At 64.2% G+C, this 56,159-nt stretch carries 55 protein-coding genes and 1 tRNA gene (2 of these 56 only partly in view); 29 read left to right on the forward strand and 27 right to left on the reverse strand.

Going from position 1 to position 56,159, the window contains the following annotated elements; translation table 11 throughout:
- On the forward strand, positions 1-1,051 hold the 3' portion of the coding sequence (cysN, locus tag ACUJ47_RS09220; protein WP_445538106.1) for a sulfate adenylyltransferase subunit CysN. 863 nt of this gene lie to the left of the window's left edge; only the last 1,051 of its 1,914 coding nucleotides appear in the window; its start codon lies beyond the left edge, outside the window; its stop codon occupies positions 1,049-1,051.
- Positions 1,048-1,785 carry a 3'(2'),5'-bisphosphate nucleotidase CysQ gene (locus ACUJ47_RS09225; RefSeq protein ID WP_445538107.1) on the forward strand — a complete coding sequence of 246 codons (738 nt, stop codon included), beginning with the start codon at positions 1,048-1,050 and terminating at the stop codon, positions 1,783-1,785. The genes cysN and ACUJ47_RS09225 overlap by 4 nt, the downstream gene beginning before the upstream one ends.
- 16 nt (positions 1,786-1,801) lie before the next feature.
- On the opposite strand, the gene ACUJ47_RS09230 is transcribed toward ACUJ47_RS09225, so the two are convergent.
- From ACUJ47_RS09230 to pepN, 6 genes are all read right to left on the reverse strand, one after another.
- On the reverse strand, positions 1,802-2,338 hold the full coding sequence (locus ACUJ47_RS09230; RefSeq protein WP_445538108.1) for an adenine phosphoribosyltransferase: 537 nt from the start codon (positions 2,336-2,338) through the stop codon (positions 1,802-1,804).
- Between the two features lie 76 nt (positions 2,339-2,414).
- Positions 2,415-3,248 (reverse strand): cytochrome c1, encoded by an 834-nt coding sequence (locus tag ACUJ47_RS09235; protein WP_445538109.1) that lies wholly within the window; start codon positions 3,246-3,248, stop codon positions 2,415-2,417.
- A gap of 34 nt (positions 3,249-3,282) precedes the next feature.
- Entirely contained in the window at positions 3,283-4,593 is a 1,311-nt protein-coding gene (locus ACUJ47_RS09240; RefSeq protein WP_445538110.1) for a cytochrome b, read from the reverse strand.
- Between the two features lie 17 nt (positions 4,594-4,610).
- On the reverse strand, positions 4,611-5,186 hold the full coding sequence (gene petA, locus ACUJ47_RS09245) for a ubiquinol-cytochrome c reductase iron-sulfur subunit (protein ID WP_445538111.1): 576 nt from the start codon (positions 5,184-5,186) through the stop codon (positions 4,611-4,613).
- 212 nt (positions 5,187-5,398) lie between these two features.
- Entirely contained in the window at positions 5,399-6,160 is a 762-nt protein-coding gene (gene pgeF / locus ACUJ47_RS09250; protein ID WP_445538112.1) for a peptidoglycan editing factor PgeF, read from the reverse strand.
- The gene (pepN, locus tag ACUJ47_RS09255; RefSeq protein WP_445538113.1) at positions 6,153-8,786 is read right to left on the reverse strand and encodes an aminopeptidase N; all 2,634 of its coding nucleotides are present in this window, start codon (positions 8,784-8,786) and stop codon (positions 6,153-6,155) included. The genes pgeF and pepN overlap by 8 nt, the downstream gene beginning before the upstream one ends.
- Before the next feature lie 149 nt (positions 8,787-8,935).
- Between pepN and ACUJ47_RS09260 the strand changes: the two genes are divergently transcribed.
- The gene (locus tag ACUJ47_RS09260; RefSeq protein ID WP_445538114.1) at positions 8,936-10,186 is read left to right on the forward strand and encodes a M48 family metallopeptidase; all 1,251 of its coding nucleotides are present in this window, start codon (positions 8,936-8,938) and stop codon (positions 10,184-10,186) included.
- Entirely contained in the window at positions 10,183-10,959 is a 777-nt protein-coding gene (locus ACUJ47_RS09265; RefSeq protein WP_445538115.1) for an SDR family NAD(P)-dependent oxidoreductase, read from the forward strand. The genes ACUJ47_RS09260 and ACUJ47_RS09265 overlap by 4 nt, the downstream gene beginning before the upstream one ends.
- Here ACUJ47_RS09265 and ACUJ47_RS09270 read toward each other — a convergent pair.
- Together ACUJ47_RS09270 and ACUJ47_RS09275 are read right to left on the reverse strand one after the other, a co-directional pair.
- Entirely contained in the window at positions 10,956-11,864 is a 909-nt protein-coding gene (locus ACUJ47_RS09270) for a DMT family transporter (RefSeq protein WP_445538116.1), read from the reverse strand. The two genes, ACUJ47_RS09265 and ACUJ47_RS09270, sit on opposite strands and share 4 nt — an antisense overlap.
- A 10-nt stretch (positions 11,865-11,874) precedes the next feature.
- Positions 11,875-12,882: a threonine aldolase family protein gene (locus ACUJ47_RS09275; protein WP_445538117.1), complete on the reverse strand. Its 1,008-nt coding sequence runs from the start codon at positions 12,880-12,882 to the stop codon at positions 11,875-11,877.
- Positions 12,883-12,932: 50 nt separating this feature from the next.
- Here ACUJ47_RS09275 and ACUJ47_RS09280 point away from each other — a divergent pair, with 50 nt between their 5' ends.
- A complete protein-coding gene (locus ACUJ47_RS09280; RefSeq protein WP_445538118.1) occupies positions 12,933-13,235 on the forward strand; it encodes a GNAT family N-acetyltransferase in 303 nt (100 codons plus the stop codon).
- Positions 13,236-13,239: 4 nt separating this feature from the next.
- On the opposite strand, the gene ACUJ47_RS09285 is transcribed toward ACUJ47_RS09280, so the two are convergent.
- The 4 genes from ACUJ47_RS09285 to ACUJ47_RS09300 all read right to left on the reverse strand — a co-directional run bounded on the left by ACUJ47_RS09285 (position 13,240) and on the right by ACUJ47_RS09300 (position 17,432).
- The gene (locus tag ACUJ47_RS09285) at positions 13,240-14,790 is read right to left on the reverse strand and encodes a PH domain-containing protein (protein WP_445538119.1); all 1,551 of its coding nucleotides are present in this window, start codon (positions 14,788-14,790) and stop codon (positions 13,240-13,242) included.
- Entirely contained in the window at positions 14,787-15,329 is a 543-nt protein-coding gene (locus ACUJ47_RS09290) for a PH domain-containing protein (protein ID WP_445538120.1), read from the reverse strand. Before ACUJ47_RS09290 ends, ACUJ47_RS09285 begins: the two co-directional genes overlap by 4 nt.
- 40 nt (positions 15,330-15,369) lie before the next feature.
- Positions 15,370-16,539, reverse strand: coding sequence for an acyl-CoA dehydrogenase family protein (locus ACUJ47_RS09295; RefSeq protein WP_445538121.1), 1,170 nt, complete (start codon positions 16,537-16,539; stop codon positions 15,370-15,372).
- Positions 16,540-16,631: 92 nt separating this feature from the next.
- Positions 16,632-17,432 (reverse strand): enoyl-CoA hydratase/isomerase family protein, encoded by an 801-nt coding sequence (locus tag ACUJ47_RS09300; protein WP_445538122.1) that lies wholly within the window; start codon positions 17,430-17,432, stop codon positions 16,632-16,634.
- Between the two features lie 140 nt (positions 17,433-17,572).
- On the opposite strand from ACUJ47_RS09300, the gene ACUJ47_RS09305 reads away from it, so the two are divergent.
- Positions 17,573-19,159, forward strand: a complete 1,587-nt coding sequence (locus ACUJ47_RS09305) for a fatty acid--CoA ligase (protein ID WP_445538123.1) — start codon at positions 17,573-17,575, stop codon at positions 19,157-19,159.
- Between the two features lie 40 nt (positions 19,160-19,199).
- Positions 19,200-20,102, forward strand: a complete 903-nt coding sequence (locus ACUJ47_RS09310) for an SDR family oxidoreductase (RefSeq protein WP_445538124.1) — start codon at positions 19,200-19,202, stop codon at positions 20,100-20,102.
- A 722-nt stretch (positions 20,103-20,824) separates the two neighbouring features.
- On the opposite strand, the gene ACUJ47_RS09315 is transcribed toward ACUJ47_RS09310, so the two are convergent.
- The gene (locus ACUJ47_RS09315; RefSeq protein WP_445538125.1) at positions 20,825-21,373 is read right to left on the reverse strand and encodes a hypothetical protein; all 549 of its coding nucleotides are present in this window, start codon (positions 21,371-21,373) and stop codon (positions 20,825-20,827) included.
- Positions 21,374-21,531: 158 nt separating this feature from the next.
- The gene (locus tag ACUJ47_RS09320; protein WP_445538126.1) at positions 21,532-23,163 is read right to left on the reverse strand and encodes an AMP-binding protein; all 1,632 of its coding nucleotides are present in this window, start codon (positions 23,161-23,163) and stop codon (positions 21,532-21,534) included.
- Positions 23,164-23,299: 136 nt separating this feature from the next.
- Between ACUJ47_RS09320 and ACUJ47_RS09325 the strand changes: the two genes are divergently transcribed.
- Both ACUJ47_RS09325 and ACUJ47_RS09330 read left to right on the forward strand, forming a co-directional pair.
- Entirely contained in the window at positions 23,300-24,109 is an 810-nt protein-coding gene (locus ACUJ47_RS09325; RefSeq protein ID WP_445538127.1) for a helix-turn-helix transcriptional regulator, read from the forward strand.
- Between the two features lie 16 nt (positions 24,110-24,125).
- On the forward strand, positions 24,126-24,884 hold the full coding sequence (locus tag ACUJ47_RS09330; protein ID WP_445538128.1) for an SDR family NAD(P)-dependent oxidoreductase: 759 nt from the start codon (positions 24,126-24,128) through the stop codon (positions 24,882-24,884).
- A 74-nt stretch (positions 24,885-24,958) separates the two neighbouring features.
- Here ACUJ47_RS09330 and ACUJ47_RS09335 read toward each other — a convergent pair.
- Positions 24,959-25,033 (reverse strand) — tRNA-Thr (locus ACUJ47_RS09335).
- A gap of 124 nt (positions 25,034-25,157) precedes the next feature.
- On the opposite strand from ACUJ47_RS09335, the gene ACUJ47_RS09340 reads away from it, so the two are divergent.
- The 10 genes from ACUJ47_RS09340 to ACUJ47_RS09385 all read left to right on the forward strand — a co-directional run bounded on the left by ACUJ47_RS09340 (position 25,158) and on the right by ACUJ47_RS09385 (position 34,203).
- On the forward strand, positions 25,158-25,304 hold the full coding sequence (locus ACUJ47_RS09340; RefSeq protein ID WP_445538129.1) for a hypothetical protein: 147 nt from the start codon (positions 25,158-25,160) through the stop codon (positions 25,302-25,304).
- 139 nt (positions 25,305-25,443) lie between these two features.
- On the forward strand, positions 25,444-26,130 hold the full coding sequence (gene gpmA / locus ACUJ47_RS09345; RefSeq protein ID WP_445538130.1) for a 2,3-diphosphoglycerate-dependent phosphoglycerate mutase: 687 nt from the start codon (positions 25,444-25,446) through the stop codon (positions 26,128-26,130).
- Between the two features lie 22 nt (positions 26,131-26,152).
- Complete coding sequence (gene purE, locus ACUJ47_RS09350) at positions 26,153-26,635, forward strand: 5-(carboxyamino)imidazole ribonucleotide mutase (RefSeq protein ID WP_445538131.1); 483 nt, start codon at positions 26,153-26,155, stop codon at positions 26,633-26,635.
- Complete coding sequence (locus ACUJ47_RS09355; RefSeq protein ID WP_445538132.1) at positions 26,635-27,702, forward strand: 5-(carboxyamino)imidazole ribonucleotide synthase; 1,068 nt, start codon at positions 26,635-26,637, stop codon at positions 27,700-27,702. The genes purE and ACUJ47_RS09355 overlap by 1 nt, the downstream gene beginning before the upstream one ends.
- Positions 27,699-28,208 (forward strand): dihydrofolate reductase, encoded by a 510-nt coding sequence (locus ACUJ47_RS09360; protein WP_445538133.1) that lies wholly within the window; start codon positions 27,699-27,701, stop codon positions 28,206-28,208. The genes ACUJ47_RS09355 and ACUJ47_RS09360 overlap by 4 nt, the downstream gene beginning before the upstream one ends.
- Entirely contained in the window at positions 28,205-29,419 is a 1,215-nt protein-coding gene (locus ACUJ47_RS09365; RefSeq protein ID WP_445538134.1) for a dipeptidase, read from the forward strand. The genes ACUJ47_RS09360 and ACUJ47_RS09365 overlap by 4 nt, the downstream gene beginning before the upstream one ends.
- Positions 29,416-30,351 (forward strand): bifunctional riboflavin kinase/FAD synthetase, encoded by a 936-nt coding sequence (locus ACUJ47_RS09370; RefSeq protein WP_445538135.1) that lies wholly within the window; start codon positions 29,416-29,418, stop codon positions 30,349-30,351. The genes ACUJ47_RS09365 and ACUJ47_RS09370 overlap by 4 nt, the downstream gene beginning before the upstream one ends.
- Positions 30,351-33,263: an isoleucine--tRNA ligase gene (ileS, locus tag ACUJ47_RS09375; protein WP_445538136.1), complete on the forward strand. Its 2,913-nt coding sequence runs from the start codon at positions 30,351-30,353 to the stop codon at positions 33,261-33,263. The genes ACUJ47_RS09370 and ileS overlap by 1 nt, the downstream gene beginning before the upstream one ends.
- Positions 33,256-33,759: a signal peptidase II gene (gene lspA, locus ACUJ47_RS09380; RefSeq protein WP_445538137.1), complete on the forward strand. Its 504-nt coding sequence runs from the start codon at positions 33,256-33,258 to the stop codon at positions 33,757-33,759. The genes ileS and lspA overlap by 8 nt, the downstream gene beginning before the upstream one ends.
- 33 nt (positions 33,760-33,792) lie before the next feature.
- A complete protein-coding gene (locus ACUJ47_RS09385; RefSeq protein WP_445538138.1) occupies positions 33,793-34,203 on the forward strand; it encodes a DUF3035 domain-containing protein in 411 nt (136 codons plus the stop codon).
- Between the two features lie 66 nt (positions 34,204-34,269).
- On the opposite strand, the gene ACUJ47_RS09390 is transcribed toward ACUJ47_RS09385, so the two are convergent.
- Positions 34,270-35,568 carry a hemolysin family protein gene (locus tag ACUJ47_RS09390; protein ID WP_445538139.1) on the reverse strand — a complete coding sequence of 433 codons (1,299 nt, stop codon included), beginning with the start codon at positions 35,566-35,568 and terminating at the stop codon, positions 34,270-34,272.
- Between the two features lie 162 nt (positions 35,569-35,730).
- Here ACUJ47_RS09390 and ACUJ47_RS09395 point away from each other — a divergent pair, with 162 nt between their 5' ends.
- Positions 35,731-36,426 (forward strand): OmpA family protein, encoded by a 696-nt coding sequence (locus ACUJ47_RS09395; protein WP_445538140.1) that lies wholly within the window; start codon positions 35,731-35,733, stop codon positions 36,424-36,426.
- A 43-nt stretch (positions 36,427-36,469) separates the two neighbouring features.
- Here the strand turns inward: ACUJ47_RS09395 and ACUJ47_RS09400 are convergent, their stop codons facing one another.
- Positions 36,470-37,273: a 3'(2'),5'-bisphosphate nucleotidase CysQ gene (locus ACUJ47_RS09400; protein ID WP_445538141.1), complete on the reverse strand. Its 804-nt coding sequence runs from the start codon at positions 37,271-37,273 to the stop codon at positions 36,470-36,472.
- A 135-nt stretch (positions 37,274-37,408) separates the two neighbouring features.
- On the opposite strand from ACUJ47_RS09400, the gene sucC reads away from it, so the two are divergent.
- The 4 genes from sucC (at position 37,409) to ACUJ47_RS09420 (ending at position 41,451) form a co-directional block, all read left to right on the forward strand.
- Positions 37,409-38,608: an ADP-forming succinate--CoA ligase subunit beta gene (sucC, locus tag ACUJ47_RS09405; RefSeq protein WP_445538142.1), complete on the forward strand. Its 1,200-nt coding sequence runs from the start codon at positions 37,409-37,411 to the stop codon at positions 38,606-38,608.
- Positions 38,609-38,697: 89 nt separating this feature from the next.
- Entirely contained in the window at positions 38,698-39,444 is a 747-nt protein-coding gene (locus ACUJ47_RS09410; protein ID WP_445538143.1) for an electron transfer flavoprotein subunit beta/FixA family protein, read from the forward strand.
- Positions 39,445-39,550: 106 nt separating this feature from the next.
- A complete protein-coding gene (locus ACUJ47_RS09415; RefSeq protein WP_445538144.1) occupies positions 39,551-40,480 on the forward strand; it encodes an electron transfer flavoprotein subunit alpha/FixB family protein in 930 nt (309 codons plus the stop codon).
- A 68-nt stretch (positions 40,481-40,548) separates the two neighbouring features.
- Positions 40,549-41,451: a TonB family protein gene (locus ACUJ47_RS09420; protein WP_445538145.1), complete on the forward strand. Its 903-nt coding sequence runs from the start codon at positions 40,549-40,551 to the stop codon at positions 41,449-41,451.
- A gap of 16 nt (positions 41,452-41,467) precedes the next feature.
- Here the strand turns inward: ACUJ47_RS09420 and ACUJ47_RS09425 are convergent, their stop codons facing one another.
- The 6 genes from ACUJ47_RS09425 to ACUJ47_RS09450 all read right to left on the reverse strand — a co-directional run bounded on the left by ACUJ47_RS09425 (position 41,468) and on the right by ACUJ47_RS09450 (position 48,715).
- Positions 41,468-42,691: a DUF445 domain-containing protein gene (locus ACUJ47_RS09425; RefSeq protein WP_445538882.1), complete on the reverse strand. Its 1,224-nt coding sequence runs from the start codon at positions 42,689-42,691 to the stop codon at positions 41,468-41,470.
- Positions 42,692-42,793: 102 nt separating this feature from the next.
- Positions 42,794-46,261, reverse strand: a complete 3,468-nt coding sequence (locus ACUJ47_RS09430) for an efflux RND transporter permease subunit (protein ID WP_445538146.1) — start codon at positions 46,259-46,261, stop codon at positions 42,794-42,796.
- A gap of 15 nt (positions 46,262-46,276) precedes the next feature.
- Positions 46,277-47,470 (reverse strand): efflux RND transporter periplasmic adaptor subunit, encoded by a 1,194-nt coding sequence (locus ACUJ47_RS09435; protein ID WP_445538147.1) that lies wholly within the window; start codon positions 47,468-47,470, stop codon positions 46,277-46,279.
- Between the two features lie 228 nt (positions 47,471-47,698).
- Entirely contained in the window at positions 47,699-47,965 is a 267-nt protein-coding gene (locus ACUJ47_RS09440) for a GlsB/YeaQ/YmgE family stress response membrane protein (RefSeq protein WP_445538148.1), read from the reverse strand.
- Positions 47,966-48,109: 144 nt separating this feature from the next.
- Positions 48,110-48,409 carry a CtrA inhibitor SciP gene (gene sciP, locus ACUJ47_RS09445; protein ID WP_445538149.1) on the reverse strand — a complete coding sequence of 100 codons (300 nt, stop codon included), beginning with the start codon at positions 48,407-48,409 and terminating at the stop codon, positions 48,110-48,112.
- On the reverse strand, positions 48,410-48,715 hold the full coding sequence (locus tag ACUJ47_RS09450) for a hypothetical protein (protein WP_445538150.1): 306 nt from the start codon (positions 48,713-48,715) through the stop codon (positions 48,410-48,412).
- A 149-nt stretch (positions 48,716-48,864) separates the two neighbouring features.
- Between ACUJ47_RS09450 and mnmA the strand changes: the two genes are divergently transcribed.
- Positions 48,865-50,019: a tRNA 2-thiouridine(34) synthase MnmA gene (gene mnmA, locus ACUJ47_RS09455; RefSeq protein ID WP_445538151.1), complete on the forward strand. Its 1,155-nt coding sequence runs from the start codon at positions 48,865-48,867 to the stop codon at positions 50,017-50,019.
- 22 nt (positions 50,020-50,041) lie between these two features.
- Here the strand turns inward: mnmA and ACUJ47_RS09460 are convergent, their stop codons facing one another.
- Complete coding sequence (locus ACUJ47_RS09460; RefSeq protein ID WP_445538152.1) at positions 50,042-50,392, reverse strand: hypothetical protein; 351 nt, start codon at positions 50,390-50,392, stop codon at positions 50,042-50,044.
- 35 nt (positions 50,393-50,427) lie between these two features.
- Between ACUJ47_RS09460 and ACUJ47_RS09465 the strand changes: the two genes are divergently transcribed.
- Complete coding sequence (locus ACUJ47_RS09465; protein ID WP_445538153.1) at positions 50,428-51,564, forward strand: serine hydrolase domain-containing protein; 1,137 nt, start codon at positions 50,428-50,430, stop codon at positions 51,562-51,564.
- On the opposite strand, the gene ACUJ47_RS09470 is transcribed toward ACUJ47_RS09465, so the two are convergent.
- The 3 genes from ACUJ47_RS09470 to pdxH are packed head-to-tail and all read right to left on the reverse strand — an operon-like array spanning position 51,557 to position 53,957.
- Entirely contained in the window at positions 51,557-52,339 is a 783-nt protein-coding gene (locus tag ACUJ47_RS09470; RefSeq protein WP_445538154.1) for a PhzF family phenazine biosynthesis protein, read from the reverse strand. The two genes, ACUJ47_RS09465 and ACUJ47_RS09470, sit on opposite strands and share 8 nt — an antisense overlap.
- A 3-nt stretch (positions 52,340-52,342) precedes the next feature.
- Complete coding sequence (locus ACUJ47_RS09475; RefSeq protein WP_445538155.1) at positions 52,343-53,260, reverse strand: cation diffusion facilitator family transporter; 918 nt, start codon at positions 53,258-53,260, stop codon at positions 52,343-52,345.
- A gap of 7 nt (positions 53,261-53,267) precedes the next feature.
- Positions 53,268-53,957: a pyridoxamine 5'-phosphate oxidase gene (gene pdxH, locus ACUJ47_RS09480; RefSeq protein ID WP_445538156.1), complete on the reverse strand. Its 690-nt coding sequence runs from the start codon at positions 53,955-53,957 to the stop codon at positions 53,268-53,270.
- Positions 53,958-54,062: 105 nt separating this feature from the next.
- Here pdxH and ACUJ47_RS09485 point away from each other — a divergent pair, with 105 nt between their 5' ends.
- The 3 genes in view from ACUJ47_RS09485 to fabI are tightly spaced (at most 2 nt apart) and all read left to right on the forward strand, a layout consistent with a single transcriptional unit that may run on beyond the window.
- A complete protein-coding gene (locus tag ACUJ47_RS09485) occupies positions 54,063-55,016 on the forward strand; it encodes a DnaJ C-terminal domain-containing protein (protein WP_445538157.1) in 954 nt (317 codons plus the stop codon).
- A 2-nt stretch (positions 55,017-55,018) separates the two neighbouring features.
- Positions 55,019-56,008: a YihY/virulence factor BrkB family protein gene (locus ACUJ47_RS09490; protein WP_445538158.1), complete on the forward strand. Its 990-nt coding sequence runs from the start codon at positions 55,019-55,021 to the stop codon at positions 56,006-56,008.
- A protein-coding gene (fabI, locus tag ACUJ47_RS09495; protein ID WP_445538159.1) for an enoyl-ACP reductase FabI crosses the window boundary here: on the forward strand, positions 56,005-56,159 show its 5' portion. The gene runs 670 nt beyond the window's last position; only the first 155 of its 825 coding nucleotides appear in the window; its start codon is at positions 56,005-56,007; the stop codon falls past the right edge of the window. Before ACUJ47_RS09490 ends, fabI begins: the two co-directional genes overlap by 4 nt.

Consider the following 56,159-nt stretch of genomic DNA (forward strand, 5'->3'; position numbering starts at 1 on the left):
GACCAGCACAGTCAAGTCGGTCGTGACCTTCGACGGCGAACTCACCGAGGCAGTGGCCGGGCAGTCGATCACGCTGACGCTCGAGGATGAAGTCGATTGCAGCCGGGGCGACGTGATTGCGGCGGCAGGCGATCCGCCCGAGGCATCCGACCAGTTCGAAGCGACCATCGTGTGGATGAGCGAAGAGGCGATGAAGCCCGGGCGCGGCTATTGGCTCAAGCTCGGCTCGCAAATGGTCACCGCCAATGTCCAGCCGCCCAAATACGAGATCTGCGTCAACAGTTTCGAGCATCTCGCGGCCAAGACGCTGGAATTGAACGCGATCGGCGTGGCCGAATTGCGGACCGACCGCGCGCTCACTTTCGAACCCTATGCCAAGAGCCGCCAGCTCGGCGGGTTCATCCTGATCGACAAGTTCACCAACGCCACTGTGGCCGCCGGGATGATCCATTTCAGCCTGCGGCGCGCGCAGAACGTGCATTGGCAACCAACCGCGATCACGCGCGACGACCACGCCGCGCTCAAGAACCAGAAGCCGCGCGTGCTGTGGTTCACCGGCCTGTCTGGTTCTGGGAAGTCGACCATCGCCAACGAGGTCGAAAAGCAGCTCAACCTGATGAACCGCCACACCTTCCTGCTCGATGGCGACAATGTGCGCCATGGGCTTAACAAGGATCTGGGCTTTACCGAGGCCGACCGGATCGAGAATATCCGCCGCATCGGCGAAGTCGCCAAGCTGATGGCCGATGCCGGGCTGATCGTGCTCACCGCCTTTATCTCGCCCTTCCGCGCGGAGCGGCAAATGGTGCGCCAGATGCTTCCCGAAGGCGAGTTCATCGAGATCTTCGTCGATACCCCGCTCGAAGTGGCGGAGGGCCGCGACGTGAAGGGGCTCTACAAGAAGGCGCGCAGCGGCGAGCTCAAGAACTTCACCGGGATCGACAGCCCTTACGAAGCCCCTGAAGCTGCCGAAATTCGAGTCAATACGGTCGACATGACGCCCGCCGAAGCCGCCGACTACATCATCCAGCAGATCCTGCCGCTCAAATGACCGACGCCGAACTCGCCGCGCAATTGGCCGCAGATGCCGGGCGAATCCTGCTCGACGTGCGCGCTTCGGGACAGTTCGAGGGCAAGGCGCTGGGCAAGGAAGGCGACCGCGCGGCGAATGCCTTCCTGTGCGAAGCGCTGCGGCGCTTGCGCCCGGACGACGGATTGCTGTCGGAAGAAGAGAAGGACAATCCGGAGCGGCTCGCGAAGAGCCGCGTGTGGATCATCGACCCGGTCGATGGCACGCGCGAGTATGGCGAGGAGCGGTCGGACTGGGCCGTGCATGTCGGGCTCGCAATCGACGGCGAGGCTGCGATCGGCGCGGTGGCGCTGCCCGGGCTGGATGGCGGCATCGTGCTGCGTAGCGACGCTCCGCAAACCCTGCCCGAGCCCGCCGACCGTCCGCGGCTGGTGGTGAGCCGGACCCGGCCTGCAAGGGAAGCGGTCGCGGTGGCCGAAGCGATCGGCGGTGAGCTGGTCGAAATGGGCAGTGCAGGCGCGAAGGCGATGGCCGTGGTGCGCGGCGAGGCAGAGATCTACCTCCATTCGGGCGGACAGTATGAGTGGGACAATTGCGCGCCGGTGGCCGTGGCTCTCGCGTACGGCCTGCATTGCTCGCGCATCGACGGTAGCCCGCTCGTATACAACAATGCCGACACCTATCTGCCGGACCTGCTGATCTGCCGCCCCGAATGGGCGCGCCCGGTTCTCGAAGAGGTCCACAAGCTCGGCTGAGCCTGCAGGCGAAGGCTCAATCGCCTTCGAATTCCATCAGAGCGGTTACGTCCACACCGGTTTCACGCAGGCGCGCGGCTCCGCCCAGATCGGGCAGGTCGATCACGAACAGCGCGTCATCCACTGTTGCGCCAGCCTGCCGCAGCAATTGCGCCGCCGCGAGCGCGGTGCCCCCGGTCGCAATCAAATCGTCAACGATCACCACGGTCTGGCCATGCGCGATCGCGCCCGGATCGATCTCAAGCCGGTCGGTGCCATATTCGAGATCATAGTCGATCCCGAGCACTTCGACCGGGAGCTTGCCCGGCTTGCGTACCGGCACGAAGCCGAGCTGCAGTTCCACCGCAACTGCCGCGCCGAATATGAACCCGCGTGCTTCCATCCCCGCGATCGCTTCGGCGCCCAGTTCGCGCGCGCGATCGGCCAAATGGCGCACCGTTGCAGCCAGCCCCAACGGGTGGCTGATCAGCGTTGTAATGTCGCGGAACATGATCCCCGTGTGCGGGAAATCGGGCACGGTCCGGACCAGGCCTTTTAGTTCTTCAGGCGTCATGCGGTGTCCTCAAATGCAAAGCGCCCCACCATCGGCTGGATGGCGGGGCGCTTCAACAGTCGCATCGCTGATGCGATCAATCCTTCTTGCGCGGCTTCAGCGAGCCCCAGATCTGCTTCTTCGACAGATAGGCAAGGATCGTGGCAAAGAACAGGAAGCCGAGCACCGGCCAGCCGGTCTGCTTGCGCTTCACCAGCGTCGGTTCCGCAGTCCAGGTCAGGAAAGCGGCAACGTCCTTCGACATCTGGCTTACCGTCGCTTCAGTGCCGTCTGCATAGGTAACCTGCCCATCCGAAGTCAGCGGCGCTGCCATCGAGATGTTCACATTGGCGAAGTAGGGGTTGAAGTGAAGCTCCGCAGGAGTTTCGAATTCGGGATACTTTGCCAGCAGCTCAGGGTCGGGTTCGCCATAGCCGGTGAGCAGCGAATAGACGTAATTGCTGCCGTCCTTGCGCGCCTTGGTGATCAGCGAGAGATCCGGGGGATGGCCGGCGCCGAAATAGGGCACTGCAGGGAAGTGATCGGTCGGCAGGCCGGGGCGGGTCGTCACTTCAGCGGTCGCCTTGCTGTAATCGGCGACGGTGAAGGTCGATGCCTCCTGCTTCACTTCGGCTTCGCTATAGCCAAGCTCTGCGAGGTTCCGGAACGCAACATACTGGATGCTGTGGCAGGCCGCGCAAACTTCCTTGTAGACCTGGTAGCCGCGCTGAAGCTGCTGCTTGTCCCACTTGCCGAATGCGCCGTCGAAGCTGAACCCGCCCTCGGGGGCGTGAGGCTTCTTGTGGAAGGCATATTCGGCCGGCTTTTCGGTCGGGGCCGTGAAATAGGTCGTGACGCCCGGGATGAACGACCAAAGCAGGACGACACCAGCAAAGAAAAGGCCGACTGCGATTGCACCGATACGGATCATGGTTCGTGTCTCTCTCTATCCAGTCGTCCGGGCCTTAATCGGCCGCCTTCGCCGCGGCCGGGGCCGCATCGTCCTTGCCCAGCACCGCTTCGGTGATCGAATAGGGCAGCGGTTCGGGCTTCTCGATCTGGCTGATGATCGGCAGGATCACCAGGAAGTGCAGGAAGTAATATGCGGTCGCGACCTGGCTGATCATCACATAGGGTTCTTCCGCCGGAGCGCCGCCGCAGATGAACAGTGCGATCATCGCGGGGATCAGGCCGAACCAGAAGAACTTGCGGAAGGTCGGACGGTAGTGGCCCGAACGTACCGGGCTCTTGTCGAGCCAGGGCAGGATGAACCAGATCAGGATCGAGCCGAACATCGCGATCACGCCCAGCAGCTTCGCTTCGATCAGGATCACCCCGGTGAACGGAATGGTGAGGTCCTGGGTGAAAGCGCGCAGGATCGCGTAGAACGGCCAGAAGTACCATTCGGGCACGATATGCGCCGGGGTCGAAAGCGGGTTGGCTTCGATATAGTTGTCAGGGTGGCCCAGCATGTTGGGCAGGAAGAACACCATCATCGCGAAGAAGATCAGGATCACGCCCAGCCCGAAACCGTCCTTCGCCGTGTAATACGGGTGGAACGGAATGGTGTCGCTTTCGGTCTTCACTTCGACGCCGGTGGGGTTCGACGAACCCGGGATGTGCAGCGCCCAGATGTGCAGGATCACAACGCCCACGATCACGAAGGGCAGCAGGAAGTGCAGGCTGAAGAAGCGGTTGAGTGCGGCATTGTCAGGCGCAAAGCCGCCGAGGATCCAATGCTGGATGCTTTCGCCGACCAGCGGGATCGCGCCGAACAGGCCGGTAATCACCTGAGCGCCCCAAAAGCTCATCTGGCCCCAGGGCAGGACGTAGCCCATGAAGGCGGTCGCCATCATCAGCAGGAAGATGACCACGCCGAGCAGCCAGATCATCTCGCGCGGGGCCTTGTACGAGCTGTAGAAGAAGCCGCGGAAGATGTGCAAATACACCACGATGAAGAAGAAGCTGGCGCCGTTGGCGTGCGCATAGCGCATCATCCAGCCCCAGTTGACGTTCCGCATGATGTGCTCGACCGTCTGGAAGGCAACCGCCTGGTTCGCGGCATAATGCATCGCCAGGATCACCCCGGTGATGATCTGCACGACCAGGAAAAAGCCGGCGAGCACGCCGAAATTCCACATGTAGTTGAGGTTGCGCGGCACCGGATAACCGGCCCCGATCGCATTGTAGACCAAACGCGGAAGCGGCAGCTTCTCGTCCATCCACTGCATGAAGGGATGTTTCGGTTCGTACTGGCGTGCCCAGGCAAAGCTCATGACTGTTCTCTCAGTTCTCAGCCGACGCGGATGACGCTGTCGGAAGTGAATTCATAGTCGGGAACGACAAGGTTCTTCGGCGCAGGACCCTTACGGATGCGCGCGGCAGTGTCGTAGTGCGAGCCGTGGCACGGGCAGAAATAGCCGCCATACTCGCCCTTGTTCTCGCCTTCGGCGGCACCCAGCGGCACGCAGCCGAGGTGGGTGCAGATGCCCATGGTGACGAGCATGTCGTTGTGGCCGTCCTTGGTGCGCTGAGCCAGCGTTTCCGGATCGCGCAGGGTCGCCACATCGACCGCATTGGCTTCGTCGATCTCGACCTGCGTCAGGCGGCGAACAAACAGCGGTTGCTTGCGGAAGACAGCCTTGATCGCCTGGCCCGGCTCGATCGCCGACACGTCGACTTCGGTGGTGCTGGCGGCCAGCACGTCGGCCGAAGGCGACATCTGGCTGACCAGCGGCAGCAAGGTTGCCGCAGCGCCAACGCCAGCCGCGCTTACCGCAGCAATGTGAATGAAGTCGCGGCGCCGGACCCCGTCGTCACCCGCCTCAGCGGTGGCCTCGGGAGCCATTGTGCCAGTCGTATCAGCCATCAGCCTTTACCCTGCTATTCTCGTCCATGCCCAGTCAATCCCAGCATGGACCCGTCAGATCGCTATTTGTCCGAAGAAAACACGCAGTGCGAAACGCTTCCCCGAACGGCTCGTGATGTTGCCCCGCACGGGTGCGGAACACCTATTTGGCGGCGCTGATAGCTGCAAAGTCAGGCCATGCCAACCGCCTTTTGGGCACCAGTTGTGCGGATTCATGCAAGCCAGGCGGGTAATGCGATGAGGCTCAGCTGGCGTCCATAGTTGGGCTCGCCGCGATGGGTTGCGCGGCGAAAGGAATAATATTTGTTTTCAACTGTATATGTGTCGAGTGCAAGGCCCTCCACCACGCCCACGCCAGCCGACTCAAGCCGGTGGAAAACATAGGCGGGAAGGTCGAATTGCCAGTGCCCTTCGCGGCCGGCGGAAAAGAAGCGCGCATCGGCTTCGGCGAAACCGGCGCGGAATCGCGCATCCACTTCATAGCTCGCCTGCGCAATCGTCGGCCCGATCGCGGCAGCGATCCGTGCGCGCGACGCACCGAGCGATTCCATTGCCTCGATCGTGTTCTCAAGCACTCCGCCATGCGCCCCGCGCCAGCCGGCATGCGCCGCGCCGATCACGCCAGCTTCCGCATCCGCGAACAGCACCGGGGCGCAATCGGCAGTGACTATGCCGAGCACCAGACCGGGCGTCGCCGTGACCAGCGCGTCGGCATTGGGGCGCCCGGTGGCGGAATCGCTCCATGCCGCCTCGACCGTAATCACGTCAGGCGAATGGATCTGGTGCGGCGCGACGAACGTGGCCCCCGGCAGGATTGCTTCAGCCGCCGCAGCGCGCGAAGCGCGGATCGCCGCTTCCTCGCCCTCGCCGCCATAGCCGAACTGATAGGTTCCGCCCGAATGGCCGAAGAAGCCGTGCGGCACGCCTGAAAGCACGGCAGCGCGCGCAATTTCGAAGCGGGCGGCCTCAGCCATCGAGGCTGCGCGAAACCTGCTCATAGGTATCGCGCGAGAGGTGCTCTGCCGCCGCGATCCTTTCAAGCTCGGCCCGCATCAGCGCCGCGCGACCGTCCTCAAGCCGCCGCCAGCGCCCCAGCGCCGGGACGAAGCGTGCCGCAGTCTGCGGGTTGATCGGGTCTAGCGCCAGGATCAAATCGGCCACCATGCGATAGCCCTCGCCGCTGGGCGTGTGGAAGGCGGGCGGATTGCCGGCAAAGCCCATGTAGAGCGACCGCACGCGGTTGGGGTTGCGGATGGTGAAATCGGGATGGTCCTTCAGCGCCTTGACGTGATCGAGCACGCGCGGATGGAGCGACAGCGCCTGCAGCATGAACCACTTGTCGATCACCAGCGCATTGCCCTGGTAGCGACGGTAGAAATCGGCGAGCTTTTCCTCGCGCGCCGGATGCTCCAGCCCGCACAGCACCATCAGCGCGCCTTGCCGGTCGGTCATATTGTCGGCGCGGTCATACTGATATGCTGCAAGCTCGGCGGCCTTGGCAGGGTCGCTTGCCGCAGCATAGGCCAATACCTGTGTCTTGAGCTTGCGCGCGCCGCGCGCACCCTCACCGTCGTACGGCACCTTTTCCGCACGATCGTATAGCCGGTGCATTTCCGTGGCCAACTCGCGCCCCAACAGCGCCTTGAGCCCTTCGCGCTCGCGGTGGATCGCGGCGGGATCGGCCTTGTCGAGCTGCTCGAACAAATAGGATTGCGTCGGCAGCAGCATCAGCTCGCCTCGCATCGCATCTTCCAGCGCCGGATCGGCCAGCACCGCGCCCATTGCCGTGGCGATCGCCGCTTCGCCCTCCGCGCGTTCGCCTTCCGACAGTGAGCCCTTCGAAGCCGCCACAAGGTGGCCGACCATCAGCTCCTGCATCGCTTCATAGCGCGCGAAGGGATCGTCATCATGCGCCGCGAGCAGCACCAGATCTTCGCGCGGAAGCTGGCGCTCGATCACCACCGGTGCGGTGAAACCACGGTTGACCGAAAGCACCGGCGGGGTCGCATAGCCGCCGAAAGCGAAGCTCTGCTCGGCCCGGTCGAGCACCACCAGCTCTTCGCCGCGATGGCTGCCGGTGGCGCGGTCGAGCAGTGCGATCCTGAGCGGGATCACCATCGGCTGCTTGTCCGGCTGGCCCGGCGTCGGCGGAACCTTTTGCTTCAGCGTGAGCGTCACCGTACCGCCTTCATGCGCCATTGCGACCGACAGGCGCGGCGTACCCGCCTGCGAATACCACAGGCGGAACTGCTTCAAGTCGAGTCCGGCGCCATCCTCGATCGCGCGGACGAAATCCTCGCAGGTTGCCGCTTCGCCGTCATGCCGGTCGAAATAGAGATCGGTGCCTGCGCGGAACCGATCGGGCCCACAGAGCGAACGCATCATGCGGATCACTTCGGCGCCCTTGTTGTAGACCGTGGCTGTGTAGAAATTCGAGATCTCGCGATAGCTGTCTGGCCGGATCGGATGCGCGAGCGGCCCCGAATCCTCAGGGAATTGCGCCGCGCGAAGGATCCGCACGTCCTCGATCCGCTTGACCGCCTGCCCGCGCATGTCCTGGCTGAACAGCTGGTCGCGCAGCACGGTGAAGCCTTCCTTCAGCGACAGCTGGAACCAGTCGCGGCAGGTCACGCGATTGCCCGACCAATTGTGGAAGTACTCATGCGCAATCACCCCTTCGACCGCGTCGAAATCGTCATCGGTCGCAGTGTCGGGATCGGCCAGCACATATTTGGTATTGAAGACGTTGAGCCCCTTGTTCTCCATCGCCCCCATGTTGAAATCGCTGACCGCGACGATATTGTAGAGGTCGAGGTCGTATTCGCGCCCGAACACCTCCTCGTCCCACTGCATCGACCGCTTGAGCGATTCCATCGCGTGGCCGGTGCGCGGCAGGTCTTCCGCACGAACCCAGACGTTGAGCTCGACTTCCCGCCCGCTCATGGTGGTGAAGATGGAGGAATTGGCGACGAGGTCGCCCGCCACCAGCGCGAAGAGATAGGACGGCTTGGGCCAGGGATCGTGCCATTCAGCCCAATGGGTGCCATCGGCGCCTTCGCCTTCGGCCACCCTGTTGCCGTTGCACAGCAGGATCGGGAACTGCGCCTTCGATCCGCTCATCCGCACGCGATAGGTGCTGAGAACGTCGGGCCGGTCGGGGAAGAAGGTGATGCGGCGGAAGCCTTCCGCTTCGCACTGGGTGCAGAGCATGCCGTTCGAGGCATAGAGCCCTTCGAGCCGTGTATTGGCCGCCGGGTCGATCTCGGTCGCGATCTCGATCTCATGTGCTTCGTCCGAAAGCGGCACGATCAAATCGTCCCCGTCCAGCGACCAGTCGTTGCGCATCTCGCCATCGACCTTGACCGAAAGCAGGGTAAGGCCGTCACCATTGAGGCGGATCGTGGAGGAGGGAGCTGCCTTGCCGTTGCGTGCGACTGTGAGCCGAGAGACGATTCTTGTAGCCTCCAAGCCGAGATCGAAGTCGAGCGCGATCACGGGAACCAGCCAGGCAAAGGGCTGGTAATCCTCGCGGCGGATCATCGGGGGTTCGTGCGGAGTGATGGCGGCGTCGGCCATCTCTGTGTTGCGTTGGATATCCATGCCAGCCGATGTAGGCTCAATTCGCCGCGCGTCCAGCCTGCACGCTCGCCGATCCGCAACTGCGTTTGGGAGACTAGTGCGTTCGGGCCGATTGACTTGGGCGGCAGCGTTCGACAGCTTCGATCGAAAGTTGGCGCAATGGAGCAGAAATGGCCTTGATTGACATACTGGCGGTTGCCGGCACTGGGTTCGATGTTGAAGTAGCGACACGCGCCTATCTCGATACACTGCAGGGGCCAGCACGCGCTCAGTCAGATGCCTATTTCGAAGGCGGATACTGGCTGATCGCCTGGGGCGCGCTGGTGGCGGTGCTGGTCGACTGGCTGATCCTGAATTTCCGCCTGAGTTCGGCGTTTCGCAGCTTGGGTGAAATAATCAGCGGCCGCCCAGCGGTGGTGACATGGATCACCGCGCTGCTGTACTCGCTGCTGGCCTTCGTGCTGCTTTTGCCGTGGTCGATCTATACCGAGTTCTTCCGCGAGAAATCCTATGGACTGCTCGACCTGGATTTTGGCAGCTGGTTCGGCGAACAGGCCATAACTCTGGGGGTTGACCTGATCGTCGCGCCGCTGCTGGTGGTGGCGGTTTACGCGCTGATCCGGCGCGCACCGCGCAGCTGGTGGGCGTGGAGCACCGGCGTAGTCGGCGTGTTCCTCGCCTTCGGGATGTTGCTGGCACCGGTATTCGTCTCGCCCTTGTTCAACGATTACAAGGAAATGGAACAAGGACCATTGCGCGACAGGATCGTGGCGGTTGCCGCCAAATACGAGATTCCGGCAGAGCACATTTACGTGTTTGACCAGTCGAAACAACATAAACGCATCTCGGGCAATGTTTCCGGGCTTGGCCCCACGATCCGCATCTCGCTCAACGACAATCTGCTCGAACGCACCAGCGACGAGGAAATCCTCGCGGTGATGGGTCACGAAATGGGGCATTACAAGCTCAACCATATCTATGTGATCATCGCCATCATGCTGCTGGTTATTGGGACCAGTTTCTTTGCGATTTCGCGGATTGCGCCGGCGTTGATAGCGCGGTTCGGGCCGCGCTGGGGCGTGCGCGATCTGGGCGATCCGGCGTCGCTTCCGGTGATCGGTATCCTCATGACAATTGCCTTCTTCCTCGCGACGCCGGTGCTCAATTCGCTGGTGCGCTGGGCCGAAAGCAATGCCGATGCCTTCGGACTGGAGGCGGCGCGAGAACCCGATGGCTTTGCCAGGGTCGCAATGCGACTGTCCGAATATCGCAAGATCGAACCCGGCCCGATCGAGGAGATGCTGTTCTTCGATCACCCGTCGGGCGCGACGCGTGTGCGCATGGCAATGGACTGGAAGGCCAGGAACGCGGCCGACCCGCAGATTGTCGTACCCGAAGCGGGATATCTCGACGCCGAATGAACCGGCTGTTGATCTTTGGCCTTGGTTACACCGCCTTGCGGATCAAAGCGGCACTTGAGGCGCGAGGCTGGCGGGTCGACGCGACCGGAAGCAATGGAAATCTCGGTTTTGCCGACGAAGCAGTGGTGCGAACGGCGCTGGACGGCGCGAGCCATGTGCTGTCCTCGGTCCCGCCTTCGGACAATAACGACCCGGTGCTCGATCGATATGGCGATGCGCTGGCGGGCAAATGGCTCGGCTATCTCTCCTCGACCGGGGTCTATGGCGACACGCAAGGCGCCTGGGTGGACGAAAGCGCCCCGGTAGGCGGCGGGCGCCGTTCCGCACGTGCCGAAGCCGATGCGCGCTGGCTGGGCATGGGCGCCCGGGCATTCCGGCTGCCGGGTATCTATGGGCAGGGCCGAAGCGCGCTCGACCGCGTGCGCGAGGGTCGCGCCAATCGCATCGACTTGCCCGGGCAAGTATTCAGCCGCGTACATGTCGAAGATATCGTTTCAGGCGTGATCGCGGCGCTCGAACGCGACGCCCCGCCCGGCGCATACAATCTCGCCGACGATTTGCCCACGAGCCAGAACGTGGTGATCGAGCACGCCTGCCGCCTGCTTGGCGTTGCGCCTCCCCCGCTGCAAAGGCTCGACGAAGCCGGGCTCAGCCCGATGGCGCGTGGTTTCTATGCGGAGAACCGAAGGGTCGCGAATGGCAAGGCGAAGCGGGTGCTGGGCTGGCGGCCGCGCTATCCGACCTATGTCGAGGGGCTGGCCAGCCTCGCCTAGACGTTGCGCGCCCTGAGCGCGACCAACATCCCCAGCATAGCCAGCGCGCCCCCGGCAATTGCCAGCGGGGTCCATTGAAAGCCCTCGAACAGCGTCGAAATGAACATCGCGATCACCACCACAAGGATGCCGTTATAGGCCGCGCGGCCCGCCCCCAGCTTGCGCACGAGATCGTAATAGATCGGGAACGTCACCACCGAGCCGACCAGCGCCAGCCACGCAATCCCGGCCCAATAGAGCGGCTCGCGCGGGATCACCGGCGGCCCCGCCAGCGCCCATGCCACGCCGCCATCGATAATCGTGCCGTAAAGCATCGACCATGCCAGCAACGTCACCAGCGGTACCGATTTGCCGACTTCGCCCGCCTGGATGACATTGGCGATCGAGGCCGCGACCATTGCCACCAGCGCCAGCACTACCCCCAGCGCAACATCGCCGCCGAACGGCGAAACATGCGCTTCGTTGAGCAGCAGCAAGGCGATCCCCACCAGCGCGATCGCGCTGCCGATGGTAAAGCGCGCGGTGATCCTTTGGCCCAGCATGAAGCGGCCCAGGATCGCATTGGGTACGATCATCATCCCGATCAGCAGAGCAACGATCCCCGAAGTCAGATGCAGTTCGGACAGATAGACGAAATTGTAATTCCCGCAGAACTGGAACAGGCCCAGCAGCACCGCCAGCCAATGCGCGCGGCGCGGCATGGCGAGCGGGTTGCGCATGAACAGCGCCAGCGCGAACATCGCCGGTGTCGCGGCCACGAAACGCCAGGCCACCGACCAATAGGCCGGGACGCCATCGATCTGGGTGGTGATGACGAACCAGGTCGATCCCCAGATCAGCGCCACCAGCAGGAAAGGCAGCGCAATTGCCGGGCGCAGCAGGGCGTGGGGAGGATGTTCGCTCATGCGCGCGCGATCAAAGATTCGCGATCGCCTGGGTCAGCGCCAGCGCGTCGTCCTGCGGCGTGTTCCACGCAGTGACGAAGCGCGCTGCGTCAGCGCCCCAGTCGTAGAATTCGAAGCCTTGCACGCGCAAAACCTCCCGCTCGCCCGGCGTCAGCCGCACGAACAACTCGTTTGCCTCGACCGGGTGCATCAGCCGCTCAGCGCATGCTCCGGCGATCTCCGCCGCTGCGGCATTGGCCGCGCGGGCATTCTCGAGCCAAAGTCCGCCTTCGAGCATGGCGAGCACTTGTGCGGCCTGGTAACGGCCCTTGCATTGCAGGTGCCCGGCGCGCTTGCGGCGATATTTGACCAAGTCCGCCTGCGCCGGATCGAACAGAACCAGCGCTTCGGCGCTCATCCCGCCGTTCTTGATACAGCCGAAAGCGAGCGTGTCGCACGGGCCAGCCGCATCTGCCGCGGAACCGCCGAGGAAGGCCACGGCATTAGCGAAGCGCGCGCCGTCCATATGCAGGCCCAGCCCGCGCTCCTTCGCGAAGGCCCCCAGCGCGGCGAGCTCGTGCGGGCGATAGGCGCGGCCATATTCGCTAGCCTGGGTGATCGCGATCGCATGCGGCTGCACCTGGTGCACATCGGGCCGGATCGGATCGATCACCGCCGCGATATCAGCCGGAGTCAGCTTGGCGCCCTCTCCGCTGGCCAGCATCAGCTTGGCGCCGTGGAGGTAGAAACCGGGCGCGCCGCCTTCGTCCACCTCGATATGCGCTTCCTCATGGCACACCACCCCGCCATGCGGCTGCACCATGGTGGCGAGCGCGAGGCAATTGGCGGCGGTGCCGGTTGCGATCCAGATCGCTGCGCATTCGCGCCCGAACAGCTCCGAAAAGCGCTCGTCCAGCGCTGCGCTCAAACGGTCGCCATCATATGGCGAATCGGGTGAGTCAGCGGCGCGCATCGCCTCCCACAAGCGCGGGTGGACTGTGGCCGCATTGTCCGACAGGAAGGGTCTTTGCCTTGGCATCGGTAGTGCCTGTAAAGCCGATGGCGGACTTGGCAAGCAGGAGGTGCGCAATGGCGCTCGAAGGCCTGATCATCACGCACCATGCGCAGGGACACGGCGGCAGATATGTCGCCCGGCTCGAGGGCGAAAGCGCGACAGGCTATCTCGAATGGGAGCCCGCCGGAGAAGACGTGCGGATCGCCACCCATACCGTCGTGCCGCGCAGCATCGGCGGACGCGGAGTCGCCGCAGCACTGACCGAAAGATTGATCGAGGACGCCCGGCTGCAGGGCTTCCGGATCGTGCCCGCCTGCTCCTACACAGCAGCCAGGTTCGGCGAACACCCCGAATGGGCGGATTTGCGCGCGGGCTGAAAGCTCACCCGCCCAGTCGCGAGAAATCCTTCGCTGCGATGCTGTCGAGGATGGCGGCGCGCAGTTCGAAAGCCCGGTCGACCGGCAGGCCGGGGATCGAGAGCTTTCCGCCTGCCAGCCCGAGATGCAGCGTGGCGTAACCGCGCCGCCGGGCAATCGGCCCTTGCGAAATCTCGACCGAATGCAGCTTGACCCGCGAGGCGATCTGCGTGCGCGGCGAGAGCAGCCCGCGACGCGCGAAGATCTGCGTGGCGCTCAAGGCATGGCGGTGAAATTGCCATGCGTAGAGATTGGCTCCCGCGAAGAAGGTCGCCAGCCCCAGCGGCACCAGCACGAAGGGCAAGGGCGCGAAGATCGCCACAGGTATCGCCAGCAGGGCAAATACCCCGCCTTCGAGCAGCGCCGAATCGAAGCGGTATTTCCGGCTTGCGAGATGCCAGTCGAGATCCTCCGAAGGAGGCACGAAGCCGGCGGCGCGGATGATCGGCGCAATCTCCTCCATCTTCGCAAAAGGCGCGACGACATGGCTCGACTGTCCGGCATCCTGCGCCAGGCTGGTGAACTTGAGTTCGTGCCAGCCGAAGCGGTAACGCACCAGCCCGGTGCCCAGTTCGATCGCCTGCACCCGGTGCACCGGCATCACCACATCGGTGCGCGTGAACAGCCCGCGGCGGCGGCGGAAGCCGCGCGCCGTCTTCTCCAGCACGAAGCCCCAATCGCGCAAATAGGTGCGCGCCAGCCCTGTCGCTGACCCGACCACCACCAGCGCGACGATCCCGACAATTGCACTGATGGCTTGCAGCATCGGGCCAAGCCCGGCGATCCAGCCTTGCTGGCTTTCGGCAATGCCCAGCCACAAATCGGGATCCCACAACTCGATCCCGACGATACTGTCCGCATATTGGAAGGCACCGCCGATCACCGCGAAGACCGCGAGCGAGAATTCGAACAGGCCAAAGGTGGTGAGCCGCCCGGCGTCCATCGAGAACAGCACTTCGGCGGGCTCGTCTGCCGGAACCGGTGCGGCATCGGTTGCCGGGTGCGTCGAGGCTTCCGCCGCCTCTTCCTCGCGCCGTTCGCGGATCAGCAGCCGCAGCGCTTCGCCCTCGGCTTCGGTGAGATAGGCAAGCTTGAGATCTTCCGCGCCGCCCGCGCCCGTTTCGAACTTGACTTCGACCAGGCCGAACAGGCGCGGCAGGAATTTCTGTTCTAGGCTGACATCCTGGATCCGTTCGTAAGGCACCGAACGCGCCGCGCGGCTGACGATGCCGCTCTCGACCCGGATGTCCTCCTTGCCGGTGGTGTAGGTCAGCCGCAGCCAGCGCAGGTAAGCGATGCCGAAATTGATGCCCACCAGTATGAGAACGAAGGGCAGGAAGATCAGCGCCTTGTCTGCGACTTCGCCCTTCCTGAAAATCGAGAACAAGGCGATGCCGATCGGCAGTGCGAGTTGGCCGAGCATCGACACGGCGCGGACCAGGAAAGTGCGCGGGTCTGTGCGCTGCGGCTCGCCTGCGGCCGCGACAGGAATCTTGGCGGAGTCCTGTTCGCTCACAGCGACTCGCGCTTGATGTGGCTGCGGATTTCCTCGCGCAGGTCGCGTGCGAGTTGCTCGCCCAGCCCCGGAAGCTTTACCGAGGCGTTATGCGTGCCCGCCGTGTGCAGGGTGAGCGTGGCGATGCTGAAGAAACGCTCGATCGGATTCTGGCTGACGTCGATATGCTGCACGCGGCCGAATGGCACCACTGTGTCATGCCGGAACATCAGCCCGCGCACCACGCGCAAGCGGTCGGTGCTCATGGCATAGCCGCGCGCGAAGAAGCGCCGCGCTGGAAAGCGCAGGATCAGCAGCAGCGCGGCGAGCGCCACCGGCGTAATGATCACTGCCGGGGGCAGTATCGCCGACGCCTCCAGCACCAGCGCGCCGATGATGAAGGGGATCGATACCAGCGTGGTTTCGACCCGCAGCGCCCAGACGTAATTGGGGTGGAGCTTGGTCAGCTCCTGCTTGTCGCCATGCCCGTCGATCGCGGGTGTGGTTGCAGGCAATGGCTCGGGCGGAGCCACGGGTGTCGCCGGAGTGTTCTCGTCCATACCGTCTTACATGGGCAATACGGCTCGGCGCGTCAATGAATTAGCGGCGCTGGTCGAACCTCTGCCCGATCATCGCTGCCGCAATATTGGTCTTCTGCACGTCAGTGGTCCCGCCCGCGATCCCCCAGGCAAAACCGTCACGCAGGCGCTGCTCCATCCCGTAATCCTTGTGGTAGCCATAGCCGCCCATCACCTGCACGCCCATCGAGGTCACTTCGCGCACGATCTCGTTCGCATAGCATTTGGCGACCGAGCTTTCGTAGACCGTGGGCAGCCCGTCGGGCTGGTGCGCGGCATTGGCTGCGGCGCGGTGGATCAGCAGGCGCGCGGCCTCAACCTTCATCGCCATTTCCGCGAGCTTGATCTGCACGGCCTGGAATTCGACGATCGGCTTGCCGAAGGCATGCCGTTCCTGGACATATTGCGTCGCCTGTTCCAGCGCCGCCGCCGCGACGCCAAGGCTCTGCGTGGCATTGCCGCAGCGTTCGAGCCCGAATGCGCTCATCAGTTTGCCGAAGCCGCCCGCGCCGACGATGACATTGGCCTTCGGCACACGCACATCCTCGATCGCATAGTCAGCGGTCTCGATCCCGCGAAAGCCCATCAGCTGTTCGCGCTTGCCGAACTGCATGCCCGAGGCATCGCGATCGAGCAGGATCGCGCCGATCCCCTTCGCGCCCGGCTCGTCATTGTAGCGGCAATAGGTGACGTAGTAGTCCGAGTGCCCGCCGCCGCTGGTCCAGCGCTTGTAGCCGTTCACGACAAAGTGGTCGCCGTCCTCGACCGCGCGCGTCCTGAGGTCGGTCAGCGCAGTCCCCGCATCGGGTTCCGACATCGAAACCGCGACGACTTTCTCGCCCGCGATCACTTCAGGCAGGATGCGCGCTTTCATCTCCGGCGAGCCGAAACGCTCGATCGTTCGGACCGGGCCGACCAGCGCCTCGAACACAGGAAAGGCGACCGCGTTCGAGATCTGGGCGAATTCCTCGAGCACCAGCAGAGCTTCGAGATGGCCCAGCCCCAGCCCGCCATATTCGGTGGGCAGGTTGACGCCCAGGAAGCCCATTTCGCCATATTTGCGCACCATGGCGCGCGGGACCGGATAATCCTTTTCCTCCATGTCGCGCGCCAGCTCGGGCAATTCGGCGCGCGCGAATTTGCGCGCGGCTTCCTGCAATTCGCGCTGCTCGTCGGTAGGGCGGAAATCCATGGCCTCTGCGTCTCCCCTTAGGTCCGTCCGCTATTCCTAGCGCATGTTTGGCCGAGCGACCCTAGCGCATTTGCGAGGGGAGCCGCGCGAAGTCAGCGATCCTTGTATTCGGGCGCGCGCTTTTCGGCGAAGGCGCGCTTGGCCTCTTCGAAATCCTGCGTCTGCGCCAGCATGACCTGCTGCCGGTCTTCGATCGCCAGCGCCGCTTCGAAGCTCGGCGCGTCGATATTGCGGTTGAGCGCGTCCTTCGAAAGCCGCAGGCCCATCGGCGCCGTCCCCAGCATGTCGCGCGCCAGTTCGAGCCCGGCGTCGAGCAGCGCCTCCTCCTCGACCACGCGGCTCACCAGCCCGCATTGGAGCGCCCGTTCGGCCCCCATGAAATTGCCGGTGAGGATGAATTCGGCGGCGACCGAAGCCCCCACCAGCCGCGGCAGGAAATAGCTTGAGCCCATGTCGCAACCGCCCAGCCCGATCTTGATGTAGGCCGCGTTCATGCGCAGGCTGGGCGCGCCGATCCGCACATCGCTCGACAGCAGCAGCGAGAAACCGCCGCCGCAGGCTGCGCCATGGCCCAGCGCGATCACCGGCTGCGGGCACTGGCGCATCAGCTGCATCACAGTAGCGATGGCGCGCTGGGTGCGCCAGCCGCCCTGGATCGGCCCTTCGCCTTCGCGGCCCGGCCATGAGCCGGACGTGAGGTCGAGCCCGGCGCAGAATGCCCGCCCTGCCCCGCGCAGGATCACCACCCGCACCTCGAGCCGATCCTGCAGCCCGCGAAAATAGGCGTCGAGTTCGGCGATCAGGCCGGCGCTCATCGCATTGAGCTTGTCGGGCCGGTTGAGAGTGACGATCTCGACGCCGTCGCGCGTCTCGACCAGCAGTTCTGCGCTCACTTCGATCTCCTGTCGCCAATTCCCCGAATGCGGGAGACCCTAACGCAGCGCCGCGCGATCGCTGCTATGAAATATGCCAATGGCCGGTGAGGGTGTACCACCTACACCCCTTGGCGAGAGGCATTCGGGAAAGGGCTGCCATGTCGAGCATCGGCGATCCCCAGACCATTGGCGACATCGTGCGCCATCAGGGGCGCGAACGAAGCAATTCGATCGCATTCGAATATGAAGGGGACGTGCTCACATTCGGCGAGCTCGACCGGCGGAGCAATCGCGCCGCCAATGCTCTGGCTTCGCTCGGCGTCCGGAAAGGCGACCGCGTCGCCTATATCGGCAAGAACTCGCACATCTATTTCGAGATCCTCGCCGGAGCGGCCAAGCTCGGCGCGGTGATGACGCCGGTCAACTGGCGGCTCGCGCGGCCCGAAGTCACCTATGTCGTCAACGATTGCCAGGCCAAGGCGCTGTTCGTCGGCCCGGGTTTCGCCGATCTGGTCGGCGATATCGAAGGGCAGCTCGAACATGTCTCCGGAATCTTCGGCTCGGAAGCGCCGGAAGGGAAGTATCCCGGCTATCCCGAATGGCGCGACGGCTTTCCCGACAGCGATCCGATGGTGCCTTGCGCGGTGGATGACGACGCGGTCCAGCTCTACACGTCCGGCACGACCGGGCACCCCAAGGGCGCGATCCTGACCCACGGATCGATCTTTTCCTCGCGCATGAACGATCGCAATGCCGAAGATTTGCACGACTGGCAGAAGACGGTCGAAGGCGAAGTGGCGCTGCTCGCCATGCCATGCTTCCACATCAGCGGCACCGGATATGGCCTCGGCACGATCTTCAACGGCTCGAACGCAGTGGTCCTGCCCGAATACGATCCGACCCGCGCGCTCGACCTGATCGAGCGCTACAACATCTCGAAGATCTTCATGGTGCCGGCGGCGATCCAGATCCTGCTCGACCATCCGCGCGTGAGCGAGGTCGATTTCTCCAACCTCAAATACATTACCTATGGCGCATCGCCGATCCCGCTTGAGCTGATGAAGCGCGCGATGGCGGTGCTGGGGTGCGGCTTCGTGCAGATGTACGGGATGACCGAGACGACCGGGACGATCGTCGCGCTCGGCCCCGAAGACCACGTTCCGGAAGGCAGCCCGCGGATGCGATCGGTCGGGACGCCGCTCAAGAATGTCGAGATCAAGGTCATCGACGGCGAAGGAAACGAAGTGCCGACAGGCACGATCGGCGAGATCGCGACCCGCAGCCCGAAGAACATGAAGGGCTATTGGAACCGGCCCGAAGCGACCGCCCAGACGATCGATGCCGAAGGCTGGCTGCGCACCGGCGATGCCGGCTATCTCGACGAGGACGGCTATCTCTACATCCAGGACCGGGTGAAGGACATGATCATCTCGGGCGCGGAGAATGTCTATCCGGCCGAGGTCGAGAATGCGATCTACTCGCACCCCAAGGTCGCGGACGTCGCGGTGATCGGCATCCCTGACGACAAATGGGGCGAAGCGGTAAAGGCCTGCGTGGTGGTGAAGCCGGGCGAGCAACTGACCGAAGCCGAAGTGATCGCGCATGCGCGCCAGCATATCGCCGGATACAAATGCCCCAAGTCGGTCGATTTCATCGCGGCGCTGCCGCGCAACCCGTCAGGCAAGATCCTGCGCAAGGATTTGCGCGCACCCTATTGGGAAGGCAGGGACCGGGCGGTAAACTAACGCGCGCAGGCGCCCGCACAAAGGTATCGAGGAGTAGACGATGGACGTTTCACAGCTGATGTTCCGCCCCGGCCTGATGGAAGGCGAACGGATCCTCGTTACCGGCGGCGGCACCGGCCTCGGCCGCGAGATGGCGGAAGCTTTCCTCAAGCTGGGCGCCACGGTCTATATCTGCGGGCGGCGGCAAGGAAAGCTCGACGAGACCGCGCAGGAATTGATGGCCGAGCACGACGGCAAGGTCGTGCCGATGGCCTGCGATATCCGCGATGCCGATGCGATCCACGCGATGATCGATGCAATCTGGGCCGATGGCGGCGCGCTGACCGGCGTGGTCAACAATGCGGCGGGCAATTTCGTCAGCCGCACCGAAGACCTTTCGGTCAACGGCTTCAACGCCATCGCCGACATCGTCTTCCGCGGCACATTCTACGTCACGCTCGACGTCGGCAAAAGGATCAAGGCCGAAGGCGGACGGTGCAACTTCCTGGCGATCCTCACCACATGGGTGTGGAACGGCTCGGCCTTCGTGGTGCCCTCGGCCATGTCGAAGAGCGCGATCAACACCATGACTCAGAGCCTGGCGGTCGAATGGGGCCGCTACAACATGCGCTTCAACGCGATCGCGCCGGGCCTTTTCCCGACCAAGGGCATGAGCGCGCGGCTTAGCCCCGGCGGGCGCGGCGGCAATTCGAACAATGAGATCAACCCGATGGGCCGCCACGGCGAAATGCACGAGCTGGCCAATCTGGCGGTGTTCCTGATGGGCCCCGGCGCGGAATATGTGAACGGGCAGACGATCGCGATCGACGGCGCGGGTTACCAGGCGACCGGCGGCACCTTCTGGGGCGCGCTGCACGGGTTGGGCGATGCCGAATGGGACCAGATGCGCGCGATGATCAAGGGCACGAACGCGCAGGACAAATCCGAGCGGACGACCGGCTAGGGCTCGATTCGTTCAGGCTGCGGGGCGTTTTGCTGGCCAATGCGACACTTGCGACAGTGTCCTGAAAGAGAAAACCCTCCTTCCGCATGTGAATGCGAAGGCCGCATTTGGGGTGATGCAACGATGGCAAAGAGCGCCGCGCTTTTGCCAGATTGCCGCGCTGTAGGAAAACCGGAATAGCGGGTCGCGTCCCAAACCTGACGCCTGATCACACATTTACACGATACGCAGGCGCGTCATCCGCGATGCAAGACTGCGCTCCTGTCGAGCGCGACCGTGCTTCGGTAATCGGAAATTGAGGAAGTTTGTTGGGGCAAGCCAAAGTATAGGCCTAAGCTTCAAATCAATTCTGTTGTGACAGGCTCCTGTGACTTGACCTGCATCCGGAGAAGGGAACCGTGTCTAGAAGGACCCGGCCACATTCAGAGCTTGAGCGCAAGCCAGGCAAGAAGCCGATCGAGAAAGCGCACAAAGCGAGGGTGCGCTCTTGCGGCGAACCCTTCCTTACGCCTGACAAGCAGGAAGGAAGCCTCTGGGACTGGGCGCGCGGCGACTAGCGGATTTCGCCTGACCGCCCCTAAGCGTGCCGCTTGCCACGCATTAGTAAACCCGGCGATGTCGGACGATGGTTGCTGGCGTACTGTCAGCTTCCGACCCAATTGCGGACATTGCTCCGCGTAGATGTAGCCACTTCCAGGTTTCGCTCAGAGGCGAACCCAATCCTATTCTGCCGCTGCAATTGCGAAGGGCAGCTTCCGGCCAGGCAAGAACTGGTCAACACAGTCTTTTAGAATCGGCAAGGCCGAGTCCAAGTCATCGAATTGGACTGTTACGCTTCCCGGTTTGAACGAACCTGTGACCTGCAAAGGCTCGCCAGACAGCATGCGGTCCCAGATCTCCTCTTCTTCAATTGGCATCAGAATGGAGAAAATCTGAAAGGCATGGATCTGGTTGATCATGAGTGCATCGGTTTTGATCGGATCTGAGTTTTCGAACTTCAGCTTCACCCTCATCATATTGGTCGATTTTCTTGGAAGCTGCCACTGGAGGTTCTGTAGGGTGAGATAGGTTCCATCCTGGTTCAGGCCGATCGCAATCTGGCTAGGTTGGTTGGGAACCAGCACTCTCGAGACGCCACATTGCCCTTGGGGACCAAAGCTGTCCAAGGCCCAGCGGTCTTTGCTCTCGGCATTCTGGGCGGGTGCAGAAGTGGCGGTCAGTGCCGATAATGACGCGAACAGAGTGAGGAAAGCGAAGGCAAGCCTACTCACCGAATCCTCCTGACAAGCTTGGCAGGAATACTAATGCCTTTTCACGCTGAACAAATTGATCTGTGACAAGGCCGTCAGTTTGGTCTCTGCCCTGCGCCCATGGCGCCCCCCTTGTCTGCTACGGCAACCGGCACGGAACTTCGGGTACCAGTCTCGCGCTATCCCGCCTCCGCTTCGTCGGCGATGGCCTGCGCCACCTTGTAATCCGGCTTGCCATTGTTGAGCCGCAACGAGCGCTGGGTGAAGACGTAGAGCCGCGGAATCTTGTATCCCGCAAGGCCCGCCCTTGCCTCCGCATCGAGCAGCGCATCGAGCCCTTCCTCGCTCCCTTCGGGCTGGACCACGGCCACCACTTTCCGGCCGAAGCGCGGATCGGGCAGGCTGACGACGCGCACATCCTTCACCCCCGGATGCGCCTGCAGCACGGTTTCGACCTCTTCGGGAAAGACCTTCTCGCCACCGGTGTTGATGCACATGTTGTCGCGCCCGATGAAATCGAGCGTGCCGTCCGGGTTCCAGCGCGCGCGGTCGCCCGTCATCAAATAACGCTTGCCGCCGATTACCGGGAAGGTCTGCGCGTTCTTCTCATCCTCGCCCAGATAGCCCAGCGGCAGCGGGCCCGAACGCGCCACGATCCCCACGCCTTCGGTGCCCATGGGGATTTCCTTGAGGTTCTCGTCGAACAGGGTCATCCCGCGGTCGGGCACAGCGATGAAATCCCCGCCGCCCAGCGTTCCGTCTTTCGTGGTCACCCGCAGCGCGGTGCCGCCGCTTTCGCTCGAACCCAGCACGTCGGACACGACGAGTTCGGGGTTGAGCTCGACCAGCCGCTCCTTATGCGAAAGCGAGAACAGCGCCCCCGACGAGCCGACCAGCCGCAGGCTGGCGATCGCTTCGGCGGCATCGGTGCGCGCATCGAGCGCCTTGAGCAGCGGCATGGCATGTGCGTCACCCACGATCACCAGCGCGCGCACCTGCCGATCGCGGATCGTGTCGATCGCGAGGTCGGCGTCGAAGGATTCCATCGGCAGCGTCACCAGCGTGCCGCCCTTGAGCAAATGGTTCACCGCCGAATATTGCGCCGTGCCGTGCATCAGCGGGCAGAGCGGCATGAAGGGCGCCTGGCTTTCGGGGTGCCCCGGCACTTGCCGGGCTGCGATGGCGGCATGCTCTTCGAGCGAAGTGGCGATCTCGGGCGGGACGAGCGGGCTGGGCGACCATGACGCGATGCCGAGCGCTTCCCACGCCGCGCCGAACGGCCACATCACCGCCTTGGGCATGCCGGTGGTGCCGCCGGTGGCCATGAAGAACATGCAGTCAAGATCGTCGCAGACGGCGAAATCCGGGCCGATCTCGCTCGCGCACAGAGCCTCCCATCCGGCGTCGCCCGGCTCGGCGACGAAAGGCGCAAGCGCGCCTTCGGGCATGGCGCGCGCGCCTGCTTCGGCATATTCGCGGTTCGCGAACAGCGCCTTGAGGCCGAAGCGCGCGAAGATGTCGACCAGCTCACGGTCCTTGTAATGGTAGTTCACATTGACCGGGGTCACGCCCGCCTTGGCGCAACCGAAATAGGCCAGCATGTATTCGGGCGTGTTCCTGAGCATCTGGCCCGCGACATCGCCGGGCCCCAACCCCCGCGCGACAAGCCCGGCGGCGATTGCGTCAGTAATGGCGTCGAATTCGCCCCAGCTGACCACGCGATCGCCATGGACCAGGACGGGACGGCCCGGTTCGACCGCGTTCGCAACGGCCTTGATCGCATATCCGAAATTCTCGCCTTGCCACGCCATTGCTCGCCCAACCTTCCTTGTTATGCTACCCAGCCTAATCGGCGACTCGCACCCAAGCGCCTGAACAAAGTAAGAGGCTGCGGTGCGAATGCGTGTAAGACGTAGCCGTTGTGGGAAGAGGATAGGAGTTTCTGGCGTGGCATCCAATGTCGTAGAACTTCGCACGCCGCTCAGCCTGGAGAGCGTCGAACAATTGCTTGAGCGGGTCACGATCCGCTGCACCGACGATATCCACGATGCCGCGATTGCACTTGCACGCGCCGCCGCGGAACGCGGAATGCAGGTCGCCATGTGCGACGATATCGCCGCCAAGACCGCCATGTTCGATGCCGACGGCATCAACCTCAATGCGGACATCTTCGGCTGGATCGACGATGGCGTCCGCTGGTGGGAAGACAGCCGCCTGGCGCTCCACTGGCAGCTGCCCCGCGCCTGCCGCTATGAAAGCGAACCCTTCTGGGTGAACCGCTATGGCTTCCACACGCGCTGGCGGAACTCCTATCTCGATGACATCGACCTGAGCGATTACGAGAAGAAGGCGATCTGCAAGGCATCGATCGTGGTTCCGGTGCACCTGCCGTTCGGCCAGATCTCCTGCAACACCTTCACCAGCCTCGATCGCAGCAAGGAAGACCTTTCGGAGGAATTCGCGCGTTACGGCTCGCTGTTCGGCCAGCTGATGCGCCGCTTCATCGCGGGCTATGTCCAGGCCAACCGCACCAAGCGCCGCATCCCTGCGGACTGCGTGCTGTCGAAGCGCGAAGTCGAGTGCCTGCGCTGGGCCGCAATCGGCAAGACCGACCGCGAGATCAGCATGATCCTCAATCGCAGCCACGCGACGATCCGCTATCACATCCATCGCGCGGGCGAGAAACTCGATTCGGTCAATCGCGCGCAGACGATCTTCAAGGCCGGCCAGCTCGGCTATCTCGGCGCCAGCGACTGACCGGCAAAGCATCCGGGTGAGCGGCTTTTCCTTCGACCTGTCGGGGCGCACTGCGCTCATCACCGGCGCTTCGTCGGGCCTCGGTGCGCGTTTCGGGCGGCTGCTGGCCGGATCGGGCGCGAATGTGGCGCTGGGTGCAAGGCGCGCGGACCGGCTCGCGGCGCTGGCGGGCGAGATCGGCGACAGGGCATGCGCGGTGCAGATGGACGTCGCCCGCGAAGCCGACATCATCGCCGGATACGACGCCGCCGAAGCTGCATTCGGCGCCACGGTCGACACGGTCATCGCCAATGCCGGGATCGACGGTGCGGGCATGGTCACCGAAATGCCCGAGGACGAGATCGAGCAGACGCTCAACGTCAACCTCAAGGGCGCGATCCTCACCGCGCGCGAAGGCGCCAGGCGGATGATGGCCGCGGGCGTGCCCAACGGGCGCATCGTGATGATCGCCTCGATCACTGCTTTCGAACCTTCGCCCGGCCTCGTCGCCTATTCCGCCAGCAAGGCGGGGGTGGTGCAGGCCGGACGCAGCATGGCGCGCGAATGGGCGCGTCGCGGCATTTCGATCAACACGATCTCGCCGGGCTATATCCGCACCGCGATCAACGATGCGTGGTTCCAGACCGAGGCCGGGCAGAAGCACATCGCACGCTTCCCGCGCAAGCGGCTGATGGGTGAAGAAGGGCTCGACGCCGTGCTGCTGTTCCTGTGTTCGGACGCGGCCGAATTCGTCACCGGCACCGACTTCGTGCTCGACGACGGGCAAACGCTCTAAGTCACGCTACCGCTTCGCTGCTTGAGCGCGGGAACACGCCCCCCGGGCGATCCGTTTCGCGATGTTCGAAGGGATGGTGCTGCTGGGGAGGATTGAACTCCCGACCTCACCCTTACCAAGGGTGCGCTCTACCACTGAGCTACAGCAGCGCCGGAAAGAGTGGCGCGCCTATTGTCGCGCGCGGGCGCAATGTCAAGCCAAGCTTGAAGCATTCTTGCTGTGCTATCGCTTCGCTACTTGAGCACAGCAGCCTTTATCGGCAAGGCGTTTCGCATGAGTGAAGAGACGCACAAGAATATGTCGCGCGAGGACCGGCTGGCGGCAAAACTGCGCGAAAACCTGCGCCGCCGGAAGGCGCAGGCGCGCGAAATGACCGAATCGGGTCCCGAGAGTCTTCCCAAGCCGCGCAGCGAAAGCTAACGCGTGTCGCTCGTTAGTTTGCCCGCTGACGCGGGGACGGTGCCAGCCCTCTCCCCCTCCCAGCCACCCGATATGATCCCGGTCATGCTATCGGGTGGCTGGGAGGGGGAGAGGGCCGGAGCCGCTCAACGGAGATAAAATGCCAAAATTGATCCTCGTCCGCCACGGCCAGAGCCAGTGGAACCTCGAAAACCGCTTCACCGGCTGGTGGGACGTCAATCTGACCGAAAAGGGCATCGAGGAAGCCATGGCCGCTGGCGTGCTGATGAAGGACAAGGGCGTGCTGCCCACCCGCGCCTTCACTTCGGTCCAGACCCGCGCGATCCGCACCTTGCACCTCGCGCTGGGCGAATGCGACCGGCTGTGGATCCCCGAGACCAAGGACTGGCGCCTGAACGAGCGGCACTATGGGGGCCTGACCGGGCTCGACAAGCAGGAAACGCGCGAGAAGCACGGCGACGAGCAGGTCCACATCTGGCGCCGCAGCTTCGACGTTCCGCCGCCCGAGCTTGAGCCGGGCAGCACTTACGACCTGTCGAACGATCCGCGCTATTTCGGGATCGAAGTGCCGCGCACCGAAAGCCTCAAGCTGACCATCGAGCGCGTGCTGCCCTATTGGCTGAGCGACATCCACCCCGCGCTTTCCTCAGGCGAGACGGTGATTATCTCCGCCCACGGCAATTCCTTGCGCGCGCTGGTGAAGCACCTCTCCAACATATCGGATGAGGACATCACCGAGCTCGAGATTCCCACCGGCCAGCCGATCATCTATGACTTCGATGACGCAATGCAGCCGAGTGCACGCTATTATTTGAAAGACGCCTGAGCGGGACTGAGAGGGACGAGAGATGGGGGGTAAGGTCGCAATCGTGATGGGAAGCCAGTCGGACTGGCCGACCATGCAGAGCGCCGCCGAAGTGCTCGACGAGCTCGAAGTGGAATATGAAGCGCGGATCGTCTCAGCCCACCGCACTCCCGACCGCATGAGCGCCTTTGCCAAGGGCGCCGAAGGCGAAGGTTTCGACGTGATCATCGCGGGCGCGGGCGGTGCGGCGCATCTGCCGGGCATGATCGCGGCGATGACGCATCTGCCGGTGCTGGGCGTGCCGGTGCAGTCGAAAGCGCTTTCGGGCATGGATAGCCTGCTTTCGATCGTCCAGATGCCCGCAGGGATTCCCGTCGGCACGCTGGCGATCGGCGAAGCGGGTGCCAGCAATGCCGGGCTGATGGCGGCGGCGATCCTCGCGCTCAAGGACGAGGAATTGTCCGACCGGCTGCAGGATTGGCGCGCGGCACGCAGCGCGGCCGTGGCGGAGCATCCGCAAGACTGATGATCAAACCGGGCGGCACAATCGGGATATTGGGCGGCGGCCAGCTGGGTCGCATGATGGCCATGGCTGCGGCGCAGCTGGGCTATCGCTGCATCGGCTATGCGCCCGAAGGCGACAATGTCGCATCAGATGTCTGCGTCGATTTCTTCACCAAGGGCTGGGGCGACAAGGCTGCGCTGGCGGCCTTCGCTTCCAAATGCGACGTGGTGACCTGGGAATTCGAGAACGTCCCGCTTTCGACCGTCGCGGCGATCCCCGAGAACCTGCTGTGCCCGCACCCGCGCGCGCTCGAAACCGCGCAGGACCGGATCAAGGAAAAGCGCTTCGTCGAGGCGCTGGGCGGCACCCCAGCACCCTATGCCCCGGTCGATTCGGATCGCGACTTCGCCAGCGCAGTCGAGCGGATCGGCGCGCCGGGCATCCTCAAGACCGCGCGCGAAGGTTATGACGGCAAGGGCCAATGGCGCGTCGCCTCGCTGCGCGAGACCGACAGCGTGCGCTTCCCCGGCCGCCCCTGCGTTTACGAAGGAATGGTCGATTTCCTCGCGGAATTCTCGGTCATCATGGTGCGCAGCCACGATGGCGAAGTGCGCTTCTGGGATTCAACCGCGAATGTGCATGAGGGTGGTATGCTGGCGACCTCGACCCTGCCCGCGCCCGACGTAGTGGCAGAGCAGGTGGGCAAGGCACACGAGATCGCCCGGCAGACCGCAGAAGCGCTGGGCTATGTCGGCGTGCTCACGCTCGAATTCTTCGCCACCGCCAATGGCCCGGTGTTCAACGAGATGGCGCCGCGCGTGCACAATTCGGGCCACTGGACGATCGAAGGCGCAGCCACCAGCCAGTTCGAGAACCACATTCGCGCGATCTGCGGCCTGCCGCTCGGATCGACAGCAACCCGTTTCGAAACGATCGAATTGCGCAATATCGTCGGGCTCGACGCGCTCACCGCATACGAAATCCTCGCTGAAGACGGCGAAGCGCATTTGCATCTCTACGGCAAGAAGGAAGCGCGCGAAGGCCGCAAGATGGGCCATGTGACGCGGGTCGGCCCCGCCAGGGGATGACGATGGGCGACGCCCGAACCCACCGGGGCCTGTTCCTCATTTACGCCCGCGCCGCCAACGGCACGATCGGCATCGAAGGCAAGCTGCCGTGGCACCTGCCCGCCGATCTCAAACGCTTCAAGGCGCTGACCATGAACAAGCCGATGATCATGGGCCGCAAGACCTTCGAGAGTTTTCCCGCGCCGCTGCCTGGCCGCAGGCACATCGTGCTGACGCGCGACGAGGGCTGGCAAGCCGAAGGCGCCGAAGTCGCGCTGACGGTGGGCGAGGCATTGCAAATGGCGGGCGATTGCGAAGCGGCGGTGATCGGCGGCGCGCAGATCTATGCGCTGTTCTCGCCATTGGCCGACCGGGTCGAACTGACCGAAATCCACGCCGATTACGCGGGCGACACGCATATGCCGCCGCTTGCCGCCGGGGAGTGGCACGAGCTATTCCGCGAGGATCACCCGGCAGAGGGTGAGAGGCCCGCATTTTCCTTCGTCACATTGGAGCGCGCGCAATGACCAGCAAGACCCGCAAGATCGCCGGCGGACTGATCGGCACCGTCGCGCTCGCCATGATCGGCTTTTTCGCTTTCGCCCCCGGCTATTTCGAAGCGCAGACCAACCGGATCGACGGATTGCCGCTGCCCGAAGTGAGCGACGAAGCCCGCGCGCTGCACAGCACGCTGGAAATCGTCGATTTGCATTCGGACACGCTGCTGTGGAAGCGCAGCCTGCTCGACCGCGCCAGTCGCGGCCATATGGACCTGCCCCGGCTCGAAGACGGCAATGTCGCGCTGCAGGTGTTCTCGAGCGTAACCAAATCGCCCGAGGGGCAGAATTACGATTCGAACAGCGGCGACACCGACCAGATCACCCAGCTGGTGATGGCCCAGCTCCAGCCGGTGCGGACGTGGAACTCGCTGCTCGAACGCTCGCTCTATCACGCCGCCAAGCTCGAGCGCGCGGCGAAGGGGAGCTACGGCGAGCTGTGGCTGGTGCGCAGCGCCGCCGACCTTGGCAGTCTCGAAGCCGCGAGGGCGAAAGCCGCAACTCCCAAGCCGGTCGGCGCGATCTTCAGCGCCGAAGGGCTGCAGAACCTCGAAGGCGACATCGCCAATCTCGACAAGCTCTATTCGGCTGGCATGCGAATGGCGGGGCTGACCCATTTCTTCGACAACGACCTCGCCGGATCGATGCATGGCGAGGCCAAGGGCGGGCTCACACCGCTCGGGCGCCAAGTGGTGCAGGCGATGGAAGACAAGGGCATCGTGGTCGATATCGCGCATTGCAGCCGCCAATGCGTGGCCGATGTGCTGGCGATGGCGCGCCGCCCGGTGGTCTCGAGCCACGGCGGGGTGCAGGCGACCTGCAAGGTCAACCGCAACCTCACCGATGACGAGATTCGCGGCGTCGCCGCCACCGGCGGGCTGGTCGCGATCGGATATTGGGACGGCGCGGTGTGCGACACTTCGCCCGCCTCGATCGCCGCCGCGATGAAGCATGTGCGCGACCTGGTGGGGATCGAACATCTCGCGCTGGGCAGCGATTATGACGGCGCGACCACCGTGCGCTTCGACACATCGCAGCTGGTGCAGGTGACGCAGGCGCTGATGGATGCGGGCTTCAGCGAAGCCGAAATCCGCGCGGCGATGGGCGGCAATGCGCTGCGGCTGCTGCGCGACGGGCTGTTGCCGCTGGCTGAACTTCCCGCCCGCGAGGCCGCCGAATGAGGTGGCTCGACCATCGCGAGCCGATGCCCGAGGCGCTGCACGGCGCAGTGATCGCGCTCGGCAATTTCGACGGCTTCCATCGCGGCCACCAGGCGGTGGCGGGCGAAGCGATCCGCTGGGCGCATGAGGAAGGCCGCCCGTCAATCATCGCCACATTCGATCCGCATCCGGTGCGCTTCTTCCGCCCCGACGTGCCGCCGTTCCGCCTCACCACGCTGGAACAGCGGCAGGAGCTCTATCTCGCCGCCGGGGCCACCGCGATGCTGGTGTTCCATTTCGATGCCGAACTGGCGGGCACCAGCGCGGAAGACTTCATCTCCGAAATCCTCGTCAAGCGCTTCGGCGCACATGGCGTGGTGACCGGGGGCGACTTCACTTTCGGCAAGGGCGCGAAAGGCAATGTCGCGCTGCTGCGCGAGCTGGGCGGCGAACTCGGCCTTCAGAACCGCGTGGTCGAAGCGGTGGAGGACGGCAGCGAAGTCGTGTCCTCCAGTCGCATCCGCGACGCCTTGCGCGACGGCGACCCTGAAACCGCCGCGCGGCTGCTGACCCGCCCCTTCGCGATCCGCGGCATCGTGGAGCATGGCGACAAGCGCGGGCGCACCATCGGCTATCCCACCGCCAACCTCTCGATCGACAAATATCTGCGCCCCAAATACGGCATCTATGCCGTGACCGGGCGCATCCTTGCCACCGGCGAAGTGCTGAAGGGCGCGGCCAGCATTGGCATCCGCCCACAGTTCGAACCGCCCAAGGAATTGCTCGAACCGCATTTCTTCGACTTTTCCGGAGACCTCTACGGGCAGGAAATCGAAGTCGCCTTCCACCACTTCCTGCGGCCCGAAGCGAAGTTCGACAGCCTCGACGGCCTGATCGCGCAGATGGAGAAGGATTGCGAGGAAGCGCGCAAGCTTCTAAGCGCCCGCGCATAATGACTGAACAGCGCGACTACAGAGACACGGTCTTCCTGCCGAAGACCGATTTCCCCATGAAAGCCGGCCTTCCGCAGAAGGAGCCGGGCATTCAGGCGCGCTGGCAGCAGATCGACCTCTATCGCCGCTTGCGCGAAGCGCGCGCGGGCCGCGAGAAGTTCATCCTGCATGACGGCCCGCCCTACGCCAATGGCGACATGCACATCGGCCATGCGCTCAACCATATCCTGAAGGACATGGTGTGCCGCACGCACAATCTGCTGGGCATGGACGCGCCCTATGTGCCCGGCTGGGACTGCCACGGCCTGCCGATCGAATGGAAGATCGAGGAACAGTACCGCAAGCAGAAGAAGAACAAGGACGAGGTTCCCGCGAAGGAATTCCGCGCCGAATGCCGCGCCTATGCGCAGCACTGGGTCGATACCCAGCGCGAACAGCTGAAGCGGCTGGGCATCATGGGCGATTGGGACAATCCCTATCTCACCATGGATTTTCAGGCCGAAGCGACCATCGTTGCCGAGCTGATGAAGTTCGTCGATGCGGGCAATCTCTATCGCGGCGCCAAGCCGGTGATGTGGAGCCCGGTCGAAAAGACCGCGCTGGCCGAGGCCGAGGTCGAATATGAGGACATCGTCTCGACGCAGATCGACGTGGCGTTCGAGATCACGGAAAGCCCGATCCCCGAACTGGTCGGCGCGCATGCGGTGATCTGGACCACGACCCCGTGGACGATCCCGGTGAACCAGGCGATCGCCTATGGGCCGGAGGTATATTACCTGCACTTCGAGGCGAGCGACAACCGTCGTTACTTTGTAGCTTTTGACTTAGTCGACGAGTTTCTGAATCGAAGTGGGCTAACCCTCAAGCCCAGCCAGTTCTCTTCCGCAGAACTTGCTGATGCAGTCGGCAAGGTCGCCGACAACCAAGTCGTAGGCGCAGACCTCGCCGGAACCGTGGCGCGCCACCCGATGCACCATCTCGGCGGGTTCTACGCCACGCCGCGCCCATTCCTGGCGGGCGATTTCGTCACCACCGACAGCGGCACCGGCCTCGTCCATATGGCGCCCGACCATGGCGAGGACGATTTCGAGCTGTGCAAGGCGCATGGCCTGGAACCGCAATTCGCGGTCGACGATGCCGGGCTCTATCGCGACGACTGGCTGTGGCTGGGCGGAAACGACGAGCGCCGCCGCAGCGTGATCAATCCCAATTTCAACGCGCCTGACGGCCCGATCTGTTCGGATTTGCACGAAGCTGGCGCGCTGCTCGCCGCCAGCGCCGACTACCAGCACAGCTACCCGCACAGCTGGCGCTCGAAAGCCAAGGTGATCTTCCGCTGCACGCCGCAATGGTTCGTGCCGATGGACCGCCCGCTGGCGCATCTGCCCGCGCTCACCCGCGCCGAGCAGCGCTGGGAAAACGAAGGCGGCGACAACACTATCGACGAGGAAGCGACCGCCGGTTCTCCCTCCCTGCGCGAACTCGCGCTGCAGGCGATCGCCGACACGCGCTTCGTGCCCGAGAAAGGCCGCAACCGCATCGGCAGCATGGTCGAAGGGCGGCCCGACTGGGTGCTCAGCCGCCAGCGCGCCTGGGGCGTGCCGATCACGCTGTTCGTGCGCCCTGACGGATCCTATCTGCAGGACACTGCAGTCAACGCCCGCATCGTCGCCGCGATCCGCGAGCAGGGCGTCGACGCGTGGGAGGAATCGCGCAAGGCCGAATTCCTCGGCCCCGATCATAACCCCGACGATTACGAGATGGTGTTCGACATCCTCGACGTGTGGTTCGATTCGGGCTGCACCCATGCCTTCGTGCTCGAAAGCGGGCGCTGGCCGGACCTGCGCTGGCCCGCCGACCTTTACCTCGAAGGCAGCGACCAGCATCGCGGCTGGTTCCAGTCGAGCCTGCTACAGAGCTGCGCCACGCGCGGCCGCGCGCCATACGACCAGATCCTGACCCACGGCTTCACCATGGATGCCAAGGGCAAGAAGATGTCGAAGAGCCTCGGCAACACGATCGACCCGCTGAAGGTGATGGAAACCTATGGCGCGGACATCATCCGGCTGTGGGCGCTTTCGGTCGATTTCACCGAGGATCACCGCATCGGAGACGAGATCCTCAAGGGCGTGGCCGACCAGTATCGCAAACTGCGCAACACTTTCCGCTATTTGCTCGGCGCGCTCGACGGGTTCGATGAAAGCGAGCGGCTGGCACCGGGCGAAATGCCCGAGCTGGAGCGCTATGTTCTCGCGCTGCTGGGCGAGCTCGACGCCAAGCTGCGCCAGGCGGTGAAGGATTACGATTACAACAGCTACACGCGCGCGCTGATCGACTTCTGCAACGAGGATTTGTCGGCCTTCTTCTTCGATATCCGCAAGGACAGCCTCTATTGCGACGCTGCGGACGACCCGAAGCGCCGCGCCTATCGCAGCGTGCTCGACACATTGTTCCATGCGCTGGTGCGCTATGCCGCGCCGGTGCTGGTCTATACGGCGGAGGAAGTGTGGGGTTCGCGCTACCCAGATGGCGGCAGCGTCCATCTCAACGAATGGCCCGAACTTGCCGAAGCGAGCGCCGACATGGCGCGCTGGGCCAATCTGCGCGACCTGCGCGAGCAGGCCAACGAAGCAATCGAGCCGCTGCGGCGCGACAAGGTGATCCGTTCGAGCCTTGAAGCCGAACTCACCGTGCCCGCCGATGCCGTGCCCGAAGGCTTCAGCGACGCCGACCTTGCCGAACTGTTCATCACCGCGACAGTGACGCGCGGGCAGAGCGGCGACGTGACCGTCACCAAATCATCCGACCACAAATGCGGCCGTTGCTGGCGCCTGCTGCCCGAAGTTTCGGAAGACGGCGCGCTGTGTGGCCGGTGTGAAGAGGTCGTGCGCGAGGAGGTGGTCGGTGAGTGACCTCTTCACGCGCAACCGGCTGATCGGCCTCGGCATCGCCGCGCTGATTTTCGCCAGCGACCAGTTCGTGAAATGGCTGGTGATCGAGCCGCTGCAATTGCGCCAGCGCTATGTGATCGACCTGCTGCCTTTCTTCGACCTGCGCTACACCGAGAATCGCGGCGTATCGCTCGGCATGTTCGAAGCGACCAGCGCCGAAATGCGCTGGATCCTGGTGGGCATCACCGCGCTGATCGCGCTGGTGGTGGCGGTGTGGATGATGCGCGAGAAGCTGCTTGGCGATATCGTGGGGCTCGGCCTCATCCTTGGCGGCGCGCTCGGCAACATCGTCGATCGCAGCCAGCTTGGCTATGTCATCGACTATGCCGATTTCCATATCGGGGATTTCCGCCCCTTCCTGATTTTCAATGTCGCAGATGCCGCTATCACCATCGGCGTCGTGATTATCCTTGCCCGTTCCTTTTTCGTCGGCGAAAAGGACGCGCCGACGAGTTGAGCGGCCGCGACGCGGCCCATGGAGAGTAATGTAATGCCCAGCCTGAAGACCCCGATCCTCCTGATTGCCACCAGCGCGATGCTGGCCGGATGCGGCGGCAGCGGCATTTTCAACCGCGAGCGGCCCGACGAGTTCGCCGTTCAACGGCAGGCGCCGCTGGTGGTGCCGCCCGATTTCAACCTCGTCCCGCCCGCACCCGGCGCGCCGCGCCCGTCCGAAGGCACAGCCGCTGGCCAGGCGCTCGACGCATTGTTCGGCGGCCCCTCGCCGCGCAGCCCGGTGGAAACCAGCGCGCTCGACCGCGCCGGTACTGCGGCTCCCGGCATTCGCTCGTCGGTTGGCGATCCGGACACCAACACGGTCGCCAAGGGTAACGTCACCCGCGACATCGTCGCCGCGCCCGAAGGCGACGGCGCCAGCGCCCAGGCCGTAATACCTTCCTGATTTATCGCGAGGTTTGGTGCTGAACCGGCCTGCGCCTAGCAGGCCGGGCGGCTATTGCGGCCGCGACTAGGCTTCTTCCCTGCTAACCAACAATTTATCGATGCGGCGCCCGTCCATATCGACCACTTCGAAGCGCCAGCCCTGGTCGTGGAAATGGTCTCCCTCGTCGGGCAACTGCTTGAGCACGGACAGGACATAGCCCGCCGCAGTGCCGAATTCGCGGCTGTCTTCGTATTCCAGCCCCAGCCGGTCAGCCAGCACATCGGCCGAAAGCGCGCCCGAAACCAGAAGCGAGCCGTCTTCGCGCTCGATCACCAGCGGCCCTTCGCCCTGGTCCTGGTCGCTGACGAATTCGCCGACGATCGCCGTCAGCAGGTCGACCGGGGTGACGATGCCGTCGAGATGGCCGTATTCGTCATGCACCATCGCCATCGCGACTTCGGACTGCTGCAGCACCCGCAGCGCATCCATCGCGTCAAGCTGGTCAGGCACGACTTCCGCCTTGCGCATCAGCTTCCTGAGATCGACCTGCTTGCCTGCGACCAGCGTAGCGAGGACTTCGCGCACCCTGACGACGCCAAGGATCGTGTCGGGCGAACCCTCCGCCACTGGCAGCAGCGAATGCGGACTGTCCTCGATCCGCTGGCGGATCGCAGCCTCGTCTGCATTGGCGTCGATCCAGTCGACTTCGGGGCGCGGCGTCATCAATTCGCGCACCGGCCGCTCGGCCAGCCGCACCACACCGGCCAGGATCTGGTGCTGTTCGGCCTCGATCACGCCCGAGCGCGTGGCGTCGGCAAAGATCATGTGCAGCTCTTCGGCGGTGACCGAGGAATGCCCGCCCGGGCGCACGCCCATGAGGCGGATCAGCAGGCCGGAGGAGCTGTCGAGCACCCACACCAGCGGAGCGGCCAAGCGCGCCAGCATTGCCATGGGGCGCGCCATCGCCAGGGCGATCGGCACGGCATGGCGCAGCGCCAGCTGCTTGGGCACCAGCTCGCCCACAACCAGGCTGAAATAGGTCGTCAGCGCGATCACCAGCGCAAAGCCGGAATTGTCGGCCCATTCCGGGGGTACGCCCAGCGCTTCCAGCCGCTCGCCCACCGGGCCGCCAAGGCTCGCGCCCGAATAGGCGCCGGCGATGATGCCCACCAGCGTGATGCCGATCTGCACGGTCGAAAGGAACTTGCCCGGATCGGCCGCAAGGCTCAGCGCCACCCGCGCGCTGGCCGAGCCCTTGTCGCGCTTGGCGCGCAGGCGCGTCGGCTTGGCGGAGACGATCGCAAGCTCGGACATGGCGAATACGCCATTGAGCAGGATCAACCCCGCAATGATGATTGCATCTGGCCAGGGAAATGGTGTCACGACTGGAACCGCTAGCACAAATGCGACGGCTTGCCAGCTTCATTGCGCAGCAAGCTGCAAAGGCCTAGAAACATTGGAAGAGCGGCAGCCGCCTGCAGGGGAGGCGCAGCCGCCGGGGGCGTGAGAAGGCACCAACGCGTGCCGATGACTAGGAGAAATTCCATGAAAACATCACGTATCGTCCTTTCCAGCTTCGCGGCGGCTTCACTGGTCGCAACGAGCGGCTGCGTGACCGATCCCAACACGGGCGAGCAGAAAGTTTCGCGCACCGCCATCGGCGGCGTGGGCGGCGCGGTGCTCGGCGGCCTGCTGGGCGGCGCGATCGGCGGCAAGACCGGGCGCATCGTGGGCGCGGTCGCAGGCGGCGCGGCGGGCGGCTATGTCGGCTATCGCATGGACCAGCAGATCCGCGAGCTGAAGGAAGAGACCGAGGGCTCAGGCGTCGACGTAACCGAAGTCGACAATGGCCAGGCGATCCTCGTCAACCTGCCGGACGGCGTGACCTTCGATGTCGGCAGCGCCACGCTCAAGCCCGGTTTCCGCGAAACGCTCGACGGCGTGGCGGACAGCCTCATCAAATATCCCAACAGTCTGGTGGACGTTTACGGCCACACCGATTCGACCGGATCGGACGCCTTCAACCAGACGCTGTCGGAACGGCGCGCGCAAACCGTCGCCAACTACATGATGTCGCGCGGCGTCTCGCAGGCCCGCATCCGCTGGCAAGGCTTTGGCGAAACCATGCCGATTGCCGACAACGGGACCGAACAGGGCCGTGCGCGCAATCGCCGTGTCGAAATCAAGATCATCCCCTTCACCGAAGAGGAAGTGCGCGCCGCGCAGGCGCAGCAGCGGTAGGAATTCCGCTCACGGTAATGAATGCAGGGGGTTGGCCTTCGGGTCAGCCCCCGCTTTGCGGAGAGGCTTTTGGCGCCAGTTCCGCCGCGCGCTCGGCCAGCCGCGCAACCGCATCGGCGTGGATCTGCGGGGCGCAGACCAGCAGCCCGAAGGCACGCGGATCGCGCTTGTTGTAGCGCAGCTGGTCGCCGAACGCGTCGGTCACTTCGGCTCCCGCCTCGCGCGCGATCAGCGTCGCTGCGGCGATGTCCCATTCATAGCCCCAGCGCAGAGTGGCGACGAGATCGGCTTCGTCAGCTGCGACCATCGCGATCCTGAGCGCGATCGAATTCGGCTTGTCGACCAGCGTCAAGTCGCTGTCTTCGCGCGGCAAATGATCGGCCGGAACGCGCGACCCGCTGAAAATGGCGCGCCGTGAAGCGTGGAGCGGCGTGCCATTGCGCCATGCGCCCTTGCCTGCGATTCCGAGCCATTCCTCGCCCCGCGCGGGCGCATTGAGCATTCCGATCAGCGGGCGACCGGCACTTACCAGCGCGACCGACACCGCCCAGCCGCTGCGCCCGCGCAGGAAATCGCGCGTCCCGTCGATCGGATCGACCAGCCACACAAGGTCGCGCGGCAGGCGCGAACCGCAATCCGCCGTCTCTTCGGAAAGCCACCCGGCAGCGGGCAGCAGCGCGCCCAATTCGCGCTTGAGGAAAGTGTCGACCGCCAGGTCAGCCGCCGAAACCGGGGCGCCGGGGTGCTTCTCCCAGCTCTCCACCTGATTGCCTGCGCCCGGCCACAGATCATGCGCGATCCGCCCCGCTTCGCGGACAATCGCTTCAAGTCGCTGGCTGTCGATCACGGATACGGGCTGCCCATCATTTTGACAGCACCGGCACTGCACCGGGATTGGCCACTTTTCAAGGCGGCCAATCCATGCTTAGGCGCGCAGCAAACGATTCCGGCACAAGTTGCACACAAAGGACACGCCCCTCCCATGAACATTCATGAATACCAGGCCAAGGAACTGCTCGCGAAATATGGCATCGGCATCCCTGCCGGCTATGCCGCGCTGACCGTGGAAGAGGCCGTCGCCGGCGCCAAGCAGCTGCCCGGGCCGCTCTATGTCGTGAAGGCGCAGATCCATGCCGGCGGGCGCGGCAAGGGCAAGTTCAAGGAGCTGGGCCCTGACGCGAAGGGCGGCGTGCGCCTCGCCAAGTCGATCGAGGAAGTCGAAGCGAACGCGAAGGAAATGCTTGGCAACACGCTTGTCACCATCCAGACAGGCGAAGCGGGCAAGCAGGTCAACCGCCTCTACATCACCGACGGCGTCGACATCGCCAAGGAATACTATCTTTCGATGCTGGTCGACCGTGCATCGGGCCGTGTCGCCATGATCGTATCGACCGAAGGCGGGATGGACATCGAGGAAGTCGCCCATTCGACTCCCGAGAAGATCACGACCATCACGATCGACCCGGCACAGGGCTTCATGCCCCACCATGGCCGCGCAGTGGCTTTCGCGCTCAAGCTCACCGGCGACCTCAACAAGCAGGCGCAGAAGCTGGCGAAGCAGCTCTACACCGCCTTCATGGACCTCGACTGCGAAATGCTCGAGATCAATCCTCTGGTCGAAACCGTGGACGGCAAGCTGCTGGTGCTCGACACCAAGATGAGCTTCGACGGCAATGCGCTGTTCCGCCACAAGGATGTCGAAGCGCTGCGCGACGTGACCGAGGAAGACCCGGCCGAAGTCGAAGCCAGCGAATACGACCTCGCCTACATCAAGCTCGACGGCAACATCGGCTGCATGGTCAATGGCGCGGGCCTGGCCATGGCGACGATGGACATCATCAAGCTCAACGGCGCGTTCCCGGCCAACTTCCTCGACGTGGGCGGCGGCGCCACCACCGAGAAGGTGACCGCAGCGTTCAAGATCATCCTCAAGGACCCGGCGGTCGAAGGCATCCTCGTCAACATCTTCGGCGGCATCATGAAGTGCGACGTGATCGCCAACGGCATCATCCAGGCGGCGAAGGACGTGAACCTCTCGGTTCCGCTGGTGGTCCGCCTCGAAGGCACCAATGTCAACGAAGGCAAGGCGATCCTCGACAATTCGGGCCTGGCGATCGTCAGCGCCGACGATCTGGGCGACGCTGCGCGCAAGATCGTGGCCGAAGTGAAGAAGGCGGCCTGAACGCCGCGAACAGCCGGGGCTGCCCTCGCTTGACGTTTACGTAAACGCAAGCTAGGGCGCTCGACAGATTTGCAGAGGGAGGAACCCCCATGAAGATCCTCGTGCCCGTGAAACGGGTCATCGACTACAATGTGAAGCCGCGGGTGAAGGCGGATGGCACGGGTGTTGACCTGGCCAACGTCAAGATGAGCATGAACCCGTTCGACGAAATCGCGGTCGAAGAAGCGATCCGCATCAAGGAAGCCGGCAAGGCGACCGAGATCGTGGCGGTTTCGATCGGCCCGGCCAAGTCGCAGGAAACGCTGCGCACTGCGCTCGCCATGGGTGCCGACCGCGCGATCCTGGTCGAGACCGAGGAAGAGGTCGAACCGCTGGCGGTGGCCAAGATCCTCGAGGCGATCGCCGATGAGGAAGCTCCGGGCATCGTGATGCTGGGCAAGCAGTCGATTTCGGACGACAGCAACCAGACCGGCCAGATGCTCGCTGCGCTGATGGGGCGCCCGCAGGGCACCTTCGCCAATGAAGTCTCGGTCGATGCCGACAGCGTGACGGTGAAGCGCGAAGTCGACGGCGGCCTCGAAACGGTGAAGCTGTCGCTGCCCGCGATCATCACCACCGACCTGCGCCTCAACGAGCCGCGCTATGCTTCGCTGCCCAACATCATGAAGGCCAAGCAGAAGCCGCTCGCGACCAAGACCCCGGCCGACTACGGGGTCGACATCACGCCGCGCCTCAAGACCCTGACCGTGTCCGAACCGCCGGTGCGGCAGGCCGGGATCAAGGTTGCCGACGTCGACGAACTGGTCGGCAAGCTCAAGGCGCTGGGGATCGCGTAATTGGAACAATTTCCGTTCGTGCTGAGCCTGTCGAAGCATGAACGGCCCGTTCGAATGACCCTTCGACAAGCTCAGGGCGAACGGGCCAGATTGTAAGGAATTGGATATGAAGACTTTAGTCTGGGTCGAACACGACAACGCCTCGATGAAGGATGCCACGCTCGCCGCGGTCACCGCAGCGGGCAAGCTGGGCGAAGTGCACCTGCTGGTGGCCGGCAGCGGCTGCGGCGCAGTGGCCGATCAGGCCGCCAAGGTCGCCGGCGTGGGCAAGGTCCATGTCGCCGACGACGCGGCCTATGCCAACGGGCTGGCCGAGAACGTCGCTCCGCTTGTGGCGCAGCTGATGGCCGATCACGACGCTTTCGTCGCGCCCGCCACCACCACCGGCAAGAACATCGCGCCGCGCGTCGCCGCGCTGCTCGACGTGATGCAGATTTCGGACATTCTCTCGGTCGAAGGCCCCAAGACCTTCACCCGGCCGATCTATGCCGGCAACGCCATCGCCACTGTCGAAAGCTCCGATCCGAAGCTGGTGATCACCGTGCGCGGCACCGCTTTCGACAAGGCGGCGACCGAGGGCGGCTCGGCTGCGATCGAAGCCGTCTCGGGCCCCGGCGATGCCGGCCTGTCGAGCTTCGTCGGTGCGGAAATCGCCAAGAGCGAACGCCCCGAGCTGACCAGCGCCAAGGTGATCGTTTCGGGTGGCCGCGCACTCAAGGACGCGGAAACCTTCGAAGCGGTCATTACTCCGCTGGCGGACAAGCTGGGCGCCGGGATCGGCGCTTCGCGCGCCGCGGTGGACGCAGGCTATGTCCCGAACGACTACCAGGTCGGCCAGACCGGCAAGATCGTGGCGCCGGAAGTCTACATCGCAATCGGCATCTCGGGCGCGATCCAGCACCTCGCCGGCATGAAGGATTCCAAGACCATCATCGCCATCAACAAGGACGAGGATGCCCCGATCTTCCAGGTCGCGGACATCGGCCTCGTCGCCGACCTGTTCAAGGCTGTGCCGGAACTGACAGAGAAGCTGTAAGCTTCAGAGGTTCTTCAGTTTGAAATAGGCCTTCGGCAGGATACACCCCCAGTCGGAGGTCTTTTTTCATGATTGTGAGAACCGGATTCGCGGGAGTGATCGCAGCCTCGATACTTTGCGTGCCGGCGCTTTCCGCCGAAAGGTCCGACAAGGCGATAGTTCTCACCCCCAGCTCGAAGTGGAACGTCGATTTCGGCGACGAGAAATGTCGCCTGGCGCGGATTTTCGGCGAAGGCGACAACCGGCACATCCTGTTCATCGATCAGGGTGGGCCGAAGTCGAGCTTCGATCTTTCGATCGGCGGCCCCGCGTTCAAGCGGCTCAAGGACCCCCAGCGTATCGAGACACGCTTCGGGGAACTTCCAATCATCACGAAACGAACGCCAATGATGGGTGAAACCGCCGGTATCGGCACGACCCTGCTGTACTCGGGGTTCTCGTTCGGCAAGGTCGACGATCAGGACGAAGCAGAGGCGGGTGAATCTGGCGCTCAGCGTCGCAAGCTCCCCCAGCTCGACGTCGATCAGGCAAGGGAGATCGATCGAGTTACAGTCAGTTCGAGTGGGCGTTCGATCATCCTCGAAACAGGCAATCTGGGCGATCCTGTGGCGGTGCTCAACAGCTGCACACGCGGCATGCTCAAGGTTTGGGGGCTCGATCCGGTCGAACATGACACGCTCACCCGCCTGCCACGCTGGCTCAATCGTCAGGAAATCGTGCGCGCCATTGTGGCCCGCTACCCTTCAAAGGCGCTGCGCAAGGGCGAACAGGGAATCTTCCGTATGCGCGTGACCGTGGAGAAGGACGGGAGCGTTTCCGAATGCGACCTCGACAGCGCCACGATCACTGAATCGCTTCAGTCGCCAGCCTGCAAGGAAATGTTCAAGGCCCGGTTCGCACCGGCGCTCGACAAGGACGGGCAGCCAATGCGGTCGTTCCGCATGACCAATATCATATACAAGATCAGCTGACGCCCGAGTCCTCCACTCACATCAGCCCCGTGATCGCGTGCAGCGTCATCCCCACCAGCCCGCCCACGATAGTGCCGTTGATGCGGATGAACTGCAGGTCGCGCCCGACCGCGCTTTCGATCCGCCCGGTGATCGTCACCGCGTCCCAGCGCTTGACCGTCTCTGACACCAGCTGCACGATCTGCCCGCCATAGCGGGTGGCGACACCCACCATGGTGCGGCGGGCGAGCCGGTTGATCTGCATCTGCAGCCGCTCGTCCTGCTGCAGCGCGCGGCCCATTTCCACCAGCAGCTTGCGCATCTCGCCGCCCAGCGCATTTTCCGGATCGCGCGCGCGACGGATCAGCGAATGGCGGATCCGCTCCCACACGCCCATCCACCAATCGGCCACGGCGGGGTTCTCGATCAGGTCGCGCTTCATCGATTCGATCCGCTCGCGAGTGACGGGATCATGCTGCAGATCGTCCGCCAGCTTCGACAGGCCTTCCTCGATCTTGCTGCGCAGCGGATGCTCGGGATCGACCAGCACTTCGGCCAGCAGCTTGTAGAGCCCGTCGAGCACCGAGCCCGAAATGCGCTCGTCCAGCCCGGTCCAGCGCAGCACGGCATTGGCGCGCGATTCGATGATCTGGCGCACTGTGTCTTCATTGTCTTCCAGCGTCAGGCCCGCCCAGCGGATGAACCCGTCCATCAGCGGCATGTGCCGCCCGTCGGCGATCGCGCCTTCGAGCATCCGGCCGAGCAGTGGCGAAACGTCGATCTTGGCGAATTGCGCACCGAGCCCCGCGCGCACCTGGTTGCCCAGCCGGTCGGGATCGAGCGATTCGAGTACTTCGGCGAGCAGTTCCGCCGCCCCGCCCGCCAACCGCGAAGGGCCATCGCCTTCGCTGCCGCTGCGCGGTGGAGCGGTGAGGAAGTCCCCGATCGCCCGCGCGACATTCATCCCCGCCATGCGCCGCGCGACGACCGCCGGAGTCAGGAAATTCTCGCGCAGGAATTGCGCCATCGTGTCCGCGATGCGGTCCTTGTTCTCGGGGATGATCGCAGTGTGCGGGATCGGGATGCCGAGCGGATGCCGGAACAGCGCGGTCACCGCGAACCAGTCAGCCAGGCCGCCCACCATCGCCGCTTCGGCAAAGGCATTGGCATAACCCCATGCCGGATGGACCCCGATATAGGGATAGGACGAGAAGAACAGCACCGCCATCGCCGCCAGCATGCCAGTGGCGGTCCAGCGCATCCGGCGCGCACGATCCGCAGTGAGCGGCTCGCCGCCGAAACGGTAGGAAGTGGGTGGCGCGTGCACTGTCATCCACACGCGCCTAGCACATCTGGTGCGGAATTACTCAGCCGGCGTAGCCCCCGGATGCGCGACCCCGCCATGCTTGTCGTCGCCCGGACGATAGGTGAGGAAGCGATGCCGCAGCCAGGGCCCGATGCGCTTCTCTGCCCCGTCGGCCAGGCTGAAGCCGGCCGGCACGATCAGCAGCGTGAGCAGCGTCGACAGGATCAGACCGCCGATCACCACTGTGCCCATCGGCCCGCGCCATGCGCCGTCGCCCGAGATCGAGATCGCGGTGGGGATCATCCCCGCCGTCATCGCCACGGTCGTCATCACGATCGGCTGGGCACGCTTGTGCCCCGCTTCCATGATCGCGTCGCGCTTGCGCTTACCCGTCTCCATCTCCTCGATCGCGAAATCGATCAGCAGGATCGAGTTCTTCGAGACGATCCCCAGCAATAGCAGGATGCCGATCAGAACGGGGATCGAGAGCGGCTGGCCGACCAGCCAGACGAGGAACACGCCGCCCAAGGGAGCGAGAGCAAGCGAGGTCATGTTGACCAGCGGGCTCATCAACCGCTTGTAGAGCAGCACCAGCACCGCAAACACCAGCAACACGCCCGCAACCAGCGCAGTGCTGAAGTTCTGTTGCAGTTCGATCTGCAATTCGTCGGCGCCCACTGCGTCGCGGATCACACCCCTTGGCAGGGCATTGAGCGTCGGCAGCTTGTTGACCTGTTCCATCGCGTCGCCGCGCAACACGTTGGGGGCAAGGTCGGCGCCGATGAACACGCGGCGGTTCTGATTGTAGCGCTGGATCGTGGTCGGCCCGGCGCCAAAGCTGATGTCGGCCACCTGGTTCAGCGGCACCGAGCCGCCGGTCGCGATCGGGACGGGCAGGTTTTCGATCGTCGAGAGGTCCTGCCGCGACGAGACCGGAAGCTTGACGCGGATCGGAATCTGGCGATCCGAAAGCGAGAACTTGGCTGCGTTCTGCTCGATCTCGCCCATGGTCGCGATGCGGATCGCCTGGCTCAATGCAGCGGTGGTGACGCCGAGTTCCGCCGCGAGGTCTGGGCGCGGGCGGACGATCAGTTCGGGCCGGCGCAAGTCGGCCGAGATGCGCGGTGCTACAACCGATTTGAGCCCCTTCATTTCCTCGACGATCTTGGCTGCAGTGTCGTTGAGCAGCACAGGGTCGGAACCTGCCAGCATGACCGTGAGATCGCGCCCGCTGCCGCCGCCGCCGGGGCCCTGCTGCGAGCGGAAACGCACGCGAGCATCGGGGAACTGCGCCAGCGTCGTGCCAAGGTCGCGCTCGAACTCGAACGACTTCCGGTCGCGCTCGGGCGAAAGGGTCATGTAGATCGTGGCATTGCCTTCGCGGGTAACCTGGAGCGCCCGCTCGACTTCGGGCTGCTCTAGCATCAGCTGGGCGACTTCGCCTGCGACCTGTTTGGTCGTGGCCAGCGTGGTGCCCGGCACCATCTCGACTTCGACCTGGCTGTTGTCGTCATCCACTTCGGGGTCGAACTGGAACGGCAGGCTCATGAACAGCAGGATGGTGAGCAGGAAAGAGAAGTAGCCGATCCCGAGCATCCAAACGCGATGGTCAAGGAAGCGCGCTTCCAGATACCGCCAGGTAGCGGAAATCCGCGAGCCGAGCAGGCGCGTGGCAAAGCGGAAAATCCGCAGGATGGCCAGCACCGAAAGGAAGCCGACCGCTGTGACCAGCGCAAGCTCGACGATCATCAGCATGCGCGCAATGACGAAGCCGACGCCCTGTGCGGGGTCGAGCCCGACTGCCGTTACCGGCATGTTGTGAATCGCGACGCCTGACAGGACATTCCACAGGCTGAACACGACTACGCCCGAACCGATGATCAGCAGCAGGACCAGCAGGATGAAAGAGATCACATAGAGCCAGCGGTGGTTTGGTCCGGGAAGGCCCTCGCGGCTTGCCACAAGCTTGCCGCGATGGAGCGACCATTCCAGCACCTTCATATAGCGGTCCATCCACGGCCCTTCGCCATGCGAGGCATGGCCTTTGGCCTTGAGGAAATAGGCCGCCATCATCGGCGTGATCATTCGCGCGACCGCAAGGCTCATCATCACTGCGGCGACGATAGTCAGGCCGAAATTCTTGAAGAACTGGCCCGACACGCCGGGCATCAGGCCCACTGGCAGGAACACCGCGACGATACAGAAAGAGGTCGAGACCACTGCCAGGCCGATCTCGTCCGCCGCATCAATCGACGCCTGATAGGCGCTCTTGCCCATTCGCATGTGCCGCACGATGTTTTCGATCTCCACGATCGCATCGTCGACCAGCACGCCCGCCACCAGGCCAAGGGCCAGCAGTGACAAAGAGTTGAGGTTGAAGCCCAGCAAATCCATGAACCAGAAGGTCGGGATCGCCGACAGCGGGATCGCAACCGCCGAAATCATCGTGGCGCGCCAGTCGCGCAGGAACAGGAACACCACCACCACGGCCAGGATCGCGCCTTCGACCATGGCGCGGATCGAGCTCTGGTACTGGTCCTCGGTATATTTGACTGTGTTGAAGAGCTGCACGAACTTGACGTTCGGATTGTCCTTCTGGATCTGGTCGAGCACTTCGCGCGCGCCATTATAGACGGTGACATCGGAAGCGCCCTTGGCGCGGACCAGCCGGAAGTTGACGACTTCGCGCCCGTTGAGCGTGGCGAGCGAGGTCTGTTCGCTATAGCCGTCGCGCACCGTGGCGACATCGGCCAGGCGGATCGTACGCCCGCCGCCGAGCTGGATCTGGCGCTGCGAAAGCTCGTAGGCGTTCGCATTATTGCCGAGCACGCGCACTGACTGGCGCGTGCCGCCGACTTCAGCCATGCCGCCGCCGGCATCGAGGTTGGACTGGCGCAACACGGCATTGAGCTGGCCCGCAGTCACGCCCAGCGAGCGCATCTTCACCGGATCGAGCAGGACTTCGATCTCGCGATCGACCCCGCCGAACCGGCTGACTTCCGCCATGCCCTCGATCGCCAGAAGCCGCTTGGCGACCGTGTCGTCGATGAACCAGCTGAGCTGCTCGATCGTCATGTCGCTGGCTTCGACGGCAAAGATGCCGAGGAAGCCGCCCGCGATATCGACCCGCGTCACGCGCGGTTCGAGAATCCCGTCAGGCAGGCTGCCGCGAACCGTGTCGACTGCATTCTTGACGTCGGCGACCGCGATGTTCGGGTCGATCCCGATCTCGAATTCGACGAAAGTGTTGGAGGAACCTTCGCGCGCGGTCGAGCTGATGTTGCGCACGCCATTGAGCGAACGCACCGCCGATTCGACCTGCTGGGTGATCTGGTTCTCGATCTCGGTCGGCGCGGCGCCAGGCTGCGAAATGGTGACGTTGACACCCGGAAATTCGATATCCGGATTGTTGACGACATCCATCCGCATGAAGCTGAACACACCGGCGAACAACAGTGCGGTGAAAAACACCAGCGGAATCACCGGGTTGCGGATCGACCAGGCAGAGAGATTGCGAAAGTTCACTGGATTGCCCCTGCCTTACTTGGCGCCGCCGACGATGGGATTGACCGTTTCGCCTGCCGTCAGGAAGCCGCCGGCGCGCAGCACGATCTTCTCGCTCCCGTCGAGACCGGATTCGATCGTGATGCCCCTGGATGTGACGACACCGGTCTTCACCGCGCGGCGCTGCGCCTTGCTGTCCTTGTCGACGATATAGACGAAGCTGCCGTCCGAATCGTTCAGCACGGAGCTTTCGGGAAGGATCGGCGCATTGATCGGGCCGGTCTTGATCGTCACACCGGCAAAGCCGCCGGGCCGCAGTTCGGGCGCATAGGCCAGCGCGATGCGCGCAGTGCCCTGGCGGTTCTGCGGATCGATCGTCGGTTCGATCTGCCACACGGCACCGGTGAAGGATTTGTCGCTGCCGACCGGCACAACTTCGGCCGAAACGCCGACTGCCAGCCGCGCAAGCTGTTCCTCGCCCAGCCGCGCCAGCAGCTCCATCTCGCCGCCCTTGGCGATCAGGAACAACGGCGCCGAACCCGCGCTCACCGTCTGGCCCGGCTCGACATTACGCTCGAGCAGCAGGCCCGCTGCCGGGGCCACGATGTTGAGCCGCGCATTGCGCGCGAGAAGTTCGTTATACTGCGCTTCGGCGACAGCGACGCGAGCGCGCGCTGCATCGCGCGTGGCGGTGAGGCGGTCGACATCGGCGCGCGACACGAAGCCGCGCTCAACCAGTTGCAGCGAGCGATCGAGATTGGCCTGCGCCAGATTCGCATCCGCCTTGGCAACGTCGATCTGGGCCGCGGCGCTGCGCGCCTGTTGCGACTGCACCGAGCGGTCGATCGAAGCGAGCACCTGACCCGCACGCACCCACTGTCCCTGCTCGACCGGCACCGAAACCACGCGGCCGCCTTCGCCGACCACACCCACGGGCATGGCGCGGCGCGCGGCCAGCGCGCCCGACGTCTTGAGGCTGCCCTCGACTGTCGCCTGGCCAGCGGTAATCACCGTCACTGACGGGGCTTGCGAACGGTCGTCGCCGCCTGCCACTGTGGCCGCTTCGCCATTGCGCGTGAAGAAATAGGCGGCAATGATCGCAGCGACGATCAGCACTGCGGCTGCAATCAGCCACGTGCGGCGCGACGGCCGGGTCCGTTCGCCCGACAGGTCGTATCGCGAATCAATCGCCTCGGCGGTCTCGGACCTCACGGTTGTCTCATAATTCATGGCGTATCCCTTTGCGCGAGGTGTATTAGACCCATAAGTCACCGCGTGCAATACCTCTTAGTCGGAGCCCCGACAGGCGGCAATGCGCCGCTCGACAAGCGACATTGTATTACGACGAGGAACATGGGCGGCGGTTCCGCCTGCCATATATAAAGCAGCGCAGCCCGCAGCGTTCCTACGGCATTTACAGTATATCGGCTGGCAAGGCCACGCCCTGCCGGCGAGGCTTCAGCGCACGCGGCCGCGCTGGATCAGATTGACGATTCCAAGCAGGATCACCGCCCCAAGCACCGCAACGGCAAGCCCGGTCAGCGAGAATTCCTGCACACTGCCGGTAATGCCGAGCACCGGGCCCGCGACCATATTGCCGATCACCGACCCGATGCAGCCGACCACGATGTTCCAGCCGATGCCCATCGAAGCATCGCGGTTCATCACCAGGCTGGCCAGCCAGCCGGCAATCCCGCCCACGATCAATGCGATAATCCAGCCCATTGCGTGCCTCCTCTTCCTCGAAGCCCGCATTATGGCCCCGCCCGGGCCACTTAGGCAAGTTCGATGCCCGGCGGCGCAAAAAGGAAGCGGCGGGGAAGGGCATCCCCTTCCGCGCCGCCCGCGTGACATTGTCGATTCAACGAATCAGTATTTGAGCTGGCGCTCGTAAAGATCGCGATAGTGCTGGATGCGCGTGACGCGCAGGCCCTGCATGCCCGAACGGTCGACCGCGCGCTGCCACGAAGCGAATTCCTCAAGCGTGAGGCTGTAGCGCTCGAGCACTTCGTCGATCGTCAGCAAGCCGCCATTGACGGCCGCAACGACTTCCGCCTTGCGGCGAACGACCCAACGCTTGGTTTCAGGCGCGGGAAGGTCGTCGATCGTCAGCGGCTCCCCGAGCGGGCCGATAACCTGAGCAGGTCGGATGTTTTGGTTTTCAATCATCTATATCTCTCGGTCGCCTGTTGCCGTTTCACCGTCGGCGAAATTCTCCATGCCTTCGCAAGCTTTTCGGCCTGTTAAAGCATGAGGGTTAACGTCCGGTTTTCCCTGTTCTCCTGAAGAGAAATAACCTGCCGCCGCGTCGGAAAAGCTGGCCGATGTCAGGAAATTGTCCCGCTCCAGCACTCGGCGCAGGTCGCGCGCGGCATTGATCCGCGCGGTCAGTTCCGGCCAGCCGAAAGCGCGCAGGGCCTTGCCGCGCGACGCGCCCGAGGAATCGGGAATGGTGAGTCGATTGTCGAACATCATGCAGCATGGATACACGCGAGGGCGTCAAGAACGGGTAAAGCCCGGGTTTACGCCCCGTTTAGGATTACATCCGCCGGATTTACGCTGTTTGGCGCAGCTGACGCAGTGCTGGATTGGCGCGTGCGAGGCGTGTAAGGGGCGCATCGATCATGACCATAGCGGCCAATCTTGCGGCCGGGCTATCGCCCGAGGCCCTGTTCGACCTGCCGAAACCGGCGGGCGAAAGCCGCATCGTCGTGGCTATGAGCGGCGGAGTCGATTCGTCGGTCGTTGCGGCGCTGGCCGCAGCGAGCGGAGCCGAAGTGATCGGCATCACGCTGCAGCTTTACGATTATGGCGCGGCGACGGGGCGCAAGGGCGCCTGCTGCGCGGGCGACGATATCCGCGACGCGCGCGCGGTGGCCGACCGGCTTGGCATTGCGCATTACGTGTTCGACCATGAAAGCGCCTTTCGCGAAGAAGTGGTCGAGCAGTTCGCGGACGAATATCTCGCGGGCCGCACTCCCGTTCCCTGCATCCGCTGCAACATGGGGCCCAAGTTCACCGACCTGTTCCGCATGGCGCGCGAGCTGGGCGCGGACTGCCTCGCGACCGGGCATTACGTGCGGCGCGCAATGGGCGCGGCAGGGCCGGAACTCCACCGCGCGCTCGACCCCGCGCGCGACCAGTCCTACTTCCTCTATGCGACGACCGAGGACCAGCTCGACTACTTGCGCTTCCCCTTGGGCGGCCTGCCCAAGAGCCAGGTGCGCGAACTGGCCGAGCAGGCCGGGCTGCGCAATGCCGCCAAGCCCGACAGCCAGGACATCTGCTTCGTGCCCGATGGCGACTATGCCCGGATCGTGAAGAAGATGCGGCCCGAAGGCGCGCGGCCGGGCAAGATCGTCCATTCTTCAACCGGCGAAGTGCTGGGCGAACACAAGGGCATCATTCACTACACGGTGGGCCAGCGCCGCGGGCTCGAGATCGGTGGGCAGCCCGAACCGCTCTATGTCGTCGGGCTTGATGCCGACGCTGCCGAAGTGCGGGTAGGCCCCAAACGGATGCTGGCGGTTTCCGCCGCCACGCTGATCGAAACCAATCGCATCGGCCCGCTGCCCGACGCGCCGCTCACTGCGAAAGTTCGCAGCCTGGCGAAGCCGGTGCCGGTGACGCTCGAAGGGCCGCTGGGCGACGGCGCAAGCACTGTGATTCGCTTTGCCGAGCCCGAATATGGCGTCGCGCCCGGGCAGGCGGCGGTGATCTATGCCGACGAGCGCGTGGTCGGCGGCGGCTGGATCGCGGATACCGAAAGCGCGGCCTGAACACTGCGCCGCGACGCGTCGATCAGTCTTCCCACTTTTCGAGAACGCAGCCGAAGCCTTCGCGAAAGGTCGCATGGTCGACCGCGATCAGCGGAAAGCGCGCCGTCACCGTGCGGGTCGAAGGATCGTCCACCAGAGTGACGAACTCCATGCCTTCGAGCTTGTCCTTCTTGCAATCCTCAAGGCTGCGCCCCGCGACGAAGCGGCACGAGCACGCCACGCGCGCAGAATAGGCGGTGGCGGTGTGGGCATAGGCCTTCGCTGGCGGGTAATAATACCAGCCAGCCGCTGCCAGCGCGGCGAGCGTGATCGCCATGATCCACCAGCCGCGGCTTCTGCGCGATCCGGGCCTGGAGGTGCGGGCTTTTGCCATTGCCAATCCTGTCTGCTTGCGCGAGTGAGGGCGCCATGAACACCCTGCGGTCGCTGCTTCCTATCGCCACACTCGCGCTGCTGCCAGCCCTCTCTTCGTGCGGCGATGTTCCGCAGGAACCGGCACCGCTGAGCGAGGATGCACTTGCCGCGGTGACGGCGGACGCCGGTGCGCCCACAAACGAACTGGCGAGCGAAGTCGACGATCTGTTCACGCGCGAAGGGCTGGGCGAAACCCGCGCACTGGTGGTGATGCAGAACGGCAAACTCGCGGCCGAACGCTACGCGCCGGGCTATGGCCCAGACACGCGCTTCGTCAGCTGGTCGATGGCCAAGACGGTGACTGCCGTGATGATCGGCATGCTGGTGGCCGATGGCAGGCTGCGGCTCGACGAGCGCGCGCCGGTCGAACTGTGGCATCGCCCGGGCGATGCGCGCGGCGAGATCACTCTGCGCCAATTGCTGCAGATGCGCAGCGGCTTGCGCCATACCGAAGCGGGCGACCCGCCCTACGAATCCTCCGAAGTGCGGATGCTGTTCCTCGACGGGCGCGACGACATGGCGCGCTGGGCGGAGGAACAGCCGCTAGAGGCGGAACCGGGCGCAAAGTTCGAATATTCCTCCAACACCAGCGTGATCCTGGCCGACATCGCCGCACGCGCTTTGACCGACAGCGAAGACCCGGAGATTCGCCGTCGCGCGGTCGCCGATTTCCTCGAAGCGCGGCTGTTCGCGCCGCTGGGGATGACCAGCATGGTGCCCGAATTCGACGCTTCGGGCACGCTGATCGGCGGATCGCTGATCCATGGCACTGCGCGCGATTGGGCGAGGCTCGGCGAATTCCTGCGCCGCAAGGGGACGGGCCCCGGCGGCGAGCAGCTGGTGCCGAGCCGGTGGGTCGAGCAGATGGTGACGCCCAGTCCGCGCTCGCCGCAATACGGCTTCCAGACCTGGCTCAACCGGCCGCTCGACGACCCCGAGGAGGAGCACCCGCTCTTCCCCGATCGCGCGCCCGCCAGCCTGTTTTCGCTGATCGGCCATATGGGCCAATATGTCATCGTGTCGCCGCAGCAGCGGCTGACCGTGGTGCGTCTGGGCCATTCGAACACCGAAGAGCGGATCGCGATGCTGCAGCAACTCGCAGACGTGATCGAACTCTATCCCGTCAGGTAATATCGGCGCACCGCCCGCCGAGCCAGACTCTGTTTCCTTCGATCCGGCATTCGAACCACCCGCCGCGCGCGCTCGCCTGATGGGCGGCGAACTGCTCGCACCCGAGCCTTTCGCTCCAATAGAGCGCCAGCGCCGCATGCGCCGACCCGGTCGCGGCATCCTCGCGCCCACCACGCGAAAAGACCCGGCTGGTGATGTCGGCGCTTGCGTCGGCAAGCGATCCGGCAGCGCTTGCAGTGGCCTGAAGGTTGCCGAGCCGCGCCAAGGCCTCCGGGTCCGGGGCAAGTGCGGCAATCTCCTGCGGGCTTGCGAACAGCGCCAGCGCATAGCCCGCCGGGTTCCAGCGGATCTCGGCTGGCTCACTGCCCAGCGCCGCCGCAAGTTCGGGCCAGTCGCGCGATTCGGTCCGGATCGCTGGCAGGGCAATCTCGTAGCGCGCCGCGCCCGGCAGCCTGCGGATTTTGACTTCGCGTCCAGCTCCTGTCCGCAAGGTGACGGCATCACCCTCGGCCCCCGCAAGCAGCACATGCCCCGCCGCGAGCGTGCCATGCCCGCACAGCGCAATCTCGCGATCGGGCGCGAACCAGCGGACCGGATGCGCCCCCTCGACACCCGTTAATTGCACGAAGGCGGTGGCTGGCTCGCCAAAGCCATGCGCCGCCGCCTGCATCGCGGCCTCATCCATCGGAGTCTCGAGCAGGACGACCGCAGCGCGGTTGCCTTTGCAGCCGGGGCCGACGAATGCATCGACGCAGTGGCAGGCCGTCGCGCCCAAGCTTCAGCCTGCGCGATCGGGCAGCAGTTCCTCGGCGGCCACGCCCTCTTCATTGACCAGCCCCTCCGGATCGGGATGGATCAGCACTTCGACCCCGGGGAATTCGCGCGCGATCCGCTCCTCCACCTCATCCATCAATGCATGCGCTTCGAGCACCGTCAGCTGCGGATCGACCGCCATATGGAACTGCACGAAATCGTCGGCGCCGCTGGTGCGGGTGCGCAAATCGTGCACTCCGCGGATATCGGGATGCCGGGCGAGCACAGCGAGGAATTCGTCGCGCCGTTCGTCGGGCCACTCGCGGTCCATCAAATGGTCCATCGCTTCGCCCCCGGCGCGCCAAGCCCCCCAGGCCAGCCAGAGGGCGATCCCCAAGCCGAACAGCGGGTCTGCCGCACCGAAGCCCAGATGCTGGTCGATCACCAATGCGGCGATCACCGAGAGGTTGAGCAGAATGTCTGACTGGTAATGGACATGGTCGGTCTTGATTGCGACCGAGCCGGTCTTGCGGATCACATGGCGTTGCCAGGCAAGCAGCGCGAAGGTGGCTGCGATCGCGATGAGCGAGACGGCAATGCCTTCATTCGCCGCGGCGGTCTCCCCCCCTTCGACGAGGCGCGTGACCGCACGCAGGGCGATCCCGCCTGCCGAAAGCGTGATCAGCATCACCTGGAAGATTGCCGCCAACGCCTCGGCCTTGCCATGTCCGAAGCGGTGGTTTTCGTCCGCCGGGTGCGATGCGATCCACACGCCGAGCAATGTCGCAAGGCTGGCGATGAGGTCGAGCGTGGTGTCGGCAAGGCTGCCGAGCATCGCGGTCGAACCCGTTTGCCAGCTGGCCCACAGCTTCAACCCGACCAGGAACAGCGCGGTCGCTATCGAGGCATAAGCCGCGCTGCGAGTGAGCGATGCCTTGGTCATGCGCGGCTCATGGATAAAGCAAGGTGTTGGTCCAGCCGCCATCCACGCGGTTGAACTGTCGGCGATCATGCAGGCGATTGGCGCGATCGCGCCAGAATTCGATCCGCGTGGGAGCGAGCGTGAAGCCGGTCCAATGCGGCGGGCGGGGCACTTCGCCAGCCTGCTTGCAGGCATCCTCGAGCTGTTCGACCCGGTGGATATAGGTCGAACGACTGTCGAGCGGGCGCGACTGGTCGGACGCGGCCGAGCCGACCTGGCTGACGAAGGGGCGCGAATGGAAATAGGCATCGGCCATGTCGCCGGAAACCTCGGTCAGCGGGCCTTCGATGCGGATTTGCCGCCGCAAGCTCTTCCAGTGAAACAGCAGCGCAGCCTGCATATTGGCGCGGATTTCGCGCCCCTTGCGGCTGTCGGCATTGGTATAGAAGGTGAACCCGTCTGACCCGTGCCCCTTGAGCAGCACCATCCGCACCGACGGCGCACCCTCAGGCGTGGCGGTGGCAAGCGCCATGGCATTGGCGTCGTTCGGCTCGGCCCGCTTCGCTTCTTCGAACCACGCTTCGAACAGCGCAAGCGGATCGCCTTCGGGGATTTCGCTCGATGCAAGTCGGGCGAGCTGGTCGGCGGTGGGTTCGGGCACGGCGGCAGGTTCCTGTAAATCGTCCTCGATCGGCCAAGCGGTAGGGGGAGAATCCATCGCCCTCAAGGGGCGAAGCGGTGGAACAGCCGAAATTCGCCCTTCCTTGGCACATAGCGGCCAACCCGCTTGCCTCTTTGCGCTGTCATAACTAGCTAACACGCTATGGCCGATCCGTATAAGACCCTTGGCGTCGCGCGCACCGCTTCCGAAGCGGAGATCAAGAGCGCCTATCGCAAGCTCGCCAAGGAGCTGCATCCCGACCGCAACAAGGACAAGCCCGACGCGGCGGAGCGCTTCTCCGACGTTACCAAGGCCTATGATTTGCTGAGCGACAAGGACAAGCGCGCGCAATTCGATCGCGGCGAAATCGACGCCGAAGGCAATCCCGCCAATCCCTTCGCCGGAATGGGGGGCGGCTTCCGCGGCGGCGGGGGCGGCCAGGGTGGAAATTTCCGCGCGGAGGACTTCCAGGGCTTCGGCAATGGCGACATGGACTTGAGCGACCTTTTCGAAGGCCTGTTCGGTGGCGGCGGCGCGCGTCGGTCGAGCGGAATGGGCGGCGGCTTCGGCAGCCAGCGCCGCCCGCCTCCGCCGCAGAAGGGCGCCGACATTGCCTATCGCCTAGCGGTGTCCTTCGTCGATGCGGCTGCGCGCAAGGACCAGCGCATCGCACTGGCAGACGGCAAGACGATCGACCTCAAGCTCCCTGCCGGGGTCGAAGACGGCACGCAGATGCGCCTCAAGGGCAAGGGGCAACAGGGGTCAGGCGGCGCGGGCGACGGAATCGTCACGGTGTCCGTGGGGAGCCACCCCTTCTATTCGCGCGAGGGTGACAATATCCGGCTCGACCTGCCGGTGACGCTCGACGAAGCGCTGCGCGGTGCGCAAGTGAAATGCCCCACGGTCGATGGGCCGGTGATGCTCACGATCAAGCCCGGCACCCATGGCGGAACGGTGATGCGGCTGAAGGGCAAGGGCTGGAGCACCAAGTCCGGGGCGCGCGGTGACCAGCTGGTAACGCTCGAAATCCAGCTGCCCGAAGATGCCGAGGAACTGGCCAAGCGGCTCGAAGGCTGGCAGGATGGGAGCAATCCGCGCGCTAGCCTGGGGGTTTGAGCTTGTCCCATTTCGAGCTTCCGCAACTGGAAGAGCACGAAATCCACTCGCTTTCGCCCGAGGCCCGGCGAGAGGAAGCCAAATCGCTGCACGGCAGGGTGCTGTATCATATGGGGCCGGGCACGCGCGCTTTCCGCGTCGTCCAGCGCACCGCGATCGGCACTTTCAACGACGGTTTCATCCATGCCGGCAACCTCGCCTATCTCGCGATGCTGGCAATCTTTCCCTTCTTCATCCTTGGCGCCGCGCTGTTCGCGCTGATCGGCGACGCCTCGCACCAGGATGCGCTGGTGGACACCATCGTGATAGCGATGCCGCCCACAGTGGCGCGAACGATCGAACCGGTCGCGCGCGATGTGATGGCGGCGCGCAGCGGCCTGCTGCTGTGGGTCGGTGCGATCGTCGCATTGTGGACCGTCTCGAGCCTGGTCGAGACCATCCGCGACATTCTGCGGCGCGCCTATGGCACTCAGCCCACTCGCGCCTTCTGGAAGTATCGCCTGATCTCGACCGGTTTCACCTTGGCGGCGGTCGTCTTGCTGGTGGTGGCGCTGTTCGCACAGGTCGTGATCGGTGCAACCGAACAGATCATCCAGGCACGCTATCCAGAGCTTGCCGGATCGGTCGCCGAACTGCGGCTCTCGCGGCTGGTTCCGGCGCTGGTGCTGTTCGGCTCGCTCTACATGCTGTTCTTCACGCTCACGCCCACCGCCTATCGCGGGCGCCGCTATCCCAAATGGCCGGGTGTCGCCGTGGTCACGCTGTGGTGGATCGTAGTGACCGCCGCGCTGCCCCCGGTGTTGCGCAGTTTCTTCACTTACAACCTGACTTACGGCAGCCTTGCCGGGATCATGATCGCGCTGTTCTTTTTCTGGCTGATTGGGTTAGGAATGGTTATCGGCGCTGAACTCAACGCAGCGCTGGCCGTGACTCCCGAGGAAGAGGAAGCAACGGCCGACGCAGACGAGCAGCAAGAGGAGGACGGGACATGAGCGGCCTGATGAAGGGGAAGCGCGGGCTCATCATGGGGCTTGCCAATGACAAGTCGCTGGCCTGGGGCATCGCCAGGAAGCTTGCCGAGCAAGGGGCCGAACTGGCCTTTTCCTACCAGGGGGAAGCGCTGGAGAAGCGCGTGCGCCCGCT

This window comes from Altererythrobacter sp. Z27, assembly GCF_052683155.1.

Bases quoted from the DNA above. Each gene is read 5' to 3' on its own strand.
- ACUJ47_RS09225 (WP_445538107.1), top strand. From the start codon at position 1,048: ATGACCGACGCCGAACTCGCCGCGCAATTGGCCGCAGATGCCGGGCGA.
- ACUJ47_RS09230 (WP_445538108.1), bottom strand. From the start codon at position 2,338: ATGACGCCTGAAGAACTAAAAGGCCTGGTCCGGACCGTGCCCGATTTC.
- ACUJ47_RS09235 (WP_445538109.1), bottom strand. From the start codon at position 3,248: ATGATCCGTATCGGTGCAATCGCAGTCGGCCTTTTCTTTGCTGGTGTC.
- ACUJ47_RS09240 (WP_445538110.1), bottom strand. From the start codon at position 4,593: ATGAGCTTTGCCTGGGCACGCCAGTACGAACCGAAACATCCCTTCATG.
- petA (WP_445538111.1), bottom strand. From the start codon at position 5,186: ATGGCTGATACGACTGGCACAATGGCTCCCGAGGCCACCGCTGAGGCG.
- pgeF (WP_445538112.1), bottom strand. From the start codon at position 6,160: ATGGCTGAGGCCGCCCGCTTCGAAATTGCGCGCGCTGCCGTGCTTTCA.
- pepN (WP_445538113.1), bottom strand. From the start codon at position 8,786: ATGGATATCCAACGCAACACAGAGATGGCCGACGCCGCCATCACTCCG.
- ACUJ47_RS09260 (WP_445538114.1), top strand. From the start codon at position 8,936: ATGGCCTTGATTGACATACTGGCGGTTGCCGGCACTGGGTTCGATGTT.
- ACUJ47_RS09265 (WP_445538115.1), top strand. From the start codon at position 10,183: ATGAACCGGCTGTTGATCTTTGGCCTTGGTTACACCGCCTTGCGGATC.
- ACUJ47_RS09270 (WP_445538116.1), bottom strand. From the start codon at position 11,864: ATGAGCGAACATCCTCCCCACGCCCTGCTGCGCCCGGCAATTGCGCTG.
- ACUJ47_RS09275 (WP_445538117.1), bottom strand. From the start codon at position 12,882: ATGCCAAGGCAAAGACCCTTCCTGTCGGACAATGCGGCCACAGTCCAC.
- ACUJ47_RS09280 (WP_445538118.1), top strand. From the start codon at position 12,933: ATGGCGCTCGAAGGCCTGATCATCACGCACCATGCGCAGGGACACGGC.
- ACUJ47_RS09290 (WP_445538120.1), bottom strand. From the start codon at position 15,329: ATGGACGAGAACACTCCGGCGACACCCGTGGCTCCGCCCGAGCCATTG.
- ACUJ47_RS09295 (WP_445538121.1), bottom strand. From the start codon at position 16,539: ATGGATTTCCGCCCTACCGACGAGCAGCGCGAATTGCAGGAAGCCGCG.
- ACUJ47_RS09305 (WP_445538123.1), top strand. From the start codon at position 17,573: ATGTCGAGCATCGGCGATCCCCAGACCATTGGCGACATCGTGCGCCAT.
- ACUJ47_RS09310 (WP_445538124.1), top strand. From the start codon at position 19,200: ATGGACGTTTCACAGCTGATGTTCCGCCCCGGCCTGATGGAAGGCGAA.
- ACUJ47_RS09320 (WP_445538126.1), bottom strand. From the start codon at position 23,163: ATGGCGTGGCAAGGCGAGAATTTCGGATATGCGATCAAGGCCGTTGCG.
- ACUJ47_RS09340 (WP_445538129.1), top strand. From the start codon at position 25,158: ATGAGTGAAGAGACGCACAAGAATATGTCGCGCGAGGACCGGCTGGCG.
- gpmA (WP_445538130.1), top strand. From the start codon at position 25,444: ATGCCAAAATTGATCCTCGTCCGCCACGGCCAGAGCCAGTGGAACCTC.
- purE (WP_445538131.1), top strand. From the start codon at position 26,153: ATGGGGGGTAAGGTCGCAATCGTGATGGGAAGCCAGTCGGACTGGCCG.
- ACUJ47_RS09355 (WP_445538132.1), top strand. From the start codon at position 26,635: ATGATCAAACCGGGCGGCACAATCGGGATATTGGGCGGCGGCCAGCTG.
- ACUJ47_RS09360 (WP_445538133.1), top strand. From the start codon at position 27,699: ATGACGATGGGCGACGCCCGAACCCACCGGGGCCTGTTCCTCATTTAC.
- ACUJ47_RS09365 (WP_445538134.1), top strand. From the start codon at position 28,205: ATGACCAGCAAGACCCGCAAGATCGCCGGCGGACTGATCGGCACCGTC.
- ACUJ47_RS09370 (WP_445538135.1), top strand. From the start codon at position 29,416: ATGAGGTGGCTCGACCATCGCGAGCCGATGCCCGAGGCGCTGCACGGC.
- ileS (WP_445538136.1), top strand. From the start codon at position 30,351: ATGACTGAACAGCGCGACTACAGAGACACGGTCTTCCTGCCGAAGACC.
- ACUJ47_RS09385 (WP_445538138.1), top strand. From the start codon at position 33,793: ATGCCCAGCCTGAAGACCCCGATCCTCCTGATTGCCACCAGCGCGATG.
- ACUJ47_RS09395 (WP_445538140.1), top strand. From the start codon at position 35,731: ATGAAAACATCACGTATCGTCCTTTCCAGCTTCGCGGCGGCTTCACTG.
- sucC (WP_445538142.1), top strand. From the start codon at position 37,409: ATGAACATTCATGAATACCAGGCCAAGGAACTGCTCGCGAAATATGGC.
- ACUJ47_RS09410 (WP_445538143.1), top strand. From the start codon at position 38,698: ATGAAGATCCTCGTGCCCGTGAAACGGGTCATCGACTACAATGTGAAG.
- ACUJ47_RS09415 (WP_445538144.1), top strand. From the start codon at position 39,551: ATGAAGACTTTAGTCTGGGTCGAACACGACAACGCCTCGATGAAGGAT.
- ACUJ47_RS09420 (WP_445538145.1), top strand. From the start codon at position 40,549: ATGATTGTGAGAACCGGATTCGCGGGAGTGATCGCAGCCTCGATACTT.
- ACUJ47_RS09425 (WP_445538882.1), bottom strand. From the start codon at position 42,691: ATGCGCTGGACCGCCACTGGCATGCTGGCGGCGATGGCGGTGCTGTTC.
- ACUJ47_RS09435 (WP_445538147.1), bottom strand. From the start codon at position 47,470: ATGAATTATGAGACAACCGTGAGGTCCGAGACCGCCGAGGCGATTGAT.
- ACUJ47_RS09440 (WP_445538148.1), bottom strand. From the start codon at position 47,965: ATGGGCTGGATTATCGCATTGATCGTGGGCGGGATTGCCGGCTGGCTG.
- sciP (WP_445538149.1), bottom strand. From the start codon at position 48,409: ATGATTGAAAACCAAAACATCCGACCTGCTCAGGTTATCGGCCCGCTC.
- ACUJ47_RS09450 (WP_445538150.1), bottom strand. From the start codon at position 48,715: ATGATGTTCGACAATCGACTCACCATTCCCGATTCCTCGGGCGCGTCG.
- mnmA (WP_445538151.1), top strand. From the start codon at position 48,865: ATGACCATAGCGGCCAATCTTGCGGCCGGGCTATCGCCCGAGGCCCTG.
- ACUJ47_RS09460 (WP_445538152.1), bottom strand. From the start codon at position 50,392: ATGGCAAAAGCCCGCACCTCCAGGCCCGGATCGCGCAGAAGCCGCGGC.
- ACUJ47_RS09465 (WP_445538153.1), top strand. From the start codon at position 50,428: ATGAACACCCTGCGGTCGCTGCTTCCTATCGCCACACTCGCGCTGCTG.
- ACUJ47_RS09475 (WP_445538155.1), bottom strand. From the start codon at position 53,260: ATGACCAAGGCATCGCTCACTCGCAGCGCGGCTTATGCCTCGATAGCG.
- pdxH (WP_445538156.1), bottom strand. From the start codon at position 53,957: ATGGATTCTCCCCCTACCGCTTGGCCGATCGAGGACGATTTACAGGAA.
- ACUJ47_RS09485 (WP_445538157.1), top strand. From the start codon at position 54,063: ATGGCCGATCCGTATAAGACCCTTGGCGTCGCGCGCACCGCTTCCGAA.